The organism is Massilia sp. Root351 (assembly GCF_001425045.1).
In the GTDB taxonomy this organism is placed as follows: Bacteria; Pseudomonadota; Gammaproteobacteria; order Burkholderiales; family Burkholderiaceae_D; genus Rugamonas.
The window spans coordinates 1-57,671 of the sequence record NZ_LMDJ01000010.1; the positions used below are offsets into that span (position 1 = coordinate 1).

Annotated in this window: 38 protein-coding genes, 1 tRNA gene, 1 pseudogene and 1 riboswitch (1 of these 41 running past the window's edge); of the genes and pseudogenes, 30 read left to right on the forward strand and 10 right to left on the reverse strand. The window is 65.8% G+C overall.

The window, feature by feature from the left end:
- The 10 genes and pseudogenes from ASD15_RS31680 to rpoC all read left to right on the forward strand — a co-directional run.
- Window positions 1-132 (forward strand): annotated as a pseudogene (locus ASD15_RS31680) (elongation factor Tu); the annotation flags it as partial.
- A gap of 74 nt (window positions 133-206) precedes the next feature.
- Window positions 207-282, forward strand: a tRNA-Trp gene (locus ASD15_RS12545).
- A gap of 35 nt (window positions 283-317) precedes the next feature.
- Entirely contained in the window at window positions 318-701 is a 384-nt protein-coding gene (secE, locus tag ASD15_RS12550) for a preprotein translocase subunit SecE (protein WP_056392625.1), read from the forward strand.
- Complete coding sequence (gene nusG, locus ASD15_RS12555) at window positions 701-1,318, forward strand: transcription termination/antitermination protein NusG (protein WP_057155331.1); 618 nt, start codon at window positions 701-703, stop codon at window positions 1,316-1,318. The genes secE and nusG overlap by 1 nt, the downstream gene beginning before the upstream one ends.
- Window positions 1,319-1,429: 111 nt before the next feature.
- Window positions 1,430-1,861, forward strand: coding sequence for a 50S ribosomal protein L11 (rplK, locus tag ASD15_RS12560; RefSeq protein WP_056392621.1), 432 nt, complete (start codon window positions 1,430-1,432; stop codon window positions 1,859-1,861).
- A gap of 2 nt (window positions 1,862-1,863) precedes the next feature.
- The gene (gene rplA, locus ASD15_RS12565) at window positions 1,864-2,559 is read left to right on the forward strand and encodes a 50S ribosomal protein L1 (RefSeq protein ID WP_057155332.1); all 696 of its coding nucleotides are present in this window, start codon (window positions 1,864-1,866) and stop codon (window positions 2,557-2,559) included.
- A gap of 245 nt (window positions 2,560-2,804) precedes the next feature.
- Entirely contained in the window at window positions 2,805-3,335 is a 531-nt protein-coding gene (gene rplJ / locus ASD15_RS31685; protein ID WP_056392631.1) for a 50S ribosomal protein L10, read from the forward strand.
- A 64-nt stretch (window positions 3,336-3,399) separates the two neighbouring features.
- Complete coding sequence (gene rplL, locus ASD15_RS12575; RefSeq protein ID WP_057155334.1) at window positions 3,400-3,774, forward strand: 50S ribosomal protein L7/L12; 375 nt, start codon at window positions 3,400-3,402, stop codon at window positions 3,772-3,774.
- Window positions 3,775-4,029: 255 nt separating this feature from the next.
- Window positions 4,030-8,139, forward strand: coding sequence for a DNA-directed RNA polymerase subunit beta (gene rpoB, locus ASD15_RS12580; protein ID WP_057155335.1), 4,110 nt, complete (start codon window positions 4,030-4,032; stop codon window positions 8,137-8,139).
- 72 nt (window positions 8,140-8,211) lie between these two features.
- Window positions 8,212-12,438: a DNA-directed RNA polymerase subunit beta' gene (gene rpoC / locus ASD15_RS12585; RefSeq protein WP_057155336.1), complete on the forward strand. Its 4,227-nt coding sequence runs from the start codon at window positions 8,212-8,214 to the stop codon at window positions 12,436-12,438.
- A 44-nt stretch (window positions 12,439-12,482) separates the two neighbouring features.
- Here rpoC and ASD15_RS32285 read toward each other — a convergent pair whose 3' ends face one another.
- Window positions 12,483-12,731 carry a hypothetical protein gene (locus ASD15_RS32285; protein WP_057155337.1) on the reverse strand — a complete coding sequence of 83 codons (249 nt, stop codon included), beginning with the start codon at window positions 12,729-12,731 and terminating at the stop codon, window positions 12,483-12,485.
- Between ASD15_RS32285 and ASD15_RS32290 the strand changes: the two genes are divergently transcribed.
- Window positions 12,730-13,188 carry a hypothetical protein gene (locus ASD15_RS32290; protein ID WP_157200923.1) on the forward strand — a complete coding sequence of 153 codons (459 nt, stop codon included), beginning with the start codon at window positions 12,730-12,732 and terminating at the stop codon, window positions 13,186-13,188. The genes ASD15_RS32285 and ASD15_RS32290 overlap by 2 nt on opposite strands.
- 207 nt (window positions 13,189-13,395) lie before the next feature.
- Here the strand turns inward: ASD15_RS32290 and ASD15_RS12595 are convergent, their stop codons facing one another.
- Window positions 13,396-13,911 (reverse strand): GNAT family N-acetyltransferase, encoded by a 516-nt coding sequence (locus tag ASD15_RS12595; RefSeq protein WP_057155338.1) that lies wholly within the window; start codon window positions 13,909-13,911, stop codon window positions 13,396-13,398.
- A gap of 209 nt (window positions 13,912-14,120) precedes the next feature.
- On the opposite strand from ASD15_RS12595, the gene ASD15_RS12600 reads away from it, so the two are divergent.
- The 6 genes from ASD15_RS12600 to ASD15_RS12625 all read left to right on the forward strand — a co-directional run bounded on the left by ASD15_RS12600 (window position 14,121) and on the right by ASD15_RS12625 (window position 24,227).
- Window positions 14,121-14,723, forward strand: a complete 603-nt coding sequence (locus tag ASD15_RS12600) for a hypothetical protein (protein WP_057155339.1) — start codon at window positions 14,121-14,123, stop codon at window positions 14,721-14,723.
- Window position 14,724: 1 nt separating this feature from the next.
- A complete protein-coding gene (locus tag ASD15_RS12605) occupies window positions 14,725-15,045 on the forward strand; it encodes a DUF962 domain-containing protein (protein WP_229418166.1) in 321 nt (106 codons plus the stop codon).
- A gap of 125 nt (window positions 15,046-15,170) precedes the next feature.
- Complete coding sequence (locus tag ASD15_RS12610) at window positions 15,171-19,262, forward strand: response regulator (protein ID WP_057155340.1); 4,092 nt, start codon at window positions 15,171-15,173, stop codon at window positions 19,260-19,262.
- The gene (locus ASD15_RS12615) at window positions 19,259-20,101 is read left to right on the forward strand and encodes a protein-glutamate O-methyltransferase CheR (RefSeq protein ID WP_057155341.1); all 843 of its coding nucleotides are present in this window, start codon (window positions 19,259-19,261) and stop codon (window positions 20,099-20,101) included. Before ASD15_RS12610 ends, ASD15_RS12615 begins: the two co-directional genes overlap by 4 nt.
- Window positions 20,098-20,700 carry a chemotaxis protein CheB gene (locus tag ASD15_RS12620; protein WP_057155342.1) on the forward strand — a complete coding sequence of 201 codons (603 nt, stop codon included), beginning with the start codon at window positions 20,098-20,100 and terminating at the stop codon, window positions 20,698-20,700. Before ASD15_RS12615 ends, ASD15_RS12620 begins: the two co-directional genes overlap by 4 nt.
- Window positions 20,697-24,227 carry a response regulator gene (locus ASD15_RS12625; protein ID WP_057155343.1) on the forward strand — a complete coding sequence of 1,177 codons (3,531 nt, stop codon included), beginning with the start codon at window positions 20,697-20,699 and terminating at the stop codon, window positions 24,225-24,227. Before ASD15_RS12620 ends, ASD15_RS12625 begins: the two co-directional genes overlap by 4 nt.
- Before the next feature lie 16 nt (window positions 24,228-24,243).
- On the opposite strand, the gene ASD15_RS12630 is transcribed toward ASD15_RS12625, so the two are convergent.
- The 4 genes from ASD15_RS12630 to ASD15_RS12645 are packed head-to-tail and all read right to left on the reverse strand — an operon-like array spanning window position 24,244 to window position 29,539.
- Entirely contained in the window at window positions 24,244-26,040 is a 1,797-nt protein-coding gene (locus ASD15_RS12630) for a DUF885 family protein (RefSeq protein ID WP_057155344.1), read from the reverse strand.
- 19 nt (window positions 26,041-26,059) lie between these two features.
- Entirely contained in the window at window positions 26,060-27,871 is a 1,812-nt protein-coding gene (locus ASD15_RS12635; protein WP_057155345.1) for a DUF885 family protein, read from the reverse strand.
- 34 nt (window positions 27,872-27,905) lie between these two features.
- Window positions 27,906-29,057 (reverse strand): HPP family protein, encoded by a 1,152-nt coding sequence (locus tag ASD15_RS12640; protein WP_057155346.1) that lies wholly within the window; start codon window positions 29,055-29,057, stop codon window positions 27,906-27,908.
- Entirely contained in the window at window positions 29,054-29,539 is a 486-nt protein-coding gene (locus ASD15_RS12645) for an Lrp/AsnC family transcriptional regulator (RefSeq protein ID WP_057155347.1), read from the reverse strand. Before ASD15_RS12645 ends, ASD15_RS12640 begins: the two co-directional genes overlap by 4 nt.
- A gap of 128 nt (window positions 29,540-29,667) precedes the next feature.
- On the opposite strand from ASD15_RS12645, the gene ASD15_RS12650 reads away from it, so the two are divergent.
- Both ASD15_RS12650 and ASD15_RS12655 read left to right on the forward strand, forming a co-directional pair.
- The gene (locus tag ASD15_RS12650) at window positions 29,668-31,746 is read left to right on the forward strand and encodes an aminotransferase class V-fold PLP-dependent enzyme (protein ID WP_057155381.1); all 2,079 of its coding nucleotides are present in this window, start codon (window positions 29,668-29,670) and stop codon (window positions 31,744-31,746) included.
- Window positions 31,747-32,059: 313 nt separating this feature from the next.
- Window positions 32,060-40,654, forward strand: coding sequence for a GH36-type glycosyl hydrolase domain-containing protein (locus ASD15_RS12655; RefSeq protein WP_229418169.1), 8,595 nt, complete (start codon window positions 32,060-32,062; stop codon window positions 40,652-40,654).
- A gap of 17 nt (window positions 40,655-40,671) precedes the next feature.
- On the opposite strand, the gene ASD15_RS12660 is transcribed toward ASD15_RS12655, so the two are convergent.
- Window positions 40,672-41,247: a TMEM165/GDT1 family protein gene (locus ASD15_RS12660; protein WP_057155348.1), complete on the reverse strand. Its 576-nt coding sequence runs from the start codon at window positions 41,245-41,247 to the stop codon at window positions 40,672-40,674.
- A gap of 89 nt (window positions 41,248-41,336) precedes the next feature.
- Window positions 41,337-41,445: riboswitch (yybP-ykoY riboswitch) on the reverse strand.
- A 99-nt stretch (window positions 41,446-41,544) separates the two neighbouring features.
- Here ASD15_RS12660 and ASD15_RS12665 point away from each other — a divergent pair.
- Window positions 41,545-43,395, forward strand: coding sequence for a M1 family metallopeptidase (locus ASD15_RS12665; RefSeq protein ID WP_057155349.1), 1,851 nt, complete (start codon window positions 41,545-41,547; stop codon window positions 43,393-43,395).
- Entirely contained in the window at window positions 43,392-45,065 is a 1,674-nt protein-coding gene (locus tag ASD15_RS12670; protein WP_229418167.1) for a serine hydrolase, read from the forward strand. Before ASD15_RS12665 ends, ASD15_RS12670 begins: the two co-directional genes overlap by 4 nt.
- Window positions 45,066-45,092: 27 nt before the next feature.
- On the opposite strand, the gene ASD15_RS12675 is transcribed toward ASD15_RS12670, so the two are convergent.
- From ASD15_RS12675 to ASD15_RS12685, 3 genes are all read right to left on the reverse strand, one after another.
- Window positions 45,093-45,956, reverse strand: a complete 864-nt coding sequence (locus ASD15_RS12675) for a hypothetical protein (protein ID WP_057155350.1) — start codon at window positions 45,954-45,956, stop codon at window positions 45,093-45,095.
- A 29-nt stretch (window positions 45,957-45,985) separates the two neighbouring features.
- Window positions 45,986-46,678, reverse strand: coding sequence for an aquaporin Z (aqpZ, locus tag ASD15_RS12680; RefSeq protein ID WP_057155351.1), 693 nt, complete (start codon window positions 46,676-46,678; stop codon window positions 45,986-45,988).
- A 102-nt stretch (window positions 46,679-46,780) separates the two neighbouring features.
- A complete protein-coding gene (locus tag ASD15_RS12685; protein WP_057155352.1) occupies window positions 46,781-47,587 on the reverse strand; it encodes a class I SAM-dependent methyltransferase in 807 nt (268 codons plus the stop codon).
- 274 nt (window positions 47,588-47,861) lie between these two features.
- Between ASD15_RS12685 and ASD15_RS12690 the strand changes: the two genes are divergently transcribed.
- The 9 genes in view from ASD15_RS12690 to ASD15_RS12730 are tightly spaced (at most 58 nt apart) and all read left to right on the forward strand, a layout consistent with a single transcriptional unit that may run on beyond the window.
- Window positions 47,862-49,499 (forward strand): TldD/PmbA family protein, encoded by a 1,638-nt coding sequence (locus tag ASD15_RS12690; RefSeq protein WP_057155353.1) that lies wholly within the window; start codon window positions 47,862-47,864, stop codon window positions 49,497-49,499.
- Between the two features lie 15 nt (window positions 49,500-49,514).
- On the forward strand, window positions 49,515-50,852 hold the full coding sequence (locus ASD15_RS12695; RefSeq protein WP_057155354.1) for a TldD/PmbA family protein: 1,338 nt from the start codon (window positions 49,515-49,517) through the stop codon (window positions 50,850-50,852).
- Window positions 50,853-50,864: 12 nt separating this feature from the next.
- The gene (locus ASD15_RS12700; RefSeq protein WP_057155355.1) at window positions 50,865-52,502 is read left to right on the forward strand and encodes a TldD/PmbA family protein; all 1,638 of its coding nucleotides are present in this window, start codon (window positions 50,865-50,867) and stop codon (window positions 52,500-52,502) included.
- A gap of 14 nt (window positions 52,503-52,516) precedes the next feature.
- Window positions 52,517-53,854, forward strand: coding sequence for a TldD/PmbA family protein (locus ASD15_RS12705; RefSeq protein WP_057155356.1), 1,338 nt, complete (start codon window positions 52,517-52,519; stop codon window positions 53,852-53,854).
- A 58-nt stretch (window positions 53,855-53,912) separates the two neighbouring features.
- A complete protein-coding gene (locus tag ASD15_RS12710; protein WP_057155357.1) occupies window positions 53,913-54,533 on the forward strand; it encodes a DUF4159 domain-containing protein in 621 nt (206 codons plus the stop codon).
- 2 nt (window positions 54,534-54,535) lie between these two features.
- Window positions 54,536-55,528: an AAA family ATPase gene (locus tag ASD15_RS12715; RefSeq protein WP_373888175.1), complete on the forward strand. Its 993-nt coding sequence runs from the start codon at window positions 54,536-54,538 to the stop codon at window positions 55,526-55,528.
- A 12-nt stretch (window positions 55,529-55,540) separates the two neighbouring features.
- Window positions 55,541-56,452, forward strand: a complete 912-nt coding sequence (locus ASD15_RS12720; RefSeq protein ID WP_057155359.1) for a DUF58 domain-containing protein — start codon at window positions 55,541-55,543, stop codon at window positions 56,450-56,452.
- The gene (locus tag ASD15_RS12725) at window positions 56,449-57,519 is read left to right on the forward strand and encodes a BatA domain-containing protein (RefSeq protein WP_057155360.1); all 1,071 of its coding nucleotides are present in this window, start codon (window positions 56,449-56,451) and stop codon (window positions 57,517-57,519) included. The genes ASD15_RS12720 and ASD15_RS12725 overlap by 4 nt, the downstream gene beginning before the upstream one ends.
- Window positions 57,503-57,671 carry the 5' end (the start) of a DUF4175 family protein gene (locus ASD15_RS12730; RefSeq protein WP_057155361.1) on the forward strand. The gene runs 1,940 nt beyond the window's last position, so 169 of the gene's 2,109 nt are visible here — the first part of the coding sequence; its start codon is at window positions 57,503-57,505; the stop codon falls past the right edge of the window. Before ASD15_RS12725 ends, ASD15_RS12730 begins: the two co-directional genes overlap by 17 nt.

Consider the following 57,671-nt stretch of genomic DNA (forward strand, 5'->3'; position numbering starts at 1 on the left):
ATGCCAGGCGACAACGTGTCGATCACCGTCAAGCTGATCAACCCGATCGCGATGGAAGAAGGTCTGCGCTTCGCAATCCGCGAAGGCGGCCGTACCGTGGGTGCTGGCGTCGTTGCCAAGATCCTCGGCTAAGAATCTGCGCCAAACACTAGCGCCCGACTGCAGTCGGGTGCTATAATTGCGGATTCACTGATCAAGTTTTACGTAGGGGCGTAGCTCAATTGGCAGAGCGTCGGTCTCCAAAACCGAAGGTTGGGGGTTCGAGGCCCTCCGCCCCTGCCACCGAATCTGGTGCAGGGCACCGAAAGTAAAATAGAATGTCTAATCAATCCGTGCAAACCGTTAGCACGTCAAACGACAAGTTCAAAGTCGTGCTGGCAGTGGTTGCAGCGATTGCAGGCGTAGTCGGGTTCTTTTACCTGGCAGGTCAACCATCCCTGGTGCGGGCAGCTGCGCTTGTGGGTGGTTTGCTTATTTCCGCCGGCATTGCTTACACCTCTACCTCCGGCCGCGATTTCCTGAATTTCGCTAAAGAAGCCGTCCGCGAAACCAAAAAAGTCGTTTGGCCTACGCGCAAAGAAGCAACGCAAATCACGATGATCGTGTTTGCCTTTGTATTGGTAATGGCTGTGTTCCTGTGGGGCACGGATAAGTTGCTGGAATTCCTGTTGTACGACGTGATTCTGGGTTGGAAACAATAATGAGCGAAAATGTGCAAGACGACGTGCCGGGCGAAGTTCCGGCACCGGCACAAGATGCCGCCGCTGCGCTGAGCACGCCAGTCAGCAACAAGCGCTGGTATGTTGTGCACGCTTATTCCGGCATGGAAAAAAGCGTCCAGCGTGCACTGACCGAGCGCGTCGAGCGCGCCGGCATGCAAGATCAGTTCGGCCAGATCCTGGTGCCCACCGAAGAAGTGGTGGAAGTCAAGAACGGCCAGAAGTCCGTCACCGAGCGTCGTTTCTTCCCCGGCTATGTGCTGGTGGAAATGGAAATGACCGACGAAACCTGGCACCTGGTGAAAAACACCAGCAAGGTCACCGGTTTCATCGGCGGCAAGTCGAACAAGCCTACTCCGATTCCTGCGCGCGAGATCGACAAGATCATGCAGCAAATGCAGGAAGGCGTCGAGAAGCCGCGTCCGAAAGTGCTGTACGAAGTGGGCGAGCAAGTCCGCATCAAGGATGGTCCGTTCACCGACTTCAACGGCAACGTGGAAGAAGTGAACTACGAAAAGTCCAAAGTGCGCGTCTCGGTTACCATCTTCGGCCGCGCGACCCCCGTCGAACTCGAGTTCGGCCAGGTCGAGAAGGTTTAAGCTGCAAGCGCCCCACGGAGCGCGGCTCCGGCCTAATCCGAATCAGAGGAGCCCTGCCATGTAGTACCGGCGGGGCGCTACTACTCAAACCCAAAGATAGGAAGTGCCCAAATGGCAAAGAAAATCATTGGCTTTATCAAGCTGCAAGTGCCAGCCGGTAAAGCAAACCCATCCCCTCCAATCGGTCCAGCGCTGGGTCAGCGCGGTCTGAACATCATGGAATTCTGCAAAGCGTTCAACGCGCAGACCCAAGGTATGGAGCCAGGCATGCCGATCCCAGTCGTGATCACCGCATTCGCCGACAAGTCCTTCACCTTCGTGATGAAGACCCCGCCAGCGACGTACCTGATCAAGAAGCACTCGGGCGTCACCAAAGGTTCGCCGAAGCCACATACCGACAAAGTCGGCAAGCTGACCCGCGCCCAAGCTGAAGAAATCGCAAAACTGAAGACCCCGGACCTGACCGCCGCCGACATGGACGCAGCAGTGCGCACCATCGCCGGTTCCGCACGTTCGATGGGCATCACGGTAGAGGGCATCTAATCATGGCAAAACTGTCCAAACGCGCTCAAGCCATCAAGGCTAAAGTAGACCGTACCAAAGTGTACGCTTTCGACAACGCAGTTGCGCTGATCAAAGAACTGGCCACCGCCAAGTTCAACGAATCGATCGACGTGTCGGTACAGCTGGGTGTGGATCCTAAGAAATCCGACCAGGTGGTACGTGGTTCCGTCGTGCTGCCAGCCGGCACCGGCAAGACCGTACGCGTGGCCGTGTTCGCTTCGGGCGACAAGGCTGAAGCTGCCAAGGCAGCCGGCGCCGACGTGGTTGGTATGGAAGACCTGGCCGAGCGCGTCAAAGCCGGCGACATGCCTTTCGACATCGTCATCGCTTCGCCAGACACCATGCGTATCGTTGGTACCCTGGGCCAGATCCTGGGCCCACGCGGCCTGATGCCTAACCCGAAGGTGGGCACTGTAACCCCTGACGTCGCTACCGCCGTGAAAAACGCGAAAGCCGGCCAGGTGCAGTACCGTACCGACAAGGCTGGTATCATCCACGCCACCATCGGCCGCAAGTCCTTCGACGACGCCGATCTGAAGCGCAACCTGGTTGCCCTGATCGAAGCGCTGAACAAGGCCAAGCCGGCATCGTCGAAAGGCGTGTACCTGCGCAAAGTAGCGATCTCGTCGACCATGGGCGCTGGCGTCCGTGTTGACCACGCTGGTCTGGCTGCTTAAGTAAAGAATCAAGTCCCCGGGCGCAAGCCCGGGGCGCATCTTTGGGCTGTCCGCTCCGGCGGGCAGGCAATCAAAGACCGTTGGGGTGGAGGGCAGCAGGCAGGCTTTCCGCTTAATCGCCACACAGCGCCCAACGCAGATGGTGTACCCGAACAAGTTTTGCAGTCCATTGGACTCCTAACCTCGGACGCCGTTGTTCGAACCGATGTGCGGCATTTGCCAAACATCATTTAAGGAGGTTGACCGTGGGTCTCAATCTGAATGACAAAAAGGCCGTCGTAGCCGAAGTTTCCGCAAAAGTAGCAACTGCGCAAACCGTGGTCGTGGCCGAGTACCGTGGCATCCAGGTTGCTCACTTGACGCAACTTCGTGCTAAAGCGCGTACCCAAGGCGTATACCTGCGTGTTCTGAAGAACACCCTGGCTCGCCGTGCAGTAGAAGGTACGCAGTTCGCCGCCCTGGCTGACAGCATGACCGGTCCGCTGATCTACTCGATCTCGGATGATGCCGTTGCAGCAGCGAAAGTCATCAACGACTTCGCTAAAACCAACGACAAGCTGGTCATCATCGCCGGTAACTACGCAGGTAAACAGCTGGATAAAGCTGCTGTTACCGCGCTGGCGAGCATTCCTAGCCGTGAAGTCCTCATCTCGCAGCTGTTGGGCGTTATGCTGGCTCCGGTATCGGGCTTTGCACGTGGTCTGGCTGCTCTGGCAGCGAAAAAAGGCGAAGGTTCGGAAGCTGCTCCTGCAGCCGAAGAAACCGCAGCTGCTTAATAGCGCCGCGCTTTTTTTCTCAAGTAAACAATTCTGTAGCATACAAATAAATTAGGAGTTTCAAATGGCAATTTCCAAAGACGATATCCTGAACGCAGTGAGCGAAATGTCCGTAATGGACCTGAACGAACTGGTCAAAGCTTTCGAAGAAAAATTCGGCGTGTCGGCAGCCGCTATGGCCGCTCCAGCAGCTGGCGGCGCAGCAGCTGGCGCAGCAGTTGAAGAGCAGACCGAATTCAACCTGGTTCTGTCCGAAGTTGGCGCAAACAAAGTTGGCGTGATCAAAGTTGTTCGCGAAATCACCGGTCTGGGCCTGAAAGAAGCTAAAGACGTTGTTGACGGCGCACCAAAAGTCGTGAAAGAAGCGCTGTCGAAAGCTGACGCTGAAGCCGGCAAGAAGAAGCTGGAAGAAGCTGGCGCCAAGGCCGATCTGAAGTAATCTAGTTGTACCGGCGAGCAGTTTTCGCCCGAGCCAAAGTGAGGCATTCCTTCCGGAAGGGAGGAATGCCGGCTTTGGCTCCTTTGTCGTCTTTGTCGTATTTGTAGCGCGTATTTGTAGCAAAATTCAAGCTGCAGTTTGATCATATCGACCTGAAATGATAGAGGCTTGAGGTTTCGTCTGTGTGACGTTCGTTCCGCAGCGCACCTTGCAAAACCTGAATTTTCTATCCTTTCTGTCACTCACGGAGTGTCCATGCACTACTCATTTACTGAGAAGAAACGCATTCGCAAGTCATTCGCGAAGCGCGCCAACGTCCACAACGTTCCGTTCCTGCTGGCTACCCAGCTCGAGTCCTACCACAACTTCCTGCAAGAAGACATCGCACCGTCGACGCGCAAGAATGACGGCCTGCAGTCGGCCTTCACCTCCATTTTCCCTATCGTTTCGCACAACGGCTTCGCGCGTCTCGAGTTCCTGTCGTACGTGCTGGGCGACCCCGCCTTCGACGTCAAGGAATGCCAGCTGCGTGGCCTGACGTTCGCGTCGCCGCTGCGCGCCAAGGTGCGCCTGGTGATCCTGGACAAGGAATCGCCGACCAAGCCGGTCGTCAAGGAAATGAAGGAACAGGAAGTCTACATGGGCGAACTGCCCCTGATGACCACCACCGGTTCGTTCGTGATCAACGGTACTGAGCGCGTTATCGTTTCGCAGCTGCACCGCTCCCCGGGCGTGTTCTTCGAGCACGACCGTGGCAAGACCCACTCGTCCGGCAAATTGCTGTTCTCGGCCCGCATCATTCCTTACCGCGGTTCGTGGCTGGACTTCGAGTTCGACCCGAAAGACATCCTGTTCTTCCGCGTCGACCGCCGCCGCAAGATGCCAGTGACCATCCTGCTGAAGGCGATCGGCATGACGCCGGAGCAGATCCTGGCGAACTTCTTCGTATTCGACAACTTCCACCTGCGCTCCGAAGGCGCCGAGATGGAATTCGTGGCCGAGCGCCTGCGCGGCGAAGTCGCGCGCTTCGACATCGTCGATCCGAAGACCGGCAAGACCATCGTCATGAAGGACAAGCGCATCAACGCCAAGCACGTGCGCGACATCGACGCGGCCGGCCTGAAGCATATCTCGGTGCCGGAAGACTACCTGCTGGGCCGCGTGCTGGCCAAGAACATCGTCGATCCGGAAACCGGTGAAGTGGTGGCCAACGCCAACGACGAACTGACCGAAGACGTGCTGGCCCGCCTGCGCGACGCGTCGATCGCCGACATCCAGACCCTGTACACCAACGATCTGGACCAGGGCGCCTACATCTCGCAGACCCTGCGCATCGACGACACGATGGACCAGACCGCCGCCCGCATCGCGATCTACCGCATGATGCGTCCCGGCGAGCCGCCAACCGAAGAATCGGTGGAAGCGCTGTTCAACGGCCTGTTCTACAGCGCCGACCGCTACGACCTGTCCGCCGTCGGCCGCATGAAGTTCAACCGCCGCATCGGCCGCGACGAACTGACCGGCATGATGACGCTGTCGAACGAAGACGTGCTGGCCGTGATCAAGATCCTGGTCGAGCTGCGCAATGGCCGCGGCGAAGTGGACGACATCGATCACCTGGGTAACCGCCGCGTGCGCTGCGTGGGCGAACTGGCCGAAAACCAGTTCCGCGCCGGCCTGGTGCGCGTGGAGCGCGCCGTCAAGGAACGCCTGGGCCAGGCCGAAGCCGACAACCTGATGCCGCACGACCTGATCAACTCCAAGCCGATTTCGGCCGCGATCCGCGAGTTCTTCGGTTCGTCCCAGCTGTCGCAGTTCATGGACCAGACCAACCCGCTGTCGGAAATCACCCACAAGCGCCGTGTTTCCGCTCTGGGCCCTGGCGGCCTGACGCGCGAACGCGCCGGCTTCGAGGTGCGCGACGTGCACCCGACCCACTACGGCCGCGTGTGCCCGATTGAAACGCCTGAAGGCCCGAACATCGGCCTGATCAACTCGCTGGCACTGTATGCCCGCCTGAACGAATACGGCTTCCTGGAAACCCCGTACCGCAAGGTCGAAGGCTCCATGGTGACCGACAAGATCGACTACCTGTCCGCCATCGAAGAAGGCCGCTACATCATCGCCCAGGCGAATGCGACCATCAACGCCGAAGGCAAACTGAGCGACGAGCTGGTGTCGGCCCGTGAAGCCGGCGAGACCATCCTGGTGTCGCCGGAGCGCATCCAGTACATGGACGTGGCGCCGGGCCAGATCGTGTCCGTGGCGGCTTCGCTGATTCCGTTCCTGGAACACGATGACGCGAACCGCGCGCTGATGGGTGCCAACATGCAACGCCAGGCTGTGCCTTGCCTGCGTCCTGAAAAGGCGCTGGTCGGTACCGGTATCGAACGCACCGTGGCGGTCGACTCGGGCACCACCGTGCAAGCGCTGCGCGGCGGCGTGGTCGACTACATCGATGCAGGCCGCGTGGTGATCCGCGTCAACGACGAAGAGGCGACCGCCGGCGAAGTCGGTGTGGACATCTACAACCTGATCAAATACACCCGTTCCAACCAGAACACCAACATCAACCAGCGTCCTATCGTGCAAGTGGGCGACCGCGTGGCCAAGGGCGACGTGATCGCCGACGGCGCATCGACCGACCTGGGCGAGCTGGCGCTGGGCCAGAACATGACCGTGGCCTTCATGCCATGGAATGGTCTGAACTTCGAAGATTCGATCCTGATCTCGGAAAACGTCGTGAAAGACGACCGCTACACCTCGATCCACATCGAAGAGCTGTCGGTTGTTGCACGCGATACCAAGCTGGGCGCGGAAGAAATTACCCGCGACATCTCGAACCTGGCTGAGAACCAGCTGGCTCGTCTGGATGAGTCCGGTATCGTCTACATCGGCGCGGAAGTGACCGCAGGCGACACCCTGGTCGGTAAAGTGACGCCGAAGGGCGAAACCCAGCTGACCCCGGAAGAGAAGCTGCTGCGCGCCATCTTCGGCGAAAAAGCGTCGGACGTGAAAGACACCTCGCTGCGCGTGCCGTCGGGCATGGTCGGCACCGTGATCGACGTGCAGGTGTTCACCCGCGAAGGCATCGTGCGCGACAAGCGCGCCCAGCAGATCATCGACGACGAGCTGAAGCGCTTCCGCCTGGACCTGAACGACCAGATGCGTATCGTGGAGGGCGACGCCTTCCAGCGTCTGGAGAAGATGCTGATCGGCCAAGTGGTCAACGGCGGTCCGAAGAAGCTGGCCAAAGGCGCCAAGATCACCAAGGAATACCTGGATGATCTGGACAAGTACCACTGGTTCGACATCCGCCCTGCGGACGACGCCGCCGCCACCGCGCTGGAAGCCATCAAGGAATCCATCAACGAGAAGCGCCACCAGTTCGACCTGGCCTTCGAAGAGAAGCGCAAGAAGCTGACGCAAGGCGACGAGCTGCAGCCTGGCGTGCAGAAGATGGTCAAGGTCTACCTGGCCGTGAAACGCCGCCTGCAGTCGGGCGACAAGATGGCCGGCCGCCACGGTAACAAGGGTGTGGTTTCCCGTATCGTTCCAGTGGAAGACATGCCGTACATGGCCGACGGTACCCCGGCCGACGTGGTGCTGAACCCGCTGGGTGTGCCGTCCCGCATGAACGTGGGTCAGATCCTGGAAACCCACTTGGGCTGGGCAGCCAAGGGCCTGGGCATCCGCATCGGCGAAATGCTGGCGCAGCAGATCAAGGTCGAAGAGATGCGCAAGTATCTGACCACCGTGTACAACGAGTCGGGCCGTCCGGAAGACATCGATCAATTCGACGACGAAGAGATCATGAAACTGGCGCACAACCTGAAAAAAGGTGTGCCGTTCGCCACGCCGGTGTTCGACGGTGCGCACGAGTCCGAAATCCGCCGCATGCTGGACCTGGCTTACCCTGACGAGATCGCCACGAAACTGGGCATGACCCCGTCGAAGAACCAGGTCACCATGTACGACGGCCGCACCGGCGAAGCGTTCGAGCGCAAGGTCACCGTCGGCGTGATGCACATGCTGAAACTGCACCACCTGGTGGACGACAAGATGCACGCGCGTTCGACCGGTCCGTACTCGCTGGTGACGCAGCAGCCACTGGGCGGTAAAGCCCAGTTCGGCGGCCAGCGCTTCGGTGAGATGGAGGTGTGGGCACTGGAAGCATACGGCGCGTCCTACGTGCTGCAAGAGATGCTGACTGTGAAGTCGGATGACGTGAACGGCCGTACCAAAGTGTACGAAAACCTGGTCAAAGGCGACCACGTGATCGACGCAGGCATGCCGGAATCGTTCAACGTGCTGGTGAAAGAGATCCGTTCCCTGGGTATCGATATCGACCTGGAACGCAACTAAGACACTGGCGCCGCCGGGCGGCGGAAACCCTCCACCCGGCAGCTTTAAGAATTCAATCACCTGGAGTGATACATGAAAGCTCTGCTCGATCTATTCAAGCAAGTTCAGCAAAACGAGACGTTCGACGCGATCAAGATCGGTCTGGCCTCTCCTGAAAAAATCCGTTCGTGGTCCTACGGCGAAGTCAAAAAGCCGGAAACCATCAACTACCGCACCTTCAAGCCTGAGCGCGACGGCCTGTTCTGCGCCAAGATCTTTGGCCCGATCAAGGATTACGAATGCCTGTGCGGCAAGTACAAGCGCCTGAAGCACCGCGGCGTGATCTGCGAAAAATGCGGCGTCGAAGTCACGCTGGCCAAGGTGCGCCGCGAGCGCATGGGCCACATCGAGCTGGCCTCGCCAACCGCCCACATCTGGTTCCTGAAATCGCTGCCGTCGCGCCTGGGCATGGTGCTGGACATGACCCTGCGCGACATCGAACGCGTGCTGTACTTCGAAGCATACGTCGTGACCGACCCCGGCATGACCCCGCTGAAGAAGTGCCAGATCATGTCGGAAGACGACTACGCCGCCAAGTACGAAGAGTACGGCGACGACTTCACCGCCTTCATGGGCGCCGAAGGCATCCGTGAACTGCTGCGCTCGATCGACATCCACCGCGATGCCGAGACGCTGCGCGTGGAACTGAAGGAATCGAAGTCCGAAGCGAAGATCAAGAAGTACGCCAAGCGCCTGAAAGTGCTGGAAGCGTTCCAGCGTTCCGGCATCAAGCCGGACTGGATGATCATGGAAGTGCTGCCGGTGCTGCCGCCGGAACTGCGTCCGCTGGTACCGCTGGACGGCGGCCGCTTCGCGACCTCCGACCTGAACGACCTGTATCGCCGCGTCATCAACCGTAACAACCGTCTGAAACGCCTGATGGAGCTGCGCGCTCCAGAGATCATCACGCGCAACGAAAAGCGCATGCTGCAAGAAGCAGTGGACTCGCTGCTGGACAACGGCCGTCGCGGCAAAGCGATGACCGGCGCCAACAAGCGTCCGCTGAAGTCGCTGGCCGAGATGATCAAAGGTAAGGGCGGCCGCTTCCGCCAGAACTTGCTGGGCAAGCGCGTCGACTACTCCGGCCGTTCGGTGATCGTGGTGGGTCCGCAGCTGAAACTGCACCAGTGCGGTCTGCCGAAGCTGATGGCCCTGGAACTGTTCAAGCCGTTCATCTTCAACAAGCTCGAACTGATGGGTCTGGCTACCACCATCAAGGCGGCCAAGAAACTGGTCGAGATCCAGGAACCGGTGGTCTGGGACATCCTGGAAGAAGTCATCCGCGAACACCCGATCATGCTGAACCGTGCGCCTACGCTGCACCGTCTGGGCATCCAGGCGTTCGAGCCGGTCCTGATTGAAGGCAAGGCGATCCAGCTGCACCCGCTGGTCTGCGCCGCATTCAACGCCGACTTCGACGGTGACCAGATGGCAGTCCACGTGCCGCTGTCGATCGAAGCGCAGATGGAAGCGCGCACGCTGATGCTGGCGTCGAACAACATCCTGTTCCCGTCCAACGGCGAGCCGTCCATCGTTCCTTCGCAGGATATCGTGCTGGGTCTGTACTACGCGACCCGCGAAGCGATCAACGCCAAGGGCGAGGGCATGCTGTTCCCGGACGTGTCGGAAGTCATCCGTGCCTACGACAACAAGGAAGTCGAACTGACCACGCGCATCACCGTGCGTATCGTCGAGCATCCAAAAGATCCGGCGACCGGCGAGTTCGTGCGCACCCTGACCCGTTATGAAACCACGGTCGGCCGCGCCATCCTGTCCGAGATCCTGCCGAAGGGCCTGCCATTCTCCGTGCTGAACCGCGCGCTGAAGAAGAAGGAAATCTCCAAGCTGATCAACACGTCGTTCCGCAAGTGCGGCCTGCGCGCCACCGTGGTGTTCGCCGACCAGCTGATGCAGTCGGGCTTCCGCCTGGCAACCCGCGCCGGTATTTCGATCTGCGTGGACGACATGCTGGTACCGCCACAAAAAGTCACCCTGATTTCGGCTGCAGAGTCCGAAGTCAAGCAGATCGAGCAGCAGTACGCTTCGGGTCTGGTGACCGCCGGCGAGCGTTACAACAAGGTGGTCGACATCTGGGGCAAGACCTCCGATGAAGTCGGCAAGGCCATGATGGACCAGCTGAAAGTGGAAGACGTCGTGAAACGCGACGGCACCACCACCACCCAGGAATCGTTCAACGCGATTTACATGATGGCCGACTCGGGCGCCCGCGGTTCCGCAGCGCAGATTCGCCAGCTGGCTGGTATGCGAGGCCTGATGGCGAAACCGGACGGTTCGATTATCGAAACGCCGATTACCGCGAACTTCCGCGAAGGCCTGAACGTGTTGCAGTACTTCATCTCGACCCACGGCGCTCGTAAAGGTCTGGCGGATACGGCACTGAAGACCGCGAACTCGGGTTACCTGACCCGCCGCCTGGTCGATGTGACCCAGGATCTGGTGGTGATCGAGGACGATTGCGGCACCTCCAACGGCACGCTGATGAAGGCGATGGTCGAAGGCGGTGAAGTGATCGAAGCGCTGCGCGACCGTATCCTCGGCCGCGTGGCAGGCACCGACATCGTCAATCCTGAGACCCAGGAAACCGTGTTCGAAGCCGGCACGCTGCTGGACGAAGACATGGTGGAAGAAGTCGAGCGCATGGGCATCGACGAGGTCAAGGTCCGCACCCCGCTGACTTGCGACACGCGCTACGGCCTGTGCGCCAAGTGCTACGGCCGCGACCTGGGCCGCGGCATGCTGGTGAACTCCGGCGAAGCAGTCGGTGTTGTTGCAGCACAGTCGATCGGTGAGCCGGGTACCCAGCTGACCATGCGTACCTTCCACATCGGTGGTGCGGCATCGCGTGCAGCAGTGGCCTCGAGCGTGGAAGCGAAGTCGAACGGTACCATCCGCTTCACCTCGACCATGCGTTACGTCACCAACGGCAAGGGCGCGCAAATCGTCATTTCCCGTTCCGGTGAAGTGCTGATTACCGACGACCACGGCCGTGAGCGCGAGCGTCACAAGGTGCCGTACGGCGCGACCCTGATCGTCAAGGACGGCATGGTCATCAAGGCCGGCACGGCCCTGGCGACCTGGGATCCGCTGACCCGTCCGATCATCACCGAGTACGCCGGTACGGTGCGTTTCGAGAACGTCGAAGAAGGCGTGACCGTGGCCCGCCAGGTGGACGAAGTGACCGGTCTGGCAACCCTGGTGGTAATCGATGCCAAGCGCCGCGGTTCGCTGACCAAGACCATGCGTCCGCAGGTGAAACTGCTGAACGAAGACGGCGCCGAAGTGAAGATTGCCGGCACCGAACACGCAGTGGCGATCGGCTTCCAGGTCGGCGCGCTGATCATGGTGAAAGATGGCCAGCAAGTGTCCGTGGGTGAGGTTCTGGCGCGTATCCCGACCGAATCGCAGAAGACCCGCGACATTACCGGCGGTCTGCCGCGCGTTGCCGAGCTGTTCGAAGCACGTTCGCCGAAAGACGCGGGCATGCTGGCGGAAGTCACCGGTACGGTGGCGTTTGGTAAAGAAACCAAGGGCAAGCAGCGTCTGGAAATCACCGACATGGACGGCAACAAGCACGAGTTCCTGATTACCAAGGACAAGCAAGTGCTGGTGCACGACGGCCAGGTGGTGAACAAGGGCGAGATGATCGTGGACGGCCCGGCCGATCCGCAAGACATCCTGCGCCTGCTGGGTATCGAAGCGCTGGCGCGTTACATCGTTGACGAAGTGCAGGACGTGTACCGTCTGCAGGGCGTGAAGATTAACGACAAGCACATCGAAGTGATCGTGCGCCAGATGCTGCGCCGTGTCCAGATCGTCAACGCCGGCGACACCGACTACATCGTCGGCGAGCAGGTGGAGCGTTCCGAGCTGCTGGAAGAAAACGACCGCATGAACGCGGCCCAGAAGATTCCTGCAACCTACGAAAACGTGCTGCTGGGTATTACCAAGGCATCGCTGTCGACCGATTCGTTCATCTCGGCCGCATCGTTCCAGGAAACCACCCGCGTGCTGACCGAAGCGGCGATCATGGGCAAGCGCGACGGTCTGCGCGGCCTGAAAGAAAACGTCATCGTGGGCCGCCTGATTCCTGGCGGTACCGGCCTGGCCTTCCACCGCGCGCGCCGCGAGAAGGAAGTCTGGGAAGCGGAAGAACGCAAAGCCCTGCTGGACGCGGAACGCGCGGCCATCGTGGCCGAGCTGCCAGGCGAGGAAGTTCCTCACGGCGGCGACGAAGCGTAATCTTCAAGCTCCAAAGCAAAACGGCACCTTCGGGTGCCGTTTTTTTATGCGGTCTGCTGCGACCCGAAGAGATCCGACAGCGTGGCCGAGTACAGCAGGCGGTCCGTCCAGACAGTCAACGGGGCAGTGTCCGCGTCCTGCAGCCTTTGCTTGACGTAGTCCGGAAGGATGCCGAAGCGGTGTGCCAGCAAGCGTTCCAGCACCAGTGCCTGTCCCTGCCTGATGCCCCGTTCGAGTCCTTCTTGCTCGCCACGCGCCAGCGCCTCGCGTTCGAATGGCAGAAGATAGTCCATGGTTTCCTCCTTTCGAAGTTTCCTTACCGCTTGCGTCAGCCTCGATTCCAGCCCGGCCGGCAGCCGCATCGGGCGGCCGGTAGCCGCTATCGGCGGTGACCGCCAGCGACGTGACCGGGCACCTGTGGCGATCATAGATTCGATAGTTATAAACGAAAATGCGCTCGGCGAAGGTGCGGCCGGGCCAATTCTGGACTTCAACATGCACCAGCACTGGCTGCGCCGGCCCGGTCAGCATGCTGACGCGGGCCAGTTTATCCACTCGGCGCGGCCCGATCACGGCGTCGGGCGTCAGCTGGGCCATATCCTGGTCCAGGAATTCCACCGGCTGCTGCCAGTCAATGTCAGCGTAAATGGCCGGGAAATAGAATGCCATAAACTCTGGAAAATAACGGCTGAGTGCATTTTTCCAAGGCGTATCGTAGTCGTCTGCCATCGCCGCCTCCGATTGAATTGAAGGGGAATGGTGGCACGGCCGGGGCGTCGCAGTATTGATGGGGCGCAGTGCGTGGCGATAAAAATAGAAGGGGCCACTACGAAAGCGGCCCCCTTACTTCAGTGACATGTCCGCCCGGTAACTTGAGTCCATCCGGAACAGCAACACCTCACATCTACAGGATGGCACATTTGCGCCGAATGTAAAGCAGGATTTACAGCGTGCCGGTCAAATGGCGGGCAATAGTTTCGTCAGCGTAATCAATTCGAGATCGTCGCGGAGTGGTTTGCCGACGGTTGGGTCATGGTAGGGGAAAGGCTCGGTAGCGCCGGTTTTACGGTAGCCGCGCCGTTCATACCAGGCGATGAGGCTGTCGCGATGGTTAATAACGGAAATCTTAATTGACGTGGCGCCATGTTCCACAGCGAATTTCTCTGCAGCGGCCATAATCGCTTTGCCGGTGCCGCCGGCTTGAATCGCTGGGTTGACTGCCAGCATGGATAAATACCATTGGCCATCAGTCGCCGGGCTCAGGGAAACACAGCCGAGCAAGGCCGAGTCAGCGCCTTTCGCGGAGAATACGGTGGTTGCAGTGCCCCCGGCTATTTCCAGCAGCGTGTGCAGGTTAATGCGCGGGCCACTGATTAACTCGGCTTCACTGGTCCATCCAGTGCCCCGATAGGCTTGATTAACGATATAGACGAGTTGCTGCAGGTCTTCATTACTGGCTTTAATCAATTGCATCTGGATGTCCTGGCGGGGCGGAGCGAATGAGGGGAAGCGCCCATTTTGCCACAGGGTTGCCGGATGGGGCGGGCGGCGCCGGGAGCGGCTGCGCGGGCCGGCCGCGCGTGGAGGCTGCGCCACATCGGCTACGGTGGAATGCGGCCTCCGCGCACGCGGCTGCGGATTGCTATGCCAGATGCTGGCTTATCCGTGCTAAGATTTGGCCCATGATCGCCCAAGCCCTCTTCACTCCCGCCCAGCAAAAGCTGCTGGGTCTGATGTTCGTGCGCGTTAATGACGGTTTCCACCTCAACGAAATCATGCGCCTCACGGGATTGGGCAGCGCATCCGCCCAGCGTGAACTGCGCCGCCTGCATGATTCCGGTTTGATCGTGTCCGAGCGTATCGGCAATGTGCGCCGTTTCCGGCCGAATAAAGAGAGCCTGGTGTATGCGGAATTATCCAGCCTGGTGCGCAAGACATTCGGCCTGGTGAGCGTATTGAATTCGGCATTGTCGCCGCTGGGCGACCAGCTAAATGTGGCTTTCGTCTATGGCGCCACGGCCAAGGAACAGGAAGCCAGCGAAGATAAAATTGAATTGCTGCTGATCGGCGATAACACCAGCTATGGCGAATTGCTGTCGCGGTTGCCGGTGGCGGAACGCATTTTGCGCCGCAAGATCAATCCGAATTTATATACGCTGCCCGATTTCCGGCGCCGCCTGCGCGAACGCCAGCAATTCCTTGTGCATGTATTGCAGGAGCCGAAAGTATTTGTATGGGGCGATGAAACCGATCTGAGTTACGCCAGCCGCGTCGAGGAGAGTTGACATGGGAAAGATGAATGGAACAGCGCGCTTTCGCAGTTTCAAGGAATTCTACCCTTTTTATTTGCAGGAACACTCCAATTCAACCTGCCGCCTCCTGCATTTTATCGGCACCAGCCTGATCGTCCTGATTATCGCCGCCGCCGTGGTGCGCGGAGTTTACGGCTTGCTGTGGTTTATTCCGCTGGCTGGTTATGGTTTTGCCTGGGCCGGCCATTTCTTCTTCGAGCATAACCGTCCGGCTACGTTCAAATATCCGTTTTACAGCCTGCTGGGCGATTGGGTGATGTACCGCGATATGCTGATCGGCCGCGTGCGTTTTTAGCGTGACGATATAGTGTGGCGGCCACGCCGCAGCCTCGCCCGGCAAACTTTTTTTCTCCTTGACACTACTTGGTCGCTCGCCGATCCTAGCCTCAGTGCACGCGCTGACATCTGACCGGGAGAGAAATGAAGGCCCTGTTTTACCCCGCCATCAATTTGATGGGCAGGCTGCGCTATGCGCACAAGTTCCTGTTGTTGGGCTTGCTTGCGCTGGCCGCCGTGGCGGTGCTGCAGGTCAGCCTGTACCGCGCGCTTGACAGGGTAATCGAACCTTCCCGCGAAGAATTGCGCGGCCTGGAAGCGCTGGTGCGCCTGAACCGCGCCATCCAGCTGGTGCAGCACGACCGTGGCCTGGCTGCGGGACTGCTCGGCGGCAACCGGGCCTTCGCCGCGCGCCAGCAGGCCAAGGCGGCCGAGGTCGACACGGCCTTCCTGCGCCTGGGAGAGGCGCTGCCGCCCAAGGTGCTGGCCGGCCAGCGCTGGCGCGAAGTGAGCGCGGACTGGCGTTCACTGCGCCAGTTCGGCCTGGAATGGCCACAGCAGACCAATACCCTGCGCCACCAGCAGCTGATCGCCAAGATGCTGGTGCTGGCCTCCGACGTGGCCGATTCCAGCGCGCTGACGCTGGACCCCGACATCGCCAGTTTTTATTTGATGGACACCATCGTCAAGCTGCCCTTCTTCACGGAACGGCTGGGCCAGACCCGCGCCTTCGGCGCCGCCATCCTGGCGCGCAAGACCGCCACCGAGCCGGAGCGGCTGGAAATGGCCGGCCTGCTGGGTCACACGCGCATCGCGCGGGATTTGCAAACCGCCAACCTTGATAAAGTCATCAGCTACAACCCCTCATTGCGCGGCGTGCTGACCGGGCTCGACCAGAACGTCGAGGCCGGCATGCGCATCGCGCTTGGCATGGTGCAGGAAGACGTCATCGGCGCCCGCTTCGGCACCAGCTCGGAGGAGTACGTGGCGCAGTTCACCAGCCTGATCGACCAGATCTACGCGGGCGGCAACGAAGTGCTGGCGCCGGCGCTGCGCGAGCATATCGAGCGGCGCATCGCGGCCGCGCGCGCCAGCCTGGCCTGGACCGTGGTGCCCAGCGTGCTGGCCTGCGTGCTGTTCGCCTATCTGGCGCTGGGCACTTATCTGGCGCTGACCGGCCAGATCCGCGGCGTGCTCGACACCCTGAGCGCGCTCAGCAAGGACAGCGCCGAGCGCGCCGAGCAGGTGGAGGCCATTGCGGCGGGCGACCTGAGCCGCGAAGTGCGCGAGCCGCCCGCGCTGGCCGCCAGCCCGCTGGTGGCGCGGCGCGACGAGATCGGCGCGCTGGTGGGCGCCATCGCCGCGATGGGCGCGGCCCAGCAGAGCCTGGGACGCGGCTTCGCCCGCATGGCGCGCACCCTGCGCTTGCACCGCGACGAGGAGCGCCTGCAGGACTGGGCCAAGACCGGCATCAACACGCTCAACATCGAATTGCGCGGCGAGCGCGCGCTGGCCGAGCTGACGCAGGCCGTGACCAGCTTCCTCACGCGGCACGTGGGCGGCGCCGTGGGCGCGCTGTATCTGTACGATCCGGAACGCCAGTGGCTGGAGCTGGCGGCCAGCCATGCCTACACGCCCGGCACGGCGCCGCGCGCCGGCTTCGCGCTGGGCGAGGGCTGGGCCGGCAACGCGGCGCGCGGCGGCGCCATCGCCGTGCTGGCGCCGGTGCCGCCGGCCTACCTGGACGTGGCCTCGGCGCTGGGCCAGGCCGCGCCGGCGGCCGTGGCAGCGGTGCCGCTGCTGCACAACGGCGCGCTGGTGGGGCTGGTGGAGATCGGCACCTTCGGCCAGTTCGAGGCGCCCGTGCTGGCGTGGCTGCGCCAGGCGGCCGAGGCGGTGGCGGTGGCCATCGGCGTCGAGCACGCGCGCCGCCGCGTGGCGGCCCTGCTGGAACAGACCCAGGTGCAGACCGAGGAATTGCTGGTGCAGCAGGAAGAGCTGCAGCAGTCCAACGAGGAGCTGGAAGAGCGCGCCCAGCTGCTCGAGCAGCAGCGCGAGGTGATACGCCAGAAGAGTGCCGAGAGCGAGCAGGCCAGCCTGGCCTTGCGCCGCAAGGCCGACGAGCTGGAGCGCACCAGCGCCTACAAGTCCGAGTTCCTGGCCAATATGTCGCACGAGCTGCGCACGCCGCTGAACAGCATGCTGATCCTGTCGAGCTTGCTGGAGCAGAACCGGGAGGGCAAGCTGAGCAGCAAGCAGGTGGAATACGCCGGCACCATCCACGGCGCAGGCAAGGACCTGCTCAACCTGATCAACGACATCCTGGACTTGTCCAAGATCGAGGCGGGCCGCGTCGAGCTGCACCTGGAGGACGTGGCGCTGGACGCCGTGGCCGAGCAGATGCGTGCGCTGTTCCAGCCGCTGGCCGAGCATAACGGGCTGGACTTCGGCGTCGAGATCGCCGCCGGCACGCCGCCGCTGCTGCGTACGGACGGCCAGCGCCTGCAGCAGGTCCTGAAGAACCTATTGGCCAACGCGGTCAAGTTTACGCCCGGGGGCAAGGTGGGCATGAGCGTGCGCCGCGCACGCGGCGGCGAGCATGGCCTGGGCGGCGAGGCGCTGGCCTTTGCCGTCAGCGACACCGGCGTGGGCGTGGCGGCCGACCAGCAGGAGCGCATCTTCCACGCCTTCCAGCAGGCCGACGGCTCGGCCAGCCGCAAGTTCGGCGGCACCGGCCTGGGCCTGTCGATTTCGCGCCAGCTGGCGCGCCGCATGGGCGGCGAGATACGGCTCAGCAGCGCGGTGGGCGCGGGCAGCACCTTCACCCTGTTCCTGCCGCGCGACGCCGCCGCCGTGCAGTCCGCGCCGCAGCCGGCGGCCGCGCCGGTGGAACAGGACCATGGGCCATCCGCCGCGCCGCTGAGCGCGCCAGCGCATCCAGGCAGCGCCGCCTTGGCCGGGGCCGACCGGCCGGGTGTGGCCGGCGCCGCGCGCGACGTCTCCCCTTCGATGGCGATGGACGACGACCGCGCCGCCGTGCAGCCGGAGTGCCGCTGCATCCTTATCGTGGAAGACGACCTGTCGTTCGCCCGCATCCTGCGCGACACCGTGCGCAGCCACGGCTTCCAGGCTATTGTCGCCTGCGACGGCGAGGACGGCCTGGCGCTGGCCGAGCGCTACCGTCCCAACGCCATCCTGCTGGATGTGATGCTACCCCATATCGACGGCTGGGGCGTGATGCGCAGCATCAAGGACAATCCCGCTACGCGCCACATCCCGGTGCATTTCATCACCTGCCTGGAGGACCGCCAGAAAGCCATGGGCCTGGGCGCGATCGGCTTCATCACCAAGCCGGTCACCGCCGAGCAGCTGGACGCGGTGCTGGATTCGATCGGCGCGGCCATCGTGCGCACCGACAAGCGCCTGCTGGTGGTCGAGGACGACGAGTTCGAAGCCATGAGCGTGTCCGAGCTGCTGCAGACCGATGGCCTGGACATCACCATCGCCCGCTCCGGCACCCAGGCCCTGGCTCTGCTGGCGAAGGAGCGCTACGACTGCATGGTGCTGGACCTGGGCCTGGCCGACATGACCGGCTTCGAACTGCTCGACCGCCTGCGCGACAGCGCCTGCGCGCCGCAGATGCCGGTCATCGTGCACTCGGGCCGCAACCTGAACGAGGCGGACGAGGCGCGCCTGCGGCGCTACACGGACAGCATCATCGTCAAGGGCGCCAAGAGCCCGGAGCGGCTGGTGGGCGAAGTGAGCCTGTTCCTGCATCTGGTGGAAAGCTCGCTGCCGCAGGACCAGCAGAAGATGATACGCCGCGCGCTCGACAAGGAAGCCATGTTCGAGCAGCGCAAGGTGCTGCTGGTGGACGACGACATCCGCAACATCTTCTCGCTGTGCTCGGTGCTGGCCGAGAAGGGCATGCACGTTGTCGAGGCGGGCAACGGCGCCGAAGCGCTGGCGCAGCTGCAGGCGCACCCGGACATCGACATCGTGCTGATGGATATCATGATGCCGGAGATGGACGGTTTCGAAGCCATGCGCCGCATCCGCCGGGAAGCGCGCTGGGCGCGCCTGCCCATCATCGCGCTCACCGCCAAGGCCATGCTGGGCGACCAGAAGCAATGCCTGGACGCGGGCGCCAGCGACTACCTGGCCAAGCCGGTGGACCTGGACAAGCTGTTCTCGCTGATGCGGGTGTGGCTGTACCAGGCCGGGGAGGTGGCGTGAACGAGCAGGACATCGTGGCGTTCGAGATCGGCCTGCTGGTCAGCGCCGTGAAGCAGGCGCACGGCTACGATTTCAGCGGCTACGCCGGCGCCTCGCTGACACGGCGCCTGACGGCGTGGCTGGCCAGGTCCGGCTACGGCAGCTTCGGCGCCGCCACCTCGGCGCTGCTGCGCGACGCCCAGCTGTGCCGCGCGCTGGTGGAAGAGGTCACCGTCAACGTATCCGACATGTTCCGCGACCCGCCCTTCTTCAAGGCCCTGCGCGAGGACGTGCTGCCGCACCTGCGCACCTACCCGCACGCCAGGATCTGGGTGGCCGGCTGCTCCGGCGGCGAGGAAGTGCTGTCGCTGGCGATACTGCTGCGCGAAGAGGGCATGGCCCGGCAATGCCGCATCTACGCCACCGACTTGAACGAAGCGGTGCTGGAGCGCGCGCGGCAAGGCATGTTCGAGCTGCGCGACATGCAGCGCTACACGAAGAACTACCAGCAGGCCGGCGGCAGCACCGCCTTTTCCGACTATTACGTGGCGCGCTATGGCCGCGCGCTGTTCGATCCGGAATTGCTGCGCAACGTGGTATTCGCCGCGCACAACCTGGCCACCGACGCCGACTTCAGCGAGATGCAACTGATCCTGTGCCGCAACGTGATGATCTACTTCAAGCCCGCGCTCAAGGAGCGCCTGCTGTCGCTGTTCGACGGCTGCCTCACGCCCGGCGGCTTCCTCTGCCTGGGCAGCAAGGAAACGCTGGAGCAGCGCGCCATCGCGCCGCGCTACCGCGAGGTGGCCGCGCCCACCCGCATCTACCGCAAGCAGTACGCCACCGGGGCGCCAATATGAACGGCCCGAAAAAGCCGCGTTTCCGCGCCATCGTGCTGGGCGTGTCGCTGGGCGGCGTGGACGCGCTGCAGCGCCTGCTGCCGGCGCTGCCGGCGGACTTTGCGCTGCCGCTGCTGGTGGTCATCCACGTCTCGCCGGGTTCCGGCGACGGCCTGGCGCGCCTGCTCGACAGCATGGCGGCGCTGCGCGTGAAGGAGGCCGACGAGAACGAACTGCCGCAGCGCGGCACCGTCTACCTGGCGCCGGCCGGCTACCACCTGCTGGTGGAACGCGACGGCAGGCTGTCGCTGTCGGCCGACGCGCCGGTGAGTTTCGCGCGGCCCTCGGTGGACGTGCTGTTCGAATCGGCAGCCGCCTGCTTTGGCAGCGCGCTGGCCGGCGTGGTGCTGACCGGCGCCGGCGCCGACGGCGCCGACGGCCTGGCGCACATCGCGCGGCTGGGCGGCTACACCATCGTGCAGGACCCAGCCGACGCCGTGATGGACCTGATGCCGCGCGCGGCGCTGGCGCGCCTGTCGCCCGGCACGCCGAACGCCATCGCCACGCTGGCGCGGCTGCCGCTGCTGCTGCAGCGCCTGGCCGGCACGGAGGCGGCATGAACCGCCGCGCCGCCGTCCTGGCCCCGGTGCCGGTCCTGCTGGTGGACGACAACGACGACAACCTGCTGGCCCTGACCGCGCTGCTGGAGGGCGTGGAAGGGCTCGAGCTGGTGGTTGCCGGCAGCGGCGAGGACGCCTTGCGCCAGCTGCTGCGGCGCGAATTCGGCCTGGTGCTGATGGACGTGCAGATGCCCGGCATGGACGGCTACGAAGCGGCCACGCTGATGCGCGCCAATCCGAAGACCCGCAACGTGCCCATCGTGTTCGTCACCGCGCTGCTGGGCGGCAGCGACTTCGCCTTCCGCGGCTACGAGAGCGGTGCGGTGGACTATCTGGTCAAGCCGATCGAGACGGTGGTGCTGCACGCCAAGGTCAACGTGTTCGCCACGCTGTACCGCCAGCGCCTGGCCATTGCCGAGTTCGAACGCTATGTGAGCCAGGTGGAGAATGTCATGGCGGCGCGGCGCGCCGGTCCGGACAGCCGGCAGCTGCGCCTGTTGCTGGTGGACGACCAGCCGGCCAACCTGCTGGCGCTGGAAGGCCTGCTGGGCGAGCTGGCCGAGCAGGCCAACGTGCAGCTGGTGCGCGCCAGCTCCGGCCCGGAAGCGTTGCGCGCGGTGCTGCGCGCCGACTACGCGGCGGTGCTGCTGGACGTGCAAATGCCCGGCATGGACGGCTTCGAAACGGCTGAACTGCTGCGCGCCAATCCCCGCACCAGCACCCTGCCGGTGATCTTCGTCACGGCCGGCATGAAGGACCGCGCGGCGCAGTTCAAGGGTTACGAGCTGGGCGCGGTGGACTATCTGATCAAACCGCTGGAGCCGCACGTGCTGGCGTCCAAGGTGCGCGTGTTCTGCGACCTGTACCGCCAGCGCCTGGCGCTCGAGCAGCAAAGCGCGCACCTGGAGGCGCTGGTGGCCGAACGCACCGAGGCGCTGCGCCGCAGCGCCGACGAGCTGTCCGATTCGCGCGAGCGCTACCGCCGCCTGCTGGGCGCCGTCACGCACCAGCTGTTCTCGCTGCGCCGCGAAGGCCGGCAGCTGCGCTCGTACGGCCACGGTTCCGGTTGCGAAGCGGTCACCGGCTATCCGCCGCAGGCGTTCCAGGACGACCCCACCCTATGGCTGACCATTGTCGCCGAGCCGGAGCGCGCGCTGGTGGCGGCGCGCGCCGCCGCCGCGCTGGACAGCGGCGCCATCAGCCAGTACGAGCACCGCATCCGCTGCTGCGACGGCGTGCCGCGCTGGGTGCGCTCCACCTTCGTGCGCGCCGGCACCGACGACAGCCCCGTGTGCGACGTGCTGATCGAAGACATCGACCAGCGCCGCCGCGTGGAGGAGGACCGTGCGCACCTGGTCGACCAGCTGGCGCTGGCCACGCGCGCGGCACGGCTCGGCATCTGGGACTGGGACTTGTCGGCCAATGAACTGGTGTGGGACGAGCGCATGTACCACCTGTGCGGCGTGGCGCCGGGCCAGCTGGGCGACGCGCACCAGACCTGGCTGGCCACCGTCCACCCCGAGGACCGCCAGCTGTGCGAACGCGCCCGCCAGCGCGCGCTGTGCAGCGACCAGCCTTACGACATCGAATTTCGCGTGGTCCATCCGGACGGCGGCATCCGCTACATGAAATCGGACGGCCAGGTGCTGCGCAACGCGCAAGGCCAGGCGGTACGCATGACCGGCATCCACTACGACATCACCGAGCGCAAGCAGGCCGAGGAAGAAATGCGGCGCCACCGCGACCACCTGCTGGAACTGGTGGACGAGCGCAACGCCAGCCTGCGCGCCATTGTCGACAACGCGGCCGACGGCATCATCTCGGTCGACGAGCAGGGCGTCATCCTCAGCTTCAACCGCGCCGCCGAGGAAATGTTCGGCTACAGCGAAGCCGAGATCCTGGGACGCCCGGTCGGCAAGCTGATCCCGCTGGCCGGGCGCGCCGTGCGGCGCGATCCCGGCGCGGCGCGCAGCATGGACCTGGAAGGCCAGCGGCGCGACGGCAGCGCCTTCCCCATGCACGTGGCGATCAGCGAGGTGGAGGTGGGCGGGCGGCCGCGCGTGATCGGCATCCTGCGCGACATCTCGCAGCAGAAGGCGGCCGAGGCCAGCCTGATCGCCGCGCGCAACGCGGCCGAAACGGCCAGCCAGGTGAAGTCCGAATTCCTCGCCAAGATGAGCCACGAGCTGCGTACCCCGCTCAATGCGGTGATCGGCTTCTCGCAGCTGATGTCGCGCTCCGGCACCCTGCTGCCGGACCAGCAGCGCAACCTGGACATCATCCACCGTTCCGGCCAGCACCTGCTTACCCTGATCAACGACGTGCTGGCGCTGTCCAAGATCGAAGCCGGCGGCACCCGCGTGGACGCCGCCGACACCGACCTGGCGCGCCTGCTGGAAGAGGTGGCCGAGATGCTGCGCATCCGCGCGCAGCACGCCGGACTGGAGCTGGAGCTGGCCATGGAGCGGCTGCCGGCTGCCGTGAAGGTGGACGCGGTCAAGCTGCGCCAGGTGCTCATCAACCTGCTGGGCAACGCGCTCAAGTTCACCCAGCAAGGGCGCGTGCTGCTGCAGGCCAGCGCGCATGCCGGGTATGACGCGGCCTGCAAGGGCGGCCAGGCCTGCATCAGCTTCGTCATCAGCGACACCGGCATCGGCATGGCGCCGGGCGACCTGCAGCGCATCTTCGACCCCTTCGTGCAGGTGGGCGCGCCGGCCAGCGAAAGCGGCACCGGGCTGGGGCTGGCGATCTCGCGCGAGTACGTGGAGCTGCTGGGCGGCGTGCTGCAGGTGGAGTCGGAAGTGGGGCAAGGCTCGGTGTTCAGGTTTACGCTGAACTTGCCGCTGGCGGAGGCGCCGCGCGCCTTGCCATCGGCCGACGGCACCGTGCTGGGGCTGGCGCTGCACGAGCGCGGCAAGCGCGTGCTGGTGGCCGACGACGACCGCGAGTCCCAGCTGCTGCTGGGCGAACTGCTCGAGCCGCTGGGATTCGTGGTGGCGTTTGCGAACAACGGCGTGGAAGCGCTGGCGCGCGTGGCCAGCTTCGCGCCGCAGCTGGTGCTGATGGACTGGCGCATGCCGGAGCTGGACGGCCTGGCCACGATACGGCGCATGCGCAGCCAGCCGGACTGCGACGAGGTGCGCGTGATCATGTGCACCGCCAGCGCGTTCGAGGAGCAATGCGAAGTGGCGCTGCAAGCGGGCGCGGACGCCTTCCTGCGCAAGCCGCTGGACACGGCGGAGCTGTACGCGCGCATCGAGCAACTGCTCGGCGTGCGCTTCCTGCGTGCGGCCTGCGCCGGTGAAAGCGGGGCCGGCGGCGGCATGAAACCGGTGCTGAAAGAAGAGTTGTCGGGCCTGCCCGCCGAAGTGCGGAAGGCGTTGAAAGAAGGCGCGGTGGAACTGGACCAGCAGCGCCTGGCCGGCGCGCTGGCCGCGATCGAACGCGAGTGTCCCGACCTGGCCGGGCGCCTGCGCCACATGACGCAGGCGTTCCGCTACCGCGAACTGTTTGCCTTGCTGTCGTGAGGCGCAGCGGCGGCGCCTATTTCGACTCGGCGATCCAGCGGTCCACTTTGGCTTCCAGCAGGCTGAGCGGCACGGTGCCGTCGCCCAGCACGATCTCGTGGAACTTCGGCAGGCTGAATTTGTCGCCCAGCGCCTTCTGCGCGCGCTGGCGCAGTTCCACGATTTTCAGCGAGCCGATCTTGTAGCCCAGCGCCTGGCCCGGCCACGCCATGTAGCGCTCGGTCTCGCTCTTGGCCACCGCGTCGTAGCCCAGCGTGTCGCGCATGTACTTGATGGTTTGCTCGCGGGTCCAGCCCTTGGCGTGCAGGCCGGTGTCCACCACCAGGCGGGTGGCGCGCAGCAGCTCGTCGTTCAGGTGGCCGAAGTATTGCGCCGGATCGTCGAACAAACCCATTTCCTGGCCCAGCGTTTCAGCGTACAGCGCCCAGCCTTCGGTGAAGGCATTGTTGCCGCCGTATTTGCGGAACAGCGGCTGGTCCAGCTCCTGCGTCAGCGCGATGTGGAAGTGGTGGCCGGGTTTGCCTTCGTGCAGGAACAGCGTGTTCATGCCGGTGCTGCCGTACTTGGCCGGGTCGTTCACCACCGACCAGAACACGCCGGGTCGCGAACCGTCGCCGGCCGGCGCGGTGTAGTGGTCGGCGGCGGTGGCGCGGCTCAGCTCGGGCTCCAGGCGCAGGTCCAGCCTGGCCTTCGGCACCAGCGTGAACATGGCCGGCAGCTTGGTGTCCAGCAGGTCGTTCAGCTTGTGGTACACGGCCTGCACTTCGTCCTCCGTCTTGAACGGGTAGAACTTCGGCTGCCCGGACACCCACACCGGCAATCCTGCCGCCGGGCCGTTGTAGCCCAGCTTCGGTCCCAGCACGGCGAACTGCTGCTGGATGCGCGCCACTTCCTTCAGGCCGATGGCGTGGATCTGTTCCGGCTTCAGGTTCGTGGTGGTGGACGAGGCCACCGCCGCCAGGTACCACTCCTTGCCTTGGGGCAGGGCGCTCCAGCCTGAACTGGTGCGCGCGGCCGGCAGGTAGTCGGCTTCCATGAACGTGGCCAGGCGCTCCAGCGCCGGATTGAGCTTGGCGATGGCGTCCTTGTAGGCGGCGCTCAGGCGCTGCTTGTCCGCGTCCGCGAAGGTCGCCGGCAGCTTGTTGATGGCGGTGTAGTAGATGCTCGCTTCCGGCGTGGCGCTCGGCAGCTTCTTGAACTGCGGCAGGGCCGATTCCACCAGCGCCTTCGGCAGCACCACGCGCTTGGCCATGCCCTCGCGCATATTGGCGATGGCCTGGTCTATCCACGCCGGCAGCTGCGTCAGGCGGTTCAGGTAGGCCTCGTATTCCTTCACGGTGCCGATCGGCTGCGACGCTTCGCCGCCGGCGAAGTTGGCCAGCGTGACGGGCATGCTGTCCATCTGGTTCAGCGGCAGCAGGTGCTCGGGGAATTTCTCGAACGAGAGCAGGGTTTTCAGCTCGAAGGCCAGCACGTCGTAGTGGATCCTGTCGCTGCGGCTGAGCTGAGCGCGGGGGATGGCTTGCAGGCGTTTCCGGTAGCCGTGGTACAGCGCGAACTGCCTGGCGCGCACGGCGGGCGAGATGCTCATGCCGATCTGGTCGTCGAAGCGGTTGTCGCCGTTCTGGGTGGCGTTCACCGGCTCGTAGCGCGCCAGCGCGGTGTAGTAGTCGTCCGCCAGGGTGCTGAACTGCTGCTTGGCGGCGGGCGCGCTGACGGCGGGGATCTGGTCGGTGGCGGGGGCGGCATGGGCCGGCGCGAAGGCCAGGGCGGTGGCGGCGGCCATCGTGGCGAGGATGTGGCGGTTGTTCATCGTGGTGTGTCTTTCTGAATTATTTGGTCTCGGCGATCCATTGATCGACCTTGGCTTCCAGCAGGCTGAGCGGCACGGTGCCGTCGCCCAGCACCACCTCGTGGAAGGCGGGCAGATTGAATCTCGGGCCCAGCGCCTTTTCGGCGCGTTCGCGCAGCGCACTGATGCGCAACTGGCCGATCTTGTAGCCCAGCGCCTGGCCCGGCCATGCCATGTAGCGTTCCGTCTCGCTTTTGGCGCGGCCTTCGAAGCCCAGCGTGTCGCGCATGTAGGCGATGGCCTGCTCGCGGGTCCAGCCTTTGGCGTGCAGGCCGGTGTCCACCACCAGGCGCGCCGAGCGGAACAGCGCCGCGTTCAGGTGGCCGAAGTATTGCGCCGGATCGTCGAACACGCCCATCTCGTTGCCCAGCGATTCCGCATACAGCGCCCAGCCCTCGGTGTAGGCGTTGTTGCCGCCGAACTTGCGGAAGTCCGGCATCGCCAGTTCCGGCATGCGCGCCAGGTGGAAGTGGTGGCCCGGCTTGCCCTCGTGCAGATACAGCGTGGTCATGCCGGTGGCGTTGTACTTGGTGGCGTCGTTTACCACCGACCAGAACACGCCGGGGCGGCTGCCGTCGGTGGACGGCGCGGTATAGTGGTTGGCGGCGGTGGCGCGCGTCAGCGCCGGTTCCAGCTGCAGGTCCAGCTTGGCTTTCGGCAGCACGGAGAACATGGCCGGCAGCTTGCTGTCGAGCTGGGCGTTCAGCTGGTGGAACACGGCCTGCACGTCGGCGTCGGTCTTGAAGGGGGAGAATTGCGGCTGCTTCGACACCCACAGCGGCAGGCCGGCCGCCGGGCCGGTGTAGCCCAGCTTGCCACCCACCGCTTCCATCTGCTGCTGGATGCGCGCCACTTCCTGCAGGCCGATGGCGTGCACCTCGTCCGGCTTGAGCGCGGTGGTGGTTTGCAGCGCCACGTAGGCCTGGTACCAGGCCGCGCCGTTCGGCAGCGCGCCGTAGCCGGCCGTGTCGCGGCAGGCCGGCAGGTAGTCGGTTTCGATGAAGGCGGCCAGGCGCGCCAGCGCCGGCAGCACCTTGGCGCCCACCGCGTCGCGGTAGGCGGCGGCCAGGCGCTGCTTGTCGGCGTCGGCGAAGGCGGCGCCGGGCAGCTTCTTCACCGGGGCGGCGTAGGCGCTGGTGTCGGCGCCGGCGGCGGCCAGCGATTTCAGTTGCGGCAGCAGGGAGGCCATCAGGGCCTTGGGCTGCACCACGCCCTTGCGCATGCCCTCCCGCATGTTGACGATGGCCTGGTCGATCCAGCCCGGCAGCTGCTGCAGCCGGCTCAGATAGGCTTCGTATTCCTTCACGGTGCCGATCGGCTGCGGGCCGTCGCCGCTGGCCAGGTTGGCCAGCATTACCGGCATGCTGCTCATTTGCTCCAGCGGCAGCAGGTGGTCGGGGAAGGGCGCCAGCGACAGCAGCGCCTTCAGTTCGAAGTCCAGGATGTCATAGCTGATGCGGTCCTCGCGGCCCAGCTGCGCGCGCGGGATGGCGTGCAGGCGCTTGGCGTACTGGCGGTACAGGGCGAACTGCCGTTCGCGCCGCTGCGGCGAGATGGTCAGGCCGATCTGGTCGTCGTAGCGGTTGTTGCCGCTGGCGGTGGCGTTCATCGGATCGAAGCGCGCCACCGCGTCGTAGTATTCGTCGGCCAGGGCCAGCAGGCGTTTTTGCGGCGCGGTTGCCGTGCTGCTGGCGGGGGCGGCTGCGGCAGCTGCGCTGGCATTGTGTGCCAGCGGCGCCACGGCGAGCAGCATGGCGGTGGCCAGCGCTGCGGGCTTGATGCGGAGGTTCATGCGGCGTTTTCCTAGGTTGGGTGAAGTGGGAAAGCTAGTGGGCCAGACGCGACTCGTACAAGGCCGCCACCAGGTCGGACTGGGTGACGATGCCGGCGAAGCGCTGTTCCTCGTCCACCACCGGAATGTGGTGGAAGCCGGCGTCCGCCATCAGCGGCACCAGGTCGATGATGGGCGTGGCCAGCGTGGCCAGCGCCGGCTTGGTGGTCATGATCTGGCCCACCACTTCGGCCTTTTCGGTGTGCGTCACGCCGGTGCGGCGCAGGAAGCGGCGCAGTTTCTGGGTCACGGTATGGTAGTCGTCCAGCCCGCTGTGGTCGAGGAAGTCGGTCTGCGTCACGATGCCGATCACGCGCCGCGCGCGGTTCAGCACCGGCAGCGCGGCCACCTTGCGCGCGCGCATGTCGCGCCAGGCCGTTTCCAGCGCGGTGCCGAATTCGGCCGTCGCCACGTCCTTGGACATGATGTCGCCGCAGGAGATCACGCCGAAGCGGCGCTGGTAGGCGCGCATCTCGGTTTTCAGGAAGATCTCTTCCAGGTCGTCGCGGCTGACGTCGAGCACCTGGTTGTACTGCTTGAGCACCGCGTCCAGGTCTTCCGGCTTGAAGCCCAGGCGCAAGGTGGGTACCGGGTCCTGCGTGGCGTGCGGATTGGTGTGCGCCGGCTGCTGCAGGTGCGGGTAGCGGCGGCCGGTGAGGTTGTTGTAGACGATCGCCACCACCACCATCATGGCGGAATTGATCAGCACCGTCACCAGCGGGAACTCGAAGCCGGCGGCGTGGATTGCCGGACCGCCCATCACCACCGTCAGCGCGACCGCGCCGCCGGGCGGATGCAGGCAGCGCAGCACGAACATGGCGCCGATCGCCAGCGCCACCGCCAGCGCGGCCACCGGCACCGAGTCCCCCAGCCAGCGCACGCAGGCCGCGCCCACCAGGCCGCACACCACATTGCCGCCGATGACGGACCAGGGCTGGGCCAGCGGACTGGCCGGCAGGCAGAACAGCAGCACGGCCGAGGCGCCCATGGGGCCGACCAGGAAGATGTGCGACGGTTCATTGGGCAGCAGGTAGCGGCACAGCAGGCCGGTGATCAGCAGCGCGAGGATGGCGCCGCTGCAGGCGCGGGCGCGCTCGCGGAAGCTGGTGTGGCTGGGCGCGGGCAGCAGCGAAGCTAAAAAGTTCATGTAGGCAATCCGTGGGAGACGAGGTGCAGAGGTAATTCAGTAGTGAATTTTATCTGTTCCATGGAGAAAGCGGACGACACCCCGGTCAATTGCACGGCCTTGATCAGCTTCTTGTAAAAACGGTCATAGCCTTCGATGTCGGTGGTGACCACCTTGAGCAGGTAGTCGATGTCGCCGCTCATGCGGTGCAATTCCAGCACCTCCGGCAGCGCCTGCACGGCGGCGGCAAAGCGCGCCAGCCATTTCTCGTCGTGCTGGCTGGTGCGCACGCTGACGAACACGGTCACGCCCAGCCCGGCCTTGCGCCGGTTGACGATGGCCACGCGCTTGTCGATATAGCCTTCCTCCTCCAGCCGCTTCAGGCGTTTCCAGCAGGGCGTGCTGGACAGGCCGACCTTCTCGGCCAGGTCGGCAATCGACAGCGTGCCGTCCAGCTGCAGGGCGCCCAGGATGGCGTAATCATAACGGTCTAGCTGGTTCATTCTATTATTTGATAAAACATAGCATATTCATCCCATATTATGCGCCTTTGCAGTGTGATTTTGGAATATATGATTCGGCGCCTGTGCGTAAGCTGTTGAGTATCCGCCATCCCGCACACGGCTTCATCATGACTCCAGAAATCTACCTCGACGGCAACGCCACCAGCCCTGTTATGCCCGCCGCCATTGCCGCCGCCGTGCGCGCCATGGAAGACTGCTACGGCAACCCCAGCAGCAGCCACACCACCGGCCTGCAGGCCAGGGCGCTGCTGGACGGCGCCCGCCAGCGCGCGCTGCGCTTGCTGGGCGTGGAGCAGGGCAGCCTGATGTTCAACAGTGGCGCCACCGAGGGCATCCAGACCGCCGTGCTGTCGGCGCTGTGCGCGCTGCGCGAGCGCCGCGACGCGGGCCAGGCCATCGGCTCGCTGCTGGTGTACGGCGCCACCGAGCACAAGGCCGTGCCGGAAGCGCTGGCGCACTGGAACCGCCTGCTGGGACTGAATCTGGCACTGAGCAAGCTGCCGGTCGACAGCGACGGCCGGCACGACCTGCCGGCCCTGCGCGCCGTGTTGCCGCAGACGGCCATGCTGTGCACCATGGCCGCCAACAATGAAACCGGGGTGCTGTCGGACATTGCCGGCATCGAGGGGCTGCTGGAGGAAACCGGCTGCGGCGCGTACTGGATGGTGGACTGCGTGCAGGCGCTGGGCAAGTTCCGCCTGCGCCTGGCGCGCAGCCGCATCGACTATGCGCCGTTCTCCGGCCACAAGCTGTATGCGCCCAAAGGGATCGGCATGCTGTACGTGCGCCAGGGCGCGCCTTTCACGCCGCTGATCGTGGGCGGCGGGCAGGAGTCGGCGCAGCGCTCCGGCACCGAGAACATGGCCGGCGTGGCCGCGCTGGACGCGGTGCTGGCGGCGCTTGAGCAGGGCGGCGTGTTCCGTCCGCACGACGTGCTGTGCACCTTCCGCGAGCGCCTGGCGGCCAGCCTGCGCCGCGCGCTGCCGGGCGTGGTGTTCAACGCCCCCTTCGAGCACGCGCTGCCGACCACGCTCAATTTCTCCGTGCCCGGCCTGTCCAGCAAGGAGCTGATGGATGTATTCGATGCGGCCGGCGTGCGCGTCAGTGCGGGCAGCGCGTGTTCAGCGGCCAAGGCCGCCCCCAGTTATGTGCTGCAGGCGATGGGCGTGCCGGACTGGCGCGCCGCCAGCGCCATCCGCATGTCTTTCGGCCCGCTGGCGGACGAGGCTTGCATCACGCGCGCCTGTGAACGCATCGAGCGTTGCGGCGCCGCGCTGCGCGCCAGCGGCTTGATCGCGCAGGGCGGCAGCCTGCCGGCGCAGGACGGCGTGCTGCAGCTGGGCAGCGGCGGCGCCTGCAGCTGGCTGGTGCACGACGCGGCCAGCCGCAGTTGCGTGGTGATCGATCCGCAACCGGAATTTTCCGAACGCATCCTGGCCCACGTGCGCGGCCTGGGCTACCGCGCGGCTGCGGTGTTGGGCACCGCGCCGGGCGCCGGCCTGGCCACGCTGTCGCGGGCGCTGACCCTGGCGCCGGGAGCGGACGCGTTCGGCTGGCGCGCCGGCCGCGCTGACGCCGATGCCGCCGGCAATGGCGAGCAGCTGGCGCTGGGCGGCCAATTGCTGCGCCGCGTGCTGATCGATGGGCAGGCGGTGTATTTGCTGGGCCACGCGGTAAACGGCGCCTTGCCGGCATCGGCCGCGCGCCATGCGTTTATCGGTGCGCTGGCGCCGCAGCGGCTGGCCGGCCTGGTCGGCGCCGATACCTTGCTGTGCGCCGCCAGCGACGCGCAACAGCCCTTCTGCAGCAGCCTGCAGGCGCAGGCGCCTGCCGATGGCCTGCCGCCGGCCGATCTGCACCTGGATCCGGCCGCGTTGCAGGACCTGCTGCGGCGCCATCCGGACGCCATGCTGGTCGACGTGCGCGAAAGTCATGAACACTTGGTCGGCGAGCCGCTCGCGCTGTCGGGGGGCCAGGTGGTCAGCGTGCCGCTGGGGCAGCTGGCGGGCCAGATCCCGGCCTGGATGGCGGCGCCGGTGCCGCTGGTCTTCTTCTGCCGCAGCGGCAACCGCAGCACCAGGGCCGCGCAATGCCTGCGCCGCCTCGGTTATGCGCAGGCCTACGACCTGGCCGGCGGCATGGCGCTGGGCATGGTGCCAACGGCGGCGCTGCCGCTGGCGGCGTGAGCGCTTGCGTCATTGACACCCGGAATGCTGTGTTGCCCAGCCTGAAGCAAGGCGGCTTCCTGCCCGGTTGTTCAGCCATGTAAGGATTTCTGTACGTCAGCGCACCGTCACCTGTCGTGCGCCTCCGTAACATTGCTTGGACCATACTTGACAATGCTTGTCAGGGTAGATTGCGAGGTCCAAGTTGAACGAACATCCGATACTGTTGCCAAGTGCGACGATAGGTTTCCGTGAGGTTAGCGCCGGAGCGTTGCAGGACGGTGCGCAGGATGACGATTCCCCGTTGCGCGCGGAATTGTTCAGCGCGCAGCAGATGGCGGCCCACGGCAAGACGCTGGCCGAAACCCATGAACTGAGCAAGCGCGGCGGCCCGGACCGCCTGCTGGCGCGCCTGGCGGAAAACGCCGAGGTGATCGCCCAGACCTGCGACGAGCTGACCGACGCGGTCAAGAATTCGCGCCAGATCACCCCCGCATCCGAGTGGCTGCTGGACAACTCCTACCTGATCGAAGAACAGATCCGCACCGCGCGGCGCCACCTGCCCAAGGACTACAGCAAGGAGCTGCCGCGCCTGGCCAGGGGCGCGCCGGACGGCACGCCGCGCGTGTACCAGATCGCGCTGGAAATCATCGCCCACGGCGACGGCCGCGTCGATCCCGAAAGCCTGTGCCGCTTCGTCGACGCCTACCAGGAAGTGTCCACGCTGAAGCTGGGCGAACTGTGGGCCATCCCCATCATGCTGCGCCTGGCGCTGATCGAGAACCTGCGCCGGGTGGCCGCGCGCGTGGCCGAGAACCGCATCGAGCGCGACCTGGCCAACAACTGGGCCGACCAGATGATGGAGATCGCCGACAAGAACCCGAGCGGGCTGATCCTGCTGGTGGCCGACATGGCGCGCTCCAATCCGCCCATCACCAGCGGCTTCGTGGCCGAACTGGCGCGCCGCCTGCAGGGCCAGAGCGCCACCCTGACCCTGGCGCTGACGTGGATCACGCACCGCCTGGCCGAATCGGGCCAGACCATCGAGCAGCAGATCCAGACCGAGATCCAGCACCAGGCCGCCGAGCAGGTCTCCATCGCCAACAGCATCGGCAGCCTGCGCTTCCTCGGCACCATGGACTGGCAGGAGTTCGTTGAAACCATGAGCGCGGTGGAACAGACGCTGCGCCTGGACCCGGCCGACATCTACGGCGAAATGGACTTTGCCACCCGCGACCAGTATCGCCACGTGATCGAGAAGCTGGCCAAGCGCTCGCCGCACAGCGAGTCCGAGATCGCCGTGATGGCGCTGCAGCTGGCCAGCGCGCGGCGCGACGGCGCGGACCCGCGCCACGCCCACATCGGCTACTACCTGGTGGGGCGCGGCGTGCTGATGCTGGAGCGGCAGGCCGGCGTGCGCCTGCCGCCGCTGGCGTCGCTCCAGCGCACCACGCGCGCCTCGCCGCTCACTTCCTACCTGGGCGCGATCGCCGCCATCACGGTGGTCATTTCCGGCCTGCTGGTGGAACGCGCAGGCAACCAGGGCGTGGAGGGCTGGCAGCTGGCCGTGCTGGCTCTGCTTGCCGTGCTGTGCAGCAGCCAGCTGGCGCTGGCGCTGGTGAACTGGGCCGCCACCCTGCTGACGCGGCCCAACCCCCTGCCGCGCATGGACTACAAGCAGGGCATTCCGTCCGACGCGCGCGCGCTGGTGGTGGTGCCCACGCTGATCTACAGCAAGGAGAACGTGGCCGAACTGTGCGAACAGCTGGAAGTGCGCTTCCTGGCCAACCGCGACATCAATCTGCGCTTCTGCCTGCTGACCGACTTTGCCGACGCCAAGGAAGAAGCGCTGCCGGGCGACGCCGCGCTGCTGCAGCAGGCGCAGGAGGAAATCCGCCGCCTCAACGAGCTGTATACGGCCGGCGCCGACACCACGCCGCGCGGCGCGGCAGTCACGGCCGGCCCGCAGGGCAACGCGCCGGCCGGCCCCTTCCTGCTGCTGCACCGGCCGCGCCTGTGGAACGCCGCCGAGAACGCGTGGATGGGCCGCGAGCGCAAGCGCGGCAAGCTGGAAGACCTGAACCGCTTCCTGCGCGGCGGCGCGCGCGACCGCTTCGCGCTGGTGGTGGGCGACACCAGCGACCTGGAAACCTTCAAGTACGTCATCACGCTCGACACCGACACCCAGCTGCCGCGCGACGCCGCGCGCCAGTTCGTGGCCACCATGCAGCACCCGCTGAACCGCCCCGTGATCGACCCGCGCCGCAACCGCGTCACCGAAGGCTACGGCATCCTGCAGCCGCGCGTGGCGGTCAGCCTGCCCAGCGAGCAGGCCTCGCGCTACGAGAAGCTGTGCGGCGGCGAGCCGGGCATCGACCCCTACACCCGCACCGTGTCCGACGTCTACCAGGACGTGTTCTACGAAGGCTCCTTCATCGGCAAGGGCATCTACGACGTGGACGTGTTCGAGCGCGTGCTCGGCGCGCGCCTGCCGGACAACCGCATCCTCAGCCACGACCTGCTGGAAGGCTGCTACCTGCGCGCCGGCCTGCTGAGCGACGCGCAGCTGTACGAACAGTATCCGGCCCGCTACAGCGACGACATCAGCCGCCGCCAGCGCTGGATGCGCGGCGACTGGCAGCTGCTGTCCTGGGTGGTGGGCAAGGTGCCGCTGCGCGGCGGCCAGCGCGAACGCAATCCGCTGTCGGCGCTGTCGCGCTGGAAGCTGTTCGACAACCTGCGCCGCAGCCTGGTGGCGCCGGTGCTGACCTTGTCGCTGCTGCTGGCCTGGAGCGCGCTGCCCAACCCGTGGTTCTGGACCCTGGCCGTGCTGGCGGTGATCTTCGTGCCGCCGCTGGCCAGTTCGCTGTACGACCTGGCGCACAAGCCGCGCGACACGCTGTGGACGCAGCATGTGAACGCCACCGCGCGCCGCAGCGGCATGCAGTTCTCGCACGCGCTGCTGACACTGGTGTTCCTGCCCTATGAATCCTTCTTCGGCCTGGACGCCATCGTCCGCACCCTGTGGCGCATGACGGTGTCCAAGCGCCGCATGCTGCAGTGGCGCGCCTCGGCGCTTAGCCAGCAGGGCAAGCATTCGGGCAACGAACTGGCCGACTACTGGCGCACCATGTGGGCCTCGCCCACGCTGGCGCTGGTGGCCGGCGTGGCGCTGCTGGCCTGGCGGCCGCAGTCCTTCGCCGCCGCGCTGCTGTTCCTGGCCGGCTGGCTGGCCGCGCCCGTGGTGGCGTGGTGGATCAGCCAGCCGCTGCGCCGCGAGCAGGCCGCGCTCAGCCCCGAGCAGAACACCTTCCTGCATATGCTGGCGCGCAAAACCTGGGCTTACTTCGACACCTTCGTCGGCCCCGAGGACAACTGGCTGCCGCCCGATAATATGCAGGAGCATCCGGTGCAGGTCATCGCGCACCGCACCTCGCCTACCAATATGGGCATGGCGCTGCTGGCCAACCTGTCGGCGCACGACTTCGGCTACATCAGCGGCGCGCAGCTGGTGGCGCGCACCGCCGGCACGCTGGACGCGATGGCCAGGCTGGACCGCCACCAGGGCCACTTCTACAACTGGTACGACACGCTGACCATGAAGCCGCTGTACCCGATCTATATTTCAACGGTCGACAGCGGCAACCTGGCGGGCCACTTGCTCACCCTGCAGCAAGGGCTGCTGGAACTGGCCGACCAGCCCATCGTCGCACCGCAGGTGGTCGACGGCATCGGCACTTCCATCCTGGTGCTGATGGAGGCCGTGGCCCAGGTGCCGGGCGGCGGCGTCGACGTGCCGGACGAGCTGATCCAGCTGCAAAAAGAGCTGGCGCCGCTGCGTCCCCTGTATCCGGCCAACCTGATCGAGCTGCACGCCTGGCTCAAGCGCGCCGCTGCCGCCAGCGCGGCCTATCAGCCGGGCGAGGCCACCGCGCAGATGTGGGCCGCCGCGCTGGCGGTGCAGTGCAAGGCCGCGCTGGACGACCTGCTGCTGCTGGCGCCGTGGGTGACGGCGGGCGAAGTGTTCGACGCCAACCTGCTGCGCATCCCCACGCTGCGCGAGCTGGCCGCCATGCCGCAGGGCGCGCAGGGCTACGCGCAGGCCGACCTGGCGCCGGGCGAACGCGAACGGCAGCAGCAGCTGGGCTCGCTGGTGGCGCAGGGCGCCGCGCAGGCGCGCCAGCGCATCGACAAGCTGGTCCAGCTGGCGCGCCAGGCGCAGGAGTTCGCCCAGGTGGAATACGGCTTCCTGTTCAACCCCACCACCAATTTGCTGGCCATCGGCTACAACGTCACCGAGCGCCGGCTGGACGCCAGCTATTACGACCTGCTCGCTTCCGAAGTGCGGCTGGCCAGCTTCGTCGCCATCGCCCAGGGCCAGCTGCCGCAGGAGCACTGGTTCGCGCTGGGACGCCAGCTGTGCATGCTGGGCGGGAAGCCGGTGCTGCTGTCGTGGAGCGGTTCCATGTTCGAGTACCTGATGCCGCTGCTGGTGATGCCGAACTACCCCAGCACCTTGCTGGACCAGACCTACAATTCCGTGATCGGCGCGCAGATCGACTACGGCAAGCAGCGCAGCGTGCCGTGGGGGATCTCCGAGTCCGGCTACAACACGGTGGACGCGGCGCTCAACTACCAGTACCGCGCCTTTGGCGTGCCGGGCCTGGGCCTGAAGCGCGGCCTGGCCGACGACCTGGTGGTGGCGCCGTACGCCAGCATGATGGGGCTGATGGTGCATCCGGAAGCGTCCTGCGCCAACCTGCAGAAAATGGCCGGCCTGGGCTTCATGGGCCGCTATGGCTTCTACGAGGCGGTCGACTACACGGCCGCGCGCCTGCCGCGCGGCCAGAACCATGCGGTGATCCGCTCCTTCATGGTGCACCACCAGGGCATGGGCCTGCTGTCGCTGAGCTACCTGCTGCACGACCGGCCGATGCAGCGCCGCTTCGAGGCCGATCCGCTGCTGCAATCGACCTTGCTGGTGCTGCAGGAGCGCAGCCCGCAGGCCGGCGCCTTCTACTCCAACACCGCCGAGCAGGCCGCCATCCGCACGGTGGCGCAGGAGCAGGCGCTGCCGATGCGCATCCTGACCCAGCCCAACGCGCCGGTGCCGGAAACCCAGCTGCTGTCGAACGGCCGCTACCACGTGATGGTGACCAGCGCCGGCGGCAGCTACAGCCGCTGGAAGGACTTGTCCGTGACGCGCTGGCGCGAGGACAGCACGCGCGACAACTGGGGCAACTTCTGCTATGTGCGCGACCTGGACGACGGCACCTACTGGTCCACCACCTACCAGCCCACGCTGGCCGAGCCGCGCAAGTATGAAGTGATCTTCTCGGAAGGGCGGGCCGAGTTCCGGCGCAGCGACCGCGACCTGGAGCTGTACACCGAGATCGTGGTGTCGCCGGAGGACGATATCGAGATGCGGCGCACCCGCATCACCAACAAGTCCGACCGCCGCCGCACCATCGAGGTGACCAGCTTTGCCGAAGTGGTGATGGCGCCGGCCCCGGCCGACGCGGCCCACCCAGCCTTCTCCAAGCTGTTCGTGCAGACCGAAATCCTGCCGCAGGAAACGGCCATCCTGTGCACGCGCCGCCCGCGCGGCAAGGAAGAGCACATGCCCTACATGCTGCACCTGATGACCTTGCACGACGCGGCCATCAGCAACGTTTCCTATGAAACCGACCGCGCGCGCTTCATCGGCCGCGGCAACACCGCCATCGCGCCGCGCGCCATGCTCGAGCCCGGTCCGCTGAGCGGCGCCGAAGGCTCGGTGCTGGACCCTATCGTGTCGATCCGCTACCAGATCGTGCTGGAGCCGGACGAATCGGCCACGGTCGATATCGTCACCGGCATGACCGACACGCGCGAGTCGGCGCTGCACCTGATCGACAAGTACCAGGACCGCCACCTGGCCGACCGCGTGTTCGAGCTGGCCTGGACCCACAGCCAGGTGGTGCTGCGCCAGCTGAACGCCAGCGAAACCGACGCGCAGCTGTACGGCCGCCTGGCCAACAACGTGATCTATCCGAACGCGTCGCTGCGCGCCGACGCCGGCATCCTGAGCAAGAACCAGCGCGGCCAGTCCGGCCTGTGGGCCTACGCCATCTCCGGCGACCTGCCCATCGTGCTGCTGCAGATCCGCGACCCGGCCAACATCGAGCTGGCGCGCCAGATGGTGCAGGCGCACGCCTATTGGCGCCTGAAGGGCCTGGTGGTGGACCTGGTGATCTGGTACGAGGACCTGTCCGGCTACCGGCAGGCGCTGCAGGACCAGATCATGGGCCTGATCGCCTCCGGCATCGACGCCCAGGCCATCGACCGCCCGGGCGGCATCTTCGTGCGCATGGGCGAGCAGATCGCGCCGGAGGACCGCATCCTGCTGCAATCGGTGGCGCGCGTCATCATCAGCGACGACCGCGGCACCCTGGCCGAGCAGCTCAAGCGCCCCGGCCCGGCGCCGCTGCGCATGCCGCCGCTGATGGCGGACCCGCGCGGCGAGTACGACGAGGCCGGCCCGCACCTGCACAGCCCGCAGGGGCTGCAGCTGGCCAACGGCATCGGCGGCTTCTCGGCCGACGGCAGCGAATACGTGATCGTCACCAGCGAGGGCCAGCGCACGCCCGCGCCGTGGTCCAACGTGCTGGCCAACCCGCAGTTCGGCAGCGTCATCTCCGAGAGCGGCCAGGCCTACACCTGGCAGGAGAATGCGCACGAATTCCGCCTCACGCCGTGGCACAACGACCCGGTGTCCGACGGCAGCGGCGAGGCGTTCTACCTGCGCGACGAACAGAGCGGGCGCTTCTGGTCGCCCACCGCCTTGCCGGCGCGCGGCAGCGGCGACTACGTCACCCGCCACGGCTTCGGCTACAGCACTTTCGAGCACACCGAGGCCGGCATCGCCACCGAGCTGACCACCTACGTGGCGCTCGATGCGCCGCTGCGCTACACCGTGCTCAAGGTGCGCAACGACTCGCAGGTGCCGCGCAGGCTGTCGGCCACCGGCTATGTCGAGTGGGTGCTGGGCGACATGCGCTCCAAGTCCGGCATGCACATCATCACCGAGCTCGATCCGATCAGCGGCGCGCTGTTCGCGCGCAACCCGTACAACACCGAGTTCTCGGGCCGGGTGGCCTTCTTCAACGCCGACGCCGCCACCCGCTCGGTGACGGCCGACCGCACCGAGTTCCTGGGCCGCAACGGCACGCTGGCCGATCCGCAAGCGCTGCACCGGGTGCGCCTGTCCGGCAAGGTGGGCACGGCGCTCGACAGCTGCGCCGCCATCCAGGTGCCGTTCGACCTGCTGCCGGGCCAGGAGCGCGAGATCGTGTTCCTGCTGGGACTGGGCGGACGCCGCAATGCCGACGCCTCCAGCATGGTGCAGAAGCACGGCGGCCGGGCCGCCGCGCGCGATACGCTGGAAGCGGTGCGCGCGCACTGGCACAAAACGCTGGGCGCGGTGCAGATCGCCACGCCGGAAGCAGCGCTGGACGTGATCGCCAACGGCTGGCTGATGTACCAGACCATCGCCTGCCGCATGTGGGCGCGCAGCGGCTACTACCAGTCCGGCGGCGCATTCGGCTTCCGCGACCAGCTGCAGGACGCGATGGCCATGGTGCACACCGAACCGCAGCTGCTGCGCGACCATATCGTGCTGTGCTGCGCGCACCAGTTCGTGGAAGGCGACGTGCAGCACTGGTGGCATCCGCCGTCGGACCGCGGCGTGCGCACCCACTGCTCGGACGACTACCTGTGGCTGCCGCTGGGCGTGGCGCGCTACGTCGCCACCACCGGCGACCAGAGCGTGCTGGACGAGGTGGTGCACTTCCTTGAAGGACGCCCGGTCAAGCCGGAAGAGGATTCCTATTACGACATGCCGACCCGTTCGGCCGTCACCGGCAGCGTGTACGAGCACTGCGTGCGCGCCATCCGCAACGGCTTGCGCTTCGGCGTGCACGGCCTGCCCCTGATCGGCTCCTGCGACTGGAACGACGGCATGGACAAGGTGGGCGAGGAGGGCAAGGGCGAGAGCGTGTGGCTGGCCTTCTTCCTGTACGAAGTGCTGCAGCGCTTCGCCGAGGTGGCCGATCGCCACGACGGCGCGGCGTTCGCGGCGGAGTGCCGCGAGGAGGCCCGCAAGCTGGCGGCCAACGTGGAGCAGAACGCGTGGGACGGCCAGTGGTACCGGCGCGCCTACTTCGACGACGGCACGCCGCTCGGCTCGCACGAGAACGAGGAATGCCAGATCGATTCGATCTCGCAGAGCTGGGGCATCCTGTCCGGCGCGGCCAGCAAGGAGCGCGTGCACGGCGCCATGGCGCAGGTCGACCAGCGCCTGGTGCGGCGCGACTTCGGGCTGATCCAGCTGCTCGATCCGCCGTTCGACAAGGCCGACCTGAATCCCGGCTACATCCGGGGCTACGTGCCGGGCGTGCGCGAGAACGGCGGCCAGTACACCCACGCCGCCATCTGGACCGTGATGGCGTTCGCCAGGATGGGCGACGTCGAAAAGGCCTGGGAGCTGATGCGCATGATTAATCCGGTGCAGCACGGCAGCACGCCGGAATCGAGCGCGGTGTACAAGGTGGAGCCTTACGTGGTGACGGCCGACGTGTACGCGGTGTCGCCGCACGTGGGGCGCGGCGGGTGGAGCTGGTATACCGGTTCCTCAGGCTGGATGTACCGCCTGATCCTGGAGTCGCTGCTGGGCCTGACGCGCACGGCCGACAAGCTGTCGCTGGCGCCGCGCATTCCGGCCGCCTGGCCGGGCTACACGCTGACCTACCGCTACGGCGCCAGCGTGTACACCATCGCGATCCAGCGCGCAGGCGCGCCGGGCCTGACGGTGGACGGCGCCGTGCAGCCCGGCATTGAGATCCAGTTGGTGGACGACGGCCAGCCGCATGCGGCGACGTTGACGCTGTAGGGCGCCGCATCCGCGCCTCAGATGCCGAACGAGGCGCCGGCGCCGAGCAGGGTGGCCACGCCGATGGCCGCGAAGAGGGCGGCGGCTATGCCGTGCACCAGCTTGAGCGGAATCCTGGCGGCCGCGCTCTTGCCCAGGTAGACCGCCGGCACATTGGCCAGCAGCATGCCGAAGGTGGTGCCGGCGACGACGGCCAGCAGGCTGTCGAAGCGCGCCGCCAGCGCCACGGTGGCGATCTGGGTCTTGTCGCCCATCTCGGCCAGGAAGAAGGCGATCACGGTGGCCACGAACACGCCGTATTTGGCGGTGGGCTGCTCGTCCTCGTCGATCTGGTCGGGGACCAGTATCCACGCCGCCATGGCCAGGAAGGATATGCCCAGCACCCAGCGCAGCACGTCCGGCCCCATCAGGCCGGTGATCCAGCTGCCCAGCGCACCGGCGAAGGCGTGGTTGGCCACCGTGGCGGTAAAGATTCCCAGCACAATGGGCACGGGGCGGCGGAATTGCGCGGCCAGGCAGAAGGCGAGCAGCTGGGTTTTATCGCCGATTTCAGCGAGGGCAACGATGCCGGTGGAGAGGAGAAATGCTTCCATGTGATGAGGTCTTCAGGGCCGGACGTTAACCAAAGATCCAGGAGCGACTCCGGCCCAAAGCGGCCGCTCCCCGATCGATAGTCTCGCCAAGCTGCGCGGCATCGCACTGTGTGCGTGCCGCAGCCACCTGCGCCACGGCCTGCGGGCCGATTATGTTGACGCAGGTTCTTCCGGTGGGGCCGGAAGCCGACTACTCCCTAAAGTTCTTTTCGCATTGTATCAGACTGGCCCGCTGAGTGAAAAATCCAGCCCTTGTATGCTATTCTGCTCCGCGCCCTTTCTTAACCAAAGAAGCCTATGCAAAACCATACCCCCCTGCGCTTGCTGTTGTGCGCGCTGCTGGCCCAGGCCGGAACCGCCCTGGCGCAAGACCCGCTCAGCTACGCCCGCTACGACCAGGTCCGCACCACGGACCTGCACCTGGACCTGAAGGCGGACTTCAGCAACAAGACCCTGAGCGGCTACGCCGAACTGACGCTGAACTGGCTCGACAAGTCGGCCCGCTCGCTGGTGCTCGACACGCGCCAGCTCAGCATCGCCAAGGTGCAGGTGCTGCAGCCGAACGGCCGCTGGAGCGCCGCCTCCTACATGATGGACAAGCCGGACGCCGAGAAGGGCCAGGCGCTGCGCATCGCGCTGGCCAACCAGCCGCAGAAAGTGCGCGTCTATTACCGCACCGCGCCCACCGCGTCCGCGCTGCAGTGGATGACGCCGCAGCAGACCATGTCCGGCAAGCGCCCCTTCATGTTCAGCCAGTCCGAAACCATCGACGCGCGTTCCTGGGCGCCGGTGCAGGACACGCCCGCCGTGCGCTTCACCTACAGCGCCCGGGTCGATGCGCCGTCCGGCCTGCGCGTGGTGATGAGCGCCGAGAACGACCCGCAGGGTACCGGCCAGGGCGGCTGGAAATTCAAGATGCCGCAGCCGATTCCGTCCTACCTGCTGGCCATCGCCATCGGCGAGATCGAAGTGCGCAGCCTGGGCCCGCGCACCGCCGTGTACGCCGAGCCGGCCCGCATCGACGCCGCCGCCTACGAGCTGGCCGACACCGAGAAGATGATCGACGCGGCCGAGTCGCTGTACGGCCCTTACCGCTGGGGACGTTACGACATGCTGGTGCTGCCGCCATCCTTCCCCATCGGCGGCATGGAAAACCCGCGCATGACCTTCCTCACGCCCACCATGATCGCGGGCGACCGCAGCCTGGTCGACCTGATCGCGCACGAACTGGCGCACTCCTGGTCCGGCAACCTGGTCACCAACGCGTCGTGGAAGCACTGGTGGCTCAACGAGGGTTTCACCACCTACGTCACCACCCGCATCGTGGAAAGCCTGTACGGCGCCGAAGTGGCGCAGATGGGCCTGCAGCTGGAGCAGGAGGAGCTGTTCGCTTCGCTGAAGGACATCCCGGCGCCGAAGCAGGCGCTGATCACGCGCGACCCGGACACCGGCAGCGCCACCTACACCGACGAAGGCCTGGCCTATCCCAAGGGCGCCTGGCTGTTGCACACGCTGGAGCAGCGCGCCGGCCGCGCCGTGTTCGATCCTTTCCTGCGCGGCTGGTTCGACCAGCACGCCTTCCAGTCGGCCACCACCGAGCAGTTCCTGAGCTACCTGCAAAAAAACCTGCTGGCCCAGCATCCGGAAGTGATGGCGCAGACCGAGCTGGATGAGTGGCTGTACGGCGCCGGCGTGCCGGCCAGCGCCAAGCGCGTCACCTCGCCGCGCCTGGCCGGCCTGGACGCGCAGCGCGACGCCTGGCTGGCGGGCGAGCTGGCCACCACCAGCCTGGCCACCAAGAACTGGATCGCCATCGAATGGATGCACTTCCTGAACGATATCGACGGCAAGGCCACGGCTGCGCAGCTGAAGGAGCTGGACCAGGCTTTCGGCCTGGCCAGGAGCGGCAACAATGAAGTGGCGTTCCGCTTCTACCTGGCGTCCGTCAAGGCGGGCTACGACGTGCGCGTGCCGCTCAACAGTTTCCTCATGAGCGTGGGCCGCAAGAAATTCGTGGTGCCGCTGTACACCGCGCTGCTGAAGAATCCGGCCGAGCGCGACTGGGCGCTGGCGCTGTACAAGCAGGCGCGCCCGCGCTACCACCCGGATACGCAAAAGGCGGTCGACCAGCTGCGGGACAAGAAATGAGCGCCGTGCGCACCATGTTGAACCGGAACTTGAACTCGAGCCGCATCCGCCTCGGCAAACCGGCCGCCGCCCTGGCGCTGGCCATCAGCGCCGGCGCCGCCTTCAGCGGCGCGGCATGGGCCCACGGCGAGGCCCCGGCCTCCCCGGTCCCGGCAGCAGCGTCGGCCGCCGCGCCGGCGGCGTTCGACCTGGACGCCGACGTCAACCGTGTCCTGAGAACCTTCGACGTGCCCGGCATCGCCATTGCCATCGTCAAGGACGGCAAGGTGCTCGCCGCCAAGGGCTACGGTGTGCGCAAGCTGGGCGATCCGGCGCCGGTCACCGGCCGCACGCTGTTCGAGGTGGCCTCCAACTCCAAGGCCTTCACCGCCGCCGCACTGGCCATGCTGGTGGACGAGGGCAAGCTGAAATGGGACGACCCCGTCACCAGGCACCTGCCCGGTTTCCAGATGTACGATTCCTACGTCACCGGCGCCATGACCGTGCGCGACCTGCTGACCCACCGCAGCGGCCTGGGCCTCGGCGCGGGCGACTTGATGTGGTGGCCCACCTCCACTTTCACCAGCGACGAGATCATCGAGCGGCTGCGCTACATCAAGCCGGCCACCAGCTTCCGCAACAGCTATGCCTACGACAACCTGCTCTACATCGTGGCCGGCAAGATCATCGCCGACAAGGCCGGCAAGCCATGGGGCGACGCGGTGCGCGAGCGCATCCTGGCGCCGCTGGGCATGGACGGCACCACCACCAGCGTGGCCGCCATGGTGCAAACGGCCGACTACTCGGCGCCCCACAGCAAGGTGGGCGAGGCTACCACCGTGGTCAAGCCGATGCCGGTGGAGAATGCGATCGGCGCGGTGGGCGTCAACACCAGCGCCGAGGACATCGCGCGCTGGATGAACATGCTGCTGAACGGCGGCAAGGCGCCGGACGGCAAGCAACTGCTCAGCGAGAAGCAGCTGGCCGAAATGTGGACCGCGCAAACACCGATGAAGATCAGCGAGCCGAAGCCGCCGCTGGCCGCCACCAAGCCGAACTTCGCCGCCTACGGCCTGGGCTTCCAGCTGCGCGACTATCGCGGCCGCAAGGTCGCCCTGCACGGCGGCGCGCTGCAAGGCTTCTACTCGCGCATGCTGCTGGTGCCGGAAGAGAAGCTGGGCATCGCCATCTTCACCAACGCCGAGAACAGCGGCGCGATGGCGGCGCTGCAATGGCGCCTGCTGGACCAGTACATGGACGCGCCGGCGACCGACTGGATCGGCATTGTCGCCGCCGACGAGCAAGCCAAGCACAAGGAAGAATTGGCGAAGGTGAGCAAGGCCGCCAGCGCGCGCGCGGCCAAGTCGCAGCCGTCGCTGTCGCTGGCCTCGTACGAGGGCGAGTACCAGGATGCCTGGTACGGCCTGGTGACCATCCAGCGCGAAGGCCGGAAGCAGGTCATGCGCTTTGTGAAAACGCCGGACCTGGTGGGCGAGCTGGAGCACTTCCAGCATGACACCTTCATCGTGCGCTGGCGCCAGCGCAACTTCAACGCGGACGCCTACGTCAGCTTCGCGCTGAACCCGGACGGCAGCATCGAGCGCATGAAGATGAAGCCGGTGTCGGCCGAGACGGATTTCAGCTACGACTTCGACGACCTGGACCTGAGGCCGGTGCCTGCCAAAAAGTAGGGCGGGTTCGCGGAGCGTAAGCCGCCATCACGGCTGCCGCAGCTCGAACACGCGGCGCTTGCGCGCCGTGATTTCCGCCATGCCGCGCTGGAAGGCGGGGATGCTGTTGAACAGGCGCTCGAAGCTGCCGTCCTTTTTCGCCAGGCGCAGCCCGCGCTCGATGCGCGCGGCCAGCTCCGGCCGGCTGCGGCTGACGAAGAAATAGAAAGGCACGCGGTAGTGCAGGAATATGGTGGACTCGACCTGCAACCCTTCGCCCGGGTGCTGCTCCAGCTCCGCCCACGCCTCCTGCGCGCCGCGCGGCATATAGTCGAAGCGTTTCACGCGCAGCATGGGGAACAGGTATTCATAGCCGCCGGAGGTTTCCACCGGCAAGCCGTTAAAGCGCAGCACCCCGGTCGATGGCCAGTTGGTGCCTGCGCCGGCCTTCAGCCGGCGCAGGTCGTCCAGCGTGCGCACCGCCGCGAAGCGCGGCGCGTCCTCGCTGCGGATCAGGAATACGCGGTAGTCGTTCAATTCCTTGATCAGTGAAATGCGCACCGGCAGCAGCTCGGCTTCGCGCTGGCGGTCGGTGCCGTCCCACATCACGTTGATTACGCCATTGTTTTTCAGTTCGGTATTGCGCCGCAAGCTGGTCAATTCCTGGCCGTAGTAGGCCAGCGCGTACGGGCCGTCGGAGGCCACGGTCTTGTCCAGGGCAAGCTTCAGCAGGCGGGGGAAATAGGCGGCATGCTCCTTCGCGCTGGGGGAGACGGCGGGCAGCACGAAGCGCTGTATGGCCGGCGGTGTCGCCGGCTGCGGCGCGGCTGCCGACCGCTGCGGCGCGCAGCAGGCCAGCAGCAGGGCCAGGGGAAAATAAAGCTGGTTCATCACGCCGCTATAGTAGCGCATGGCGGCGTGATGCGGCCGGATGCAAGCGCTTAGTTCTTGGCCTCATCGGCGATGAGGCGGTACACCAGCGCGCCCAGCACGGCGCCGGCGATCGGCGCCAGCCAGAACAGCCACAGCTGGCTTACCGCCCAGTCGCCCACATACACGCCCACACCGGTGCTGCGCGCCGGGTTGACCGAGGTGTTGGTGACAGGGATGCTGATCAGGTGGATCAGCGTCAGCGCCAGGCCGATCGGCAGCGGGGCGAAGCCGGCCGGCGCGCGGCGGTCGGTGGCGCCCAGGATCACGATCAGGAACATCATCGTCATCACCACTTCCGTCACCAGCGCGGCGGTCAGCGAATAGCCGCCCGGCGAATGCTCGCCGTAGCCGTTGGAGGCCAGGCCGCCGGCCAGGCTGAAGCCCGCCTTGCCGCTGGCGATCAGGTACAGCACGCCGCCGGCGGCGATGGCGCCCAGCACCTGCGCCACGATGTAGGGCAGCAGCTTGCTGGCCGGGAAGCGGCCGCCGGCCCACAGGCCGATCGATACCGCCGGATTCAGGTGGCAACCCGAGATGTGGCCGATGGCATAAGCCATGGTCAGCACCGTCAGGCCAAACGCCAGCGACACGCCCAGCAGGCCGATGCCGACCCCGGGAAACGCCGCCGCCAGCACCGCGCTGCCGCAGCCGCCCAGCACCAGCCAGAAGGTGCCGACAAACTCTGCGCCATATGCTTTCATAGATACCCCTTAGTAAATTTAACGAATTAACAATTTATACCGGGGTGCAAGAAATGTCCATCCTTCGATGCGGCAGCGCCCTGCAAACAGCCAGCGCTCAGCCTATGGCTTGACGAACTTGAGCGTCATGCGGTCGCTCTCGCCGATGGCCTGGTACTTGGCGCGGTCCTTGTCCTTGTTGGTGTAGGTGGGCGGCAGCGCCCATACGCCGTTTTCGTGATCGGCCTTGTCTTTCGGGTTGGCGTTGATTTCCGACCGGGCCGCCAGCTTGAAGCCTGCGCTCTCCGCCAGTTTGATGACATAGGCTTCGTGCACGTAGCCCGAACTGGCCTTGTCGTCCTGCTTCATGCCGGCCGGCAGGCGGTGCTCCACCACGCCGAACACGCCGCCCGGCTTCAGCGTGTCGTACACGCTGGCGAACAGCATCTTCAGGCTGGCGTCGCCGTTGCCGATCCAGTTGTGGATGTTGCGGAAGGTGAGCACCATGTCCGCGCTGCCTTTCGGCGCGTAGCTGTATACATTGTTGTTCGGCTCGAAGGCGCCCAGCACCACCTTGTCATAGGAGGCCGGCACCGCGTTCAGGCGGTCCTGGAAGCGGGCGGCGGCCTTGCGCACGTTCTCGGTGGCCGAGCCGGGCGTGCTGCCGGCGGCGATCAGCTTGCCGTCCTTGCGCAGGTAGGGGCCGAGGATCTCGGTGTACCAGCCGCCGCCCGGCGCCAGTTCCACCACGGTCATGTTGGGCTGGATGCCGAAGAAGGTCAGCGTTTCATATGGGTGGCGGGCGGCGTCGCGCGCCACGTTGGCCGGCGTGCGCGCGGTGTTGGCGATGGCTGCCTTGAGCGCGTCGTCGGCCAGCGCAGGGGCGGCCAGGCCACAGGCGATCACTGCGCCGAGTATGAATTGTTTCATGCATGTCTCCAGGTTGTTGACGACGCGTGGCGGTCGTCTGCGCCGATCATCGGGGAACTCGCTGGTCGGGTCAAGCAGATTCGACAGTGTCCGCGCCGCCCCGTCCGGACACCGGGCGGACACTCGCGCGGACACTTCGGACACCCGCGGCTTGCGTCGCGCAAGCCGGTATCGGCCTGCGTGCTGGAGTGGGGCGGCGGCGCCGAAAACATTTGCAATGGCATAAAACTTGCGTCATGGTGTGCTTTCCGGCGAAGGTTCTTTTGGAGAGATTATGGAACGACGTGCATTCCTCAATATCAGTGGTTTGGCCCTGGGCACGATGCTGCTGCCCGCATACGGCAGGGCGATCGCGGCCGAAGAGCTGCTCAAGCCGGCGGACACCGCCTTCAAGAAAATGCTGGCCGATACGGCCATGACGGCCGCCACCCAGGCCGGCGCCAGCTACTGCGACGTGCGCATCGGCCGCTACCTGAACCAGTTCCTCACCACGCGCGACCTGAACGTGGAGAACATCACCAATACCGAATCGGCCGGCGTCGGCGTGCGCGTCATTGCCCACGGCGCCTACGGCTTTGCCGCCACCAGCGACGTCTCGCCGGACGGCGTGGCGGGCGCGGCGCGCCAGGCGGTGGCCATCGCCAAGGCCAACTCCAGGCTGCAAAGCACGCCGCTGCAGCTGGCGCCGGTGACCGGCGCCGGCACCGTGTCCTGGGCCACGCCCTACAAGAAGGACTGGCGCGCGGTGCCGATCAAGGAAAAGGCCGAGCTGCTCATCGCCGGCAACAAGGCCGGCCTGGACGCGGGCGCCAGCTTCATGCAGTCCTTGCTGTTCCAGGTGAACCAGCAGAAGTACTTCGCTTCCACCGACGGCTCCTATATCGACCAGGACCTGCACCGCCTGTGGGTGCCGTTCTTTGCCACCGCCGTCGACAAGGGCACCGGCAAATTCCGTTCGCGTTCCGGCCTGTCGTCGCCGGTCGGCATGGGCTACGAATACCTGGACGCGCGCAAGGAGGACAAGTTCCAGGCCGCCGGCGGCGTCACCACGCTGTACCGCAACTCCTACGACCTGATCGAGGACGCCCGCAACGCCGGCAAGCAGGCCAAGGCCAAGCTGTCGGCCAAGTCGGTCGAGCCGGGCAAGTACGACCTGGTGCTCAGTCCCGAGCACATGTGGCTCACCATCCATGAATCCGTGGGCCACCCGACGGAACTGGACCGCGTGCTCGGCTACGAAGCCAATTTCGCCGGCACCAGCTTCGCCACGCTGGACAAGTGGCAATCGAAAAAATTCAAGTACGGCTCGGACATCGTCAACATCGTCGCCGACAAGACCGCCCCGGGTTCGCTGGGCGCGGTCGGCTACGACGACGAAGGCGTGAAGTGCAAGCGCTGGGACATCATCCGCGACGGCGTGCTGGTGAACTACCAGGCCACGCGCGACCAGGCCCACATCATCGGCGAGAAGGAATCGCACGGCTGCTCGTACGCGGACAGCTGGAGCAGCGTGCAGTTCCAGCGCATGCCCAACGTGTCGCTGGAGGCGGGCAAGAAGAAGCTCACGCCGGACGACATGATCAAGGACGTCAAGAAGGGCATCTACATCGTCGGCGACGGTTCCTTCTCGATCGACCAGCAGCGCTACAACTTCCAGTTCGGCGGCCAGCTGTTCTACGAAATCAAGGACGGCAAGATCACCCGGCCGCTGGAAGACGTGGCCTACCAGTCCAACACCCAGGAATTCTGGAACGCCTGCTCCGCCATGTGCGACGAGCGCGACTGGCGCATGGGCGGCTCCTTCTTCGACGGCAAGGGCCAGCCGTCGCAGTCGTCCATCGTCTCGCACGGTTCGAGCACCACGCGTTTCAACGGCATCAACGTGATCAACACCGCCCGCAAGATCGGATAAGGACAGGACGACGACATGAAGATTTTGAGTCAGGAAGAAACCAAGCGCATTTGCGACAAAGTGCTGTCCCTGTCCAAGGGCGACGAGTGCGAAGTGAAGGTCACCGGCAGCCGCACCGGCAATATCCGCTATGCGCGCAACGCGGTCTCCACCGCCGGCCTGGTGGAAGACAGCCAGCTGGCCGTGGCGGTATCGTTCGGCAAGAAGCAGGGCGTGGCCACCATCAACGAGTTCGACGACAAGTCGCTGGAAAAAGCCGTGCGCCGCGCGGAAGACCTGGCGCGCCTGGCGCCGGACAATCCCGAGTTCATGCCCACCGTATCGAAGCAGGAATACAAGGCCAGCAACACCTACAGCAAAAGCACGGCGGCCATCGACCCCGACTTCCGCGCGCAGGTGGCCGCCTACAGCATCGAAAACAGCCGCAAGAACAAGCTGCAGGCGGCCGGCTTCTTTACCGACAGCACTTCCTTCGAGGCCATCGCCAACTCCAGGGGCGTGTTCGGCCACCAGGAAGAAACCGGCGTAAACTTCACGCTCACGGTGCGCACCGAGGACGGGCGCGGTTCCGGCTGGGTACGGCGCGACGCCGGCGACGTGAACAAGTTCGACGCGCGCGAAGCGTCCGACGTGGCGATCGAAAAGGCGCTGCGCTCGGTGGACGCCAAGGCGCTGGAGCCGGGCCGCTACACGGTGATCCTGGAACCGGCCGCCACCTCCGATCTGCTGGCTTATATGTTCAGCGCCCTCGATGCGCGCAGCGCGGACGAAGGCCGCAGCTTCCTGTCCAAGAAGGGCGGCGCCAACCGCCTGGGCGACAAGCTGTTCGACGAGCAGGTCAACATCTGGTCCGACCCGTGGGACAAGGACATCGCCGTCACGCCGTGGGACAACAACACCTACCTGGCGCGCGAGCGCATGGACATCATCAAGAACGGCAAGGTCGCCGCGCTGGACTATTCGCGCTACTGGGCGCAGAAGCAGGGCAAGCGCGCCGTCGGCTCGCCGGGCAACTTCATCATGGCTGGCACCAGCAAGGAAACGGCGGAGCTGATCGCCAACACCAAGAAGGGCGTGCTGGTCACGCGCACCTGGTACATCCGCATGGTGGACCCGCAATCGCTGCTGCTCACCGGCCTCACGCGCGACGGCACTTTCTACATCGAGAACGGCAAGATCAAGCACCCGATCAAGAACTTCCGCTTCAACGAAAGCCCGGTCACCATGCTGAACAACATCGAGGAGCTGGGCAAGCCGGTGATACTGGGCGGCGACGAGTCGCCGTACAAATTGCTGATTCCGGCGATGAAAGTGCGCGACTTTAACTTCACGTCCCTGTCGGACGCGGTGTAATCAGGAGAGATTGTGGAACGACGTACATTTTTGAAGGTGGGGGCCATTACCGGCGGCACCCTGCTGGTGCCGGTGTTCGGCCACGCCATCGCGGCTGAAGAACTGCTCAACCCGATGGCGGTGCAGTTCAAGAAATCGCTGGCCGACGCCGCGATGAACGCCGCCACCAGGGCCGGCGCCAGCTACTGCGACGTGCGCATCGGCCGCTACCTGAACCAGTTCATCACCACGCGCGACCTGAATGTGGAGAACATCGTCAACACCGAATCGAGCGGTGTTGGCGTGCGCGTGCTGGCCAACGGCGCCTACGGCTTCGTGTCCACCAATGTGATGACGCTGGACTCGGTGGCCGAAGCGGCGCGCCAGGCGGTGGCCATCGCCAAGGCCAACGCGCGCCTGCAGGCCGAGCCGGTACGCCTGGCCCCCGTCAGGGGCGTCGGCGAAGTGGCGTGGGCCACGCCCTTCAAGAAGGACTGGCGCACGGTGCCGATCAAGGACAAGGCCGAGATGCTGATCGCCGCCAACAAGGCCGGCATGGACGCGGGCGCCAGTTTCATGCAGTCCACCCTGTTCCAGGTGAACCAGCAGAAGTACTTCGCCTCCACCGACGGCTCCTACATCGACCAGGATGTGCATCGCCTGTGGTCGCCGTTCACCGCCACCGCCGTGGACAAGGCCAGCGGAAAATTCCGCACCCGCCAGGGCCTGTCCTCGCCGGCCGGCATGGGCTATGAATTCTTCGACGCCAAGGCGCAGCACAAGATCCGCGCGCCGGGCGGCGTGACCACCTTGTACAAGGACGGCTACGACCTGATCGAGGATGCCCGCGCCGCCGGCAAGCAGGCGCGCGAAAAGCTCGGCGCCAAGACCGTGGAGCCGGGCAAGTACGACCTGGTGCTTAGTCCCGAGCACCTGTTCCTCACCATCCACGAATCGGTCGGCCACGCCACCGAGCTGGACCGCGTGCTGGGCTACGAGGCCAACTACGCCGGCACCAGCTTCGCCACGCTGGACAAGTGGCAGTCGAAGAAATTCAAGTACGGCTCCGACATCGTCAACTTCGTGGCCGACAAGACCGCGCCGGGCGCGCTGGCCACCGTCGGCTACGACGACGAAGGCGTGCAATGCAAGCGCTGGGACATCATCAAGGACGGCGTGCTGGTGAACTACCAGGCCACGCGCGACCAGGCCCACATCATCGGCGAGAAGGAATCGCATGGCTGCTCCTATGCCGACAGCTGGAGCAGCGTGCAGTTCCAGCGCATGCCCAACGTGTCGCTCCAGGCGGGCAAGAAGCAGCTTACGCCGGACGAGATGGTGAAGGACGTGAAGAAGGGCATCTACATCGCCGGACGCGGCTCCTTCTCGATCGACCAGCAGCGCTACAACTTCCAGTTCGGCGGCCAGCTGTACTACGAAATCAAGGACGGCAAGATCACCCAGCCGCTGGAAGACGTGGCCTACCAGTCCAACACCCAGGAATTCTGGAACGCCTGCTCCGCCATGTGCGACGAGCGCGACTGGCGTATGGGCGGCTCCTTCTTCGACGGCAAGGGCCAGCCTTCCCAGGTCAGTGCCGTGTCGCACGGATCGAGCACCACGCGCTTCAACGGCGTGAACGTCATTAACACCGCCCGCAAGATCGGCTAAGGAGCTAGCGCAAGATGAAATTTTTGACCCAGGAAGAAGCCAAGCGCATCTGCGAGAAGACGATCGCGTTCTCGAAGGCCGATGAATGCGGCGTGAGCCTGCGCGGCGAGCGCGAAGGCAATATCCGCTACGCCAACAACGCCGTCTCCACCGCCGGCCTGGCCGAGGACACGCAACTCAGCGTCACCGTCTCCTTCGGCAAGCGGGTGGGCAGCGCCACCATCAACGAGTTCGACGACAAGTCGCTGGAAAAAGCCGTGCGCCGCGCCGAGGACGTTGCGCGCCTGGCGCCGGAGAACCCGGAGTTCCTGCCCAACGTGACCGCGCAGCAGTACAAGGCCACGCCGACGTGGAGCAGGAACACCGCCGCCATCGATCCCGAGTACCGCGCCGAAGTGGCGTTCCGCAGCATCGAGGCCGCGCGCAAGGCCAGGCTGAAAGCGGCCGGCTTCTTCGACGACACCACCTCCTTCCAGGCGCACGCCAACTCGAACGGCGTGTTCGGCTACCAGGAGCTGACCAGCCTCGGTTTCACCGTCACCACCCGCACCGAGGACGGACGCGGCTCCGGCTGGGCCAAGCGCTACGCCAACGACGCCGGCAAGTTCGACGCGCGCGAGGCCTCGGCCATCGCCATCGAAAAGGCGGTGCGCTCGGCGGACGCCAAGGCGCTGGAGCCGGGCCGCTACACCGTGATCCTGGAGCCGGACGCCACCTCGGACATGCTCAACTTCATGTTCGGCGCCTTCGACGCGCGCAACGCGGACGAGGGCCGCAGCTTCCTGTCGAAGAAGGGCGGCGGCAACCGCGTGGGCGAGAAGCTGTACGACGAACAGGTGAACGTGTGGGCCGATCCGTGGAATCCGGACGTGCCGGTGCTGCCTTGGGACAGCGCGTCCATGCTGGCGCGCGAACGAGCGGACATCATCAAGAACGGCGTGGTGGCCGGCATGGACTACACCCGCTACTGGGCGCAGAAGCAGGGCAAGCGCGCCATCGGCCGCCACGGCAACATCATCATGTCCGGCGGCAGCAAAAGCACCGAGGAGCTGATCGCCAGCACCAAGAAGGGCGTGCTCGTGACCCGGACCTGGTACATCCGCATGGTCGACCCGCAATCGCAACTGCTCACCGGCCTCACGCGTGACGGCACCTTCTACATCGAGAACGGCAAGATCAAGCATCCGATCAAGAACTTCCGCTTCAATGAAAGTCCGGTCGCCATGCTGAACAACATCGAGGAACTGGGCAAGCCCGTGGTCGTGGGCGGCACCAACGCCAACTTCCAGATGCTGCTGCCCGCGATGAAGGTGCGCGACTTTAACTTCACGTCCTTGTCCGATGCCGTCTGAGCGCGCGGCGGGTTATGCGCAGCCCTAACCCGCCGCGCACAGCAAGGGACTAACGCACATGGCCTCCTACGATTTCTACTTCACCCGCCTGACTTACGAGTCGGGCGACTGGGATGTGGACGTGCGCATGCCGAGCAACGTGCTCAACTCGCTGGTCGAATACACGACCCTGCGCGTCGATCCCGTCGAGCGCATCGTGGCGCTGTCCGATCCGAAGATGCTCGAAGCGCCTTTCTGCTACCTGGCAGGCCACAAGCTGGTGCAGTTTACGCCCGCCGAGCGCAAGCACTTCGAGCGCTATGTGAAGGGCGGCGGCTTCGTGTTCGTGGACGACTGCAATCACGATATCGACGGCTTGTTTGCCAAGTCCTTCGAGGCCGAGCTGGCCAGGATGTTCGGCCCCAAGGCCTTGCACAAGATCCCGAACAGCCACCCTGTGTATTCGAGCTTCTTCAAGTTCGACGGCCCGCCCAACACCAGCGTGGAGCTGAACGGCTGGGGCGACGACCTGGTGCACGACTACCTGAAGGCGATCGAGTTCGGCGGCCGCGTGCGGGTCTTGTACAGCAACAAGGATTACGGCTGCGAGTGGGACTACGACTTTCGCAACAAGCGCTGGCTGGTGGTCGACAACACGCGCTTTGCAGTCAACATTATTCAGTACGCATTGGGAGCTTGAACGTGTCTGTGCAGTGGAATGAAAATGAAATCGGCGCGCTGAGCGCCAAGGTGGCCGCGCTCAAGGCCAGCATGTCGAAAGTGATCATCGGCCAGCAGGACGTCATCGATGCGCTGGTGATCTGCCTGCTGGGCGGCGGCCACGCGCTGGTGGAAGGCGTGCCGGGACTGGGCAAGACGCTGCTGGTGAAATCGCTGGCGCAGGCCACCGAGATGGAATTCCGCCGTGTGCAATTCACACCCGACCTGATGCCGTCCGACATCGTCGGCACCGAGATCCTGGAAGAAGAACACGCCACCGGCAAGCGCGAATTCCGCTTCCAGCAGGGCCCGGTTTTCACGCAGGTGCTGCTGGCCGACGAGATCAACCGCGCGCCGCCGAAGACGCAGTCCGCGCTGCTGGAGGCGATGCAGGAGCGCGCCGTCACCTTCGCCGGGCAGACGCACAAGCTGCCCAAGCCCTTCTTCGTGCTGGCCACGCAGAACCCGATCGAACAGGCGGGCACTTATCCGCTGCCGGAAGCGCAGCTGGACCGCTTCCTGCTGCGCATCGACGTCGGCTATCCGAGCGAGGCGGAGGAAGTGGCCATGGTGTCGGCCACCACGCACGCCGGCCTGGCCGACGCGCAGCCGGTGATGGACGTGGCGACCCTGTTGCGCCTGCAGCAGCTGGTGCGCGACATCGAGATCGGCGAGCACCTGCTGCTGTACGCGACGCGCCTGGTGCGCGCCACGCGGCCGAAGGAGAGTGCGGTGGCGGCGGTGCGCAAGCACGTGGGCTGGGGCGCCGGTCCGCGCGCCGGCCAGGCGCTGGTGCTGGCCTCCAAGGCGCGCGCGCTGATGCACAACCGCCTGGCCGTCACGCGCGAAGACATTGCCGCCATGCTGCTGCCGGTATTGGCGCACCGCGTGCTGCGCAACTTCGAGGCAGAGGCGGACGGCGTCGCCATCGCCGACATCCTGGCCGCACTGCGCAACGATATCCGCCCTGACTAAGCTGGACTTCCGATGCTGGATACAGCCGCGCTGCTGGCGCATACCAACGACCTTGAGCTCATCGTCCGCCACGTGCTGGCGGGGCTGGGTCACGGCATCCACGCCGGCCGCGAACGCGGCGCCGGCGTGGAGTTCTCCGAGTACCGCGCGTACGCGCCGGGCGACGAGTGGCGCCGCGTCGACTGGAAGCTGCTGGCGCGCGCGGACCGCTACTACGTGCGTGAAGCGGAGCGCGACAGCCACGTCGCCACCTGGCTGTGGCTGGACGCCACCGCGTCCATGGCGGAGCCCAGCCGGCAAGTGCCGAAGGTCGACAAGCTGCGATTCGCCGGCACCGTGCTGGCCTGCATCGCCGCCGTCGCGCAGCGGCAGGGCGACGCGTTCGGGCTGGTGGTCTGCACCGATGGCAAGACCGAATTCACGCCCGCCTCGCGCGGTCCGCGCCAGTTGCAGCGCGTGCTGGCGCAGCTAGCCAAGGCCAGGCCGCAGGGCGCGATGCCGGATGCAGCCACGCTCCAATCCAGCCTGCATTTCGCGCGCGCGCCCAGCCTCGTCTTTGCCGCCAGCGACTGCCTGGAGTGGCCGTCGCCGCTGTCCGAAGCGCTGCTGCGCCTGCGCCACATGCAGCACGACGTGCGCCTGCTGGCCGTGCGCACGCAGGCCGAGGTGGACGCCAGTTTCAATCCCGGCGCCGGCTACCGCGATCCAGAGGGCGGCATCCCTGCCACCGCAGCCCGGCTGCATCTGCTGGACGAGACGGGGCGTGCGGCCTACCGCGCCGCGCTGACGGCGCACTTCGCCGCCGTCGGCGGCACATGCCGCCAGCACGACATTCCATACTACGAAGCGCGCATCGAACAGCCGCTGGCGGCGGTGCTGCGCGGCTGGCTGCAGCTGGCGTCCCCGCGCGCGAGGGCACGATGATCGCCGGCGCCCAGACCCTGTGGTGGCTCGCCTTGCCGGTGCTGTTGCTGCCCATCTGGTGGCATAGGCAAAAGCGCCAGCGCGTCAAATCCGAGCCGCTGGCCACGGCCCGTTTCCTGCCCGCCGCGCCGCCGCAGACCGCACGCATCTGGCGTTGGGAAGACCTGGTGCTGCTGGCTTTGCGCTGCCTGCTGCTGGCCGCCCTGATCGCCTGGCTCGCCGCCACCGCCATGCCGTGGCGCGGCGACACGGTCTTCGTCGCACCCGCGCTGGCCACCGGCACCGGCAGGCCCGCGCACGCCGCGTGGATCGAACAGCAGGTCGCCGCAGCCGGACTGGGCGCCGCGCCGCGCATGCCCTTGCCGGAGAACGCCCTGCAGTGGCTGCAAGCCCACGAACACGAATGGCGTCCCGCTGCGCGCATACTCGTCCTGGCCGATTCCATCCCCATGCCTGCCCAGCTTCCATCGCTGGCCCACGCCGCCGACATCCGCCTCCTTCCGGCCGCCAGCGCTACTGCCGCCACTGCGCGCGCCGAGTATCGCATTGCCGTGTCCGCGCCGCCGGAGCGCATGGCCGCCTGGCGCGCCGCGTTCGCCGCGTTTTCTGCGGCTGGCGCGGGCCGCTACCTCATCGAAGACAAGCCCGTCGCCGCAACCAAGCTGATCGTCTGGGACTCTCCGGCCGCACCGCCGGCCGGCTGGCACGCTCCGCTCTGGTGGCTGCCGGCATCCGCTCCGTTCGCCGCGTTCGGCGTCAAGGAGCCGGCAGGCACGCCATTGACCATCAATGGCCTGTCCCTCCAGATCGCCGACAGCCCGCGCGGCCGCCTGTGGCGTTCCAGCGCCATGCCGCCGCAAACCGCCGACACCGCCCGCGCACTGTACGAAACCTGGCAGTCCCTGGCGCGCCCGGCGCAGCCATATCCCATGCCCGCCATGCAACTCGCGCCGCGCCGCAGTTCCCCGCTGGCCATGCCCGGCACGCCGCCCGCCGCATGGCTCGCGTACGTGCTGCTTGCCCTGTTTGCCCTCGAACGCCTGATGACCCATGTCCGCCGACGCTGACTTTCGCTCCGCCGTCCAGCGCCGCTTGTGGCGCGCCATCCTGCTGCGCCGCGCACCGCTGTGGGCCGGCGCGCTGCTGCCCCTGTCGCTCCTGTTGGCACGGACCGCATTGAGCGCACCTGGTGCACCGCAATCGGGCCCCGCTGCCCTGG

Coding starts and splice junctions, on each gene's coding strand:
- secE (WP_056392625.1), top strand. CDS start 318: ATGTCTAATCAATCCGTGCAAACCGTTAGCACGTCAAACGACAAGTTC.
- nusG (WP_057155331.1), top strand. CDS start 701: ATGAGCGAAAATGTGCAAGACGACGTGCCGGGCGAAGTTCCGGCACCG.
- rplK (WP_056392621.1), top strand. CDS start 1,430: ATGGCAAAGAAAATCATTGGCTTTATCAAGCTGCAAGTGCCAGCCGGT.
- rplA (WP_057155332.1), top strand. CDS start 1,864: ATGGCAAAACTGTCCAAACGCGCTCAAGCCATCAAGGCTAAAGTAGAC.
- rplL (WP_057155334.1), top strand. CDS start 3,400: ATGGCAATTTCCAAAGACGATATCCTGAACGCAGTGAGCGAAATGTCC.
- rpoB (WP_057155335.1), top strand. CDS start 4,030: ATGCACTACTCATTTACTGAGAAGAAACGCATTCGCAAGTCATTCGCG.
- rpoC (WP_057155336.1), top strand. CDS start 8,212: ATGAAAGCTCTGCTCGATCTATTCAAGCAAGTTCAGCAAAACGAGACG.
- ASD15_RS32290 (WP_157200923.1), top strand. CDS start 12,730: ATGGTTTCCTCCTTTCGAAGTTTCCTTACCGCTTGCGTCAGCCTCGAT.
- ASD15_RS32285 (WP_057155337.1), bottom strand. CDS start 12,731: ATGGACTATCTTCTGCCATTCGAACGCGAGGCGCTGGCGCGTGGCGAG.
- ASD15_RS12595 (WP_057155338.1), bottom strand. CDS start 13,911: ATGCAATTGATTAAAGCCAGTAATGAAGACCTGCAGCAACTCGTCTAT.
- ASD15_RS12600 (WP_057155339.1), top strand. CDS start 14,121: ATGATCGCCCAAGCCCTCTTCACTCCCGCCCAGCAAAAGCTGCTGGGT.
- ASD15_RS12605 (WP_229418166.1), top strand. CDS start 14,725: ATGGGAAAGATGAATGGAACAGCGCGCTTTCGCAGTTTCAAGGAATTC.
- ASD15_RS12610 (WP_057155340.1), top strand. CDS start 15,171: ATGAAGGCCCTGTTTTACCCCGCCATCAATTTGATGGGCAGGCTGCGC.
- ASD15_RS12620 (WP_057155342.1), top strand. CDS start 20,098: ATGAACGGCCCGAAAAAGCCGCGTTTCCGCGCCATCGTGCTGGGCGTG.
- ASD15_RS12625 (WP_057155343.1), top strand. CDS start 20,697: ATGAACCGCCGCGCCGCCGTCCTGGCCCCGGTGCCGGTCCTGCTGGTG.
- ASD15_RS12630 (WP_057155344.1), bottom strand. CDS start 26,040: ATGAACAACCGCCACATCCTCGCCACGATGGCCGCCGCCACCGCCCTG.
- ASD15_RS12635 (WP_057155345.1), bottom strand. CDS start 27,871: ATGAACCTCCGCATCAAGCCCGCAGCGCTGGCCACCGCCATGCTGCTC.
- ASD15_RS12640 (WP_057155346.1), bottom strand. CDS start 29,057: ATGAACTTTTTAGCTTCGCTGCTGCCCGCGCCCAGCCACACCAGCTTC.
- ASD15_RS12645 (WP_057155347.1), bottom strand. CDS start 29,539: ATGAACCAGCTAGACCGTTATGATTACGCCATCCTGGGCGCCCTGCAG.
- ASD15_RS12650 (WP_057155381.1), top strand. CDS start 29,668: ATGACTCCAGAAATCTACCTCGACGGCAACGCCACCAGCCCTGTTATG.
- ASD15_RS12655 (WP_229418169.1), top strand. CDS start 32,060: ATGGCGGCCCACGGCAAGACGCTGGCCGAAACCCATGAACTGAGCAAG.
- ASD15_RS12660 (WP_057155348.1), bottom strand. CDS start 41,247: ATGGAAGCATTTCTCCTCTCCACCGGCATCGTTGCCCTCGCTGAAATC.
- ASD15_RS12665 (WP_057155349.1), top strand. CDS start 41,545: ATGCAAAACCATACCCCCCTGCGCTTGCTGTTGTGCGCGCTGCTGGCC.
- ASD15_RS12670 (WP_229418167.1), top strand. CDS start 43,392: ATGAGCGCCGTGCGCACCATGTTGAACCGGAACTTGAACTCGAGCCGC.
- ASD15_RS12675 (WP_057155350.1), bottom strand. CDS start 45,956: ATGCGCTACTATAGCGGCGTGATGAACCAGCTTTATTTTCCCCTGGCC.
- aqpZ (WP_057155351.1), bottom strand. CDS start 46,678: ATGAAAGCATATGGCGCAGAGTTTGTCGGCACCTTCTGGCTGGTGCTG.
- ASD15_RS12685 (WP_057155352.1), bottom strand. CDS start 47,587: ATGAAACAATTCATACTCGGCGCAGTGATCGCCTGTGGCCTGGCCGCC.
- ASD15_RS12690 (WP_057155353.1), top strand. CDS start 47,862: ATGGAACGACGTGCATTCCTCAATATCAGTGGTTTGGCCCTGGGCACG.
- ASD15_RS12695 (WP_057155354.1), top strand. CDS start 49,515: ATGAAGATTTTGAGTCAGGAAGAAACCAAGCGCATTTGCGACAAAGTG.
- ASD15_RS12705 (WP_057155356.1), top strand. CDS start 52,517: ATGAAATTTTTGACCCAGGAAGAAGCCAAGCGCATCTGCGAGAAGACG.
- ASD15_RS12710 (WP_057155357.1), top strand. CDS start 53,913: ATGGCCTCCTACGATTTCTACTTCACCCGCCTGACTTACGAGTCGGGC.
- ASD15_RS12720 (WP_057155359.1), top strand. CDS start 55,541: ATGCTGGATACAGCCGCGCTGCTGGCGCATACCAACGACCTTGAGCTC.
- ASD15_RS12725 (WP_057155360.1), top strand. CDS start 56,449: ATGATCGCCGGCGCCCAGACCCTGTGGTGGCTCGCCTTGCCGGTGCTG.